Annotated in this window: 45 protein-coding genes; 38 read left to right on the plus strand and 7 right to left on the minus strand. The window is 40.6% G+C overall.

The window, feature by feature from the left end; all coding sequences use genetic code 11:
• On the minus strand, window positions 1–999 hold the full coding sequence (locus B3R79_RS01145) for a LacI family DNA-binding transcriptional regulator (protein WP_293693199.1): 999 nt from the start codon (window positions 997–999) through the stop codon (window positions 1–3).
• Between the two features lie 153 nt (window positions 1,000–1,152).
• Here B3R79_RS01145 and B3R79_RS01150 point away from each other — a divergent pair, with 153 nt between their 5' ends.
• The 11 genes from B3R79_RS01150 (at window position 1,153) to B3R79_RS01200 (ending at window position 16,117) form a co-directional block, all read left to right on the plus strand.
• Window positions 1,153–2,325: a galactokinase gene (locus tag B3R79_RS01150; RefSeq protein ID WP_293693200.1), complete on the plus strand. Its 1,173-nt coding sequence runs from the start codon at window positions 1,153–1,155 to the stop codon at window positions 2,323–2,325.
• Window positions 2,326–2,344: 19 nt separating this feature from the next.
• Window positions 2,345–3,814 (plus strand): UDP-glucose--hexose-1-phosphate uridylyltransferase, encoded by a 1,470-nt coding sequence (gene galT / locus B3R79_RS01155; RefSeq protein WP_168284763.1) that lies wholly within the window; start codon window positions 2,345–2,347, stop codon window positions 3,812–3,814.
• A gap of 9 nt (window positions 3,815–3,823) precedes the next feature.
• Entirely contained in the window at window positions 3,824–4,822 is a 999-nt protein-coding gene (gene galE / locus B3R79_RS01160) for a UDP-glucose 4-epimerase GalE (protein ID WP_168261095.1), read from the plus strand.
• A 156-nt stretch (window positions 4,823–4,978) separates the two neighbouring features.
• Window positions 4,979–5,344 carry a preprotein translocase subunit YajC gene (gene yajC / locus B3R79_RS01165; protein ID WP_293693201.1) on the plus strand — a complete coding sequence of 122 codons (366 nt, stop codon included), beginning with the start codon at window positions 4,979–4,981 and terminating at the stop codon, window positions 5,342–5,344.
• 147 nt (window positions 5,345–5,491) lie between these two features.
• Window positions 5,492–6,241: an isoprenyl transferase gene (locus tag B3R79_RS01170; protein WP_168261097.1), complete on the plus strand. Its 750-nt coding sequence runs from the start codon at window positions 5,492–5,494 to the stop codon at window positions 6,239–6,241.
• A gap of 11 nt (window positions 6,242–6,252) precedes the next feature.
• Window positions 6,253–7,047 (plus strand): phosphatidate cytidylyltransferase, encoded by a 795-nt coding sequence (locus B3R79_RS01175; protein WP_168261098.1) that lies wholly within the window; start codon window positions 6,253–6,255, stop codon window positions 7,045–7,047.
• 87 nt (window positions 7,048–7,134) lie between these two features.
• On the plus strand, window positions 7,135–8,397 hold the full coding sequence (gene rseP, locus B3R79_RS01180; protein WP_154454104.1) for an RIP metalloprotease RseP: 1,263 nt from the start codon (window positions 7,135–7,137) through the stop codon (window positions 8,395–8,397).
• 136 nt (window positions 8,398–8,533) lie between these two features.
• Window positions 8,534–10,390, plus strand: coding sequence for a proline--tRNA ligase (locus tag B3R79_RS01185; protein WP_204984698.1), 1,857 nt, complete (start codon window positions 8,534–8,536; stop codon window positions 10,388–10,390).
• Between the two features lie 195 nt (window positions 10,391–10,585).
• Window positions 10,586–14,980 carry a PolC-type DNA polymerase III gene (locus B3R79_RS01190; protein WP_293693323.1) on the plus strand — a complete coding sequence of 1,465 codons (4,395 nt, stop codon included), beginning with the start codon at window positions 10,586–10,588 and terminating at the stop codon, window positions 14,978–14,980.
• 67 nt (window positions 14,981–15,047) lie between these two features.
• The gene (locus tag B3R79_RS01195) at window positions 15,048–15,500 is read left to right on the plus strand and encodes a MarR family winged helix-turn-helix transcriptional regulator (RefSeq protein WP_168261101.1); all 453 of its coding nucleotides are present in this window, start codon (window positions 15,048–15,050) and stop codon (window positions 15,498–15,500) included.
• A 71-nt stretch (window positions 15,501–15,571) separates the two neighbouring features.
• A complete protein-coding gene (locus B3R79_RS01200) occupies window positions 15,572–16,117 on the plus strand; it encodes an NADPH-dependent FMN reductase (protein WP_293693202.1) in 546 nt (181 codons plus the stop codon).
• A 58-nt stretch (window positions 16,118–16,175) separates the two neighbouring features.
• Here B3R79_RS01200 and def read toward each other — a convergent pair whose 3' ends face one another.
• Together def and B3R79_RS01210 are read right to left on the minus strand one after the other, a co-directional pair.
• Window positions 16,176–16,790, minus strand: a complete 615-nt coding sequence (def, locus tag B3R79_RS01205; RefSeq protein ID WP_154454101.1) for a peptide deformylase — start codon at window positions 16,788–16,790, stop codon at window positions 16,176–16,178.
• Between the two features lie 67 nt (window positions 16,791–16,857).
• Window positions 16,858–17,502, minus strand: a complete 645-nt coding sequence (locus tag B3R79_RS01210; RefSeq protein WP_168261104.1) for a cyclic nucleotide-binding domain-containing protein — start codon at window positions 17,500–17,502, stop codon at window positions 16,858–16,860.
• A gap of 89 nt (window positions 17,503–17,591) precedes the next feature.
• Between B3R79_RS01210 and B3R79_RS01215 the strand changes: the two genes are divergently transcribed.
• From B3R79_RS01215 to rpsI, 16 genes are all read left to right on the plus strand, one after another.
• Entirely contained in the window at window positions 17,592–18,767 is a 1,176-nt protein-coding gene (locus tag B3R79_RS01215; RefSeq protein ID WP_168261105.1) for an MFS transporter, read from the plus strand.
• 159 nt (window positions 18,768–18,926) lie between these two features.
• Window positions 18,927–19,196: a 30S ribosomal protein S15 gene (gene rpsO / locus B3R79_RS01220; protein WP_003063161.1), complete on the plus strand. Its 270-nt coding sequence runs from the start codon at window positions 18,927–18,929 to the stop codon at window positions 19,194–19,196.
• 389 nt (window positions 19,197–19,585) lie between these two features.
• On the plus strand, window positions 19,586–22,267 hold the full coding sequence (adhE, locus tag B3R79_RS01225; RefSeq protein ID WP_293693203.1) for a bifunctional acetaldehyde-CoA/alcohol dehydrogenase: 2,682 nt from the start codon (window positions 19,586–19,588) through the stop codon (window positions 22,265–22,267).
• Window positions 22,268–22,386: 119 nt separating this feature from the next.
• Window positions 22,387–22,617, plus strand: a complete 231-nt coding sequence (locus B3R79_RS01230) for a GlsB/YeaQ/YmgE family stress response membrane protein (RefSeq protein ID WP_154454098.1) — start codon at window positions 22,387–22,389, stop codon at window positions 22,615–22,617.
• 203 nt (window positions 22,618–22,820) lie between these two features.
• Window positions 22,821–24,953, plus strand: a complete 2,133-nt coding sequence (pnp, locus tag B3R79_RS01235) for a polyribonucleotide nucleotidyltransferase (RefSeq protein WP_168261107.1) — start codon at window positions 22,821–22,823, stop codon at window positions 24,951–24,953.
• Window positions 24,954–25,025: 72 nt separating this feature from the next.
• Complete coding sequence (locus B3R79_RS01240; RefSeq protein ID WP_293693204.1) at window positions 25,026–25,775, plus strand: SseB family protein; 750 nt, start codon at window positions 25,026–25,028, stop codon at window positions 25,773–25,775.
• A 12-nt stretch (window positions 25,776–25,787) separates the two neighbouring features.
• The gene (gene cysE, locus B3R79_RS01245; protein WP_154454095.1) at window positions 25,788–26,405 is read left to right on the plus strand and encodes a serine O-acetyltransferase; all 618 of its coding nucleotides are present in this window, start codon (window positions 25,788–25,790) and stop codon (window positions 26,403–26,405) included.
• Between the two features lie 25 nt (window positions 26,406–26,430).
• Entirely contained in the window at window positions 26,431–27,777 is a 1,347-nt protein-coding gene (gene cysS, locus B3R79_RS01250; protein ID WP_293693205.1) for a cysteine--tRNA ligase, read from the plus strand.
• On the plus strand, window positions 27,770–28,168 hold the full coding sequence (locus B3R79_RS01255; RefSeq protein ID WP_167829241.1) for a Mini-ribonuclease 3: 399 nt from the start codon (window positions 27,770–27,772) through the stop codon (window positions 28,166–28,168). The genes cysS and B3R79_RS01255 overlap by 8 nt, the downstream gene beginning before the upstream one ends.
• A 415-nt stretch (window positions 28,169–28,583) precedes the next feature.
• Complete coding sequence (locus B3R79_RS01260; protein WP_293693206.1) at window positions 28,584–28,808, plus strand: hypothetical protein; 225 nt, start codon at window positions 28,584–28,586, stop codon at window positions 28,806–28,808.
• A 70-nt stretch (window positions 28,809–28,878) separates the two neighbouring features.
• Complete coding sequence (locus B3R79_RS01265) at window positions 28,879–29,436, plus strand: NADPH-dependent FMN reductase (RefSeq protein ID WP_414717723.1); 558 nt, start codon at window positions 28,879–28,881, stop codon at window positions 29,434–29,436.
• Between the two features lie 61 nt (window positions 29,437–29,497).
• Window positions 29,498–30,247 (plus strand): 23S rRNA (guanosine(2251)-2'-O)-methyltransferase RlmB, encoded by a 750-nt coding sequence (gene rlmB / locus B3R79_RS01270; RefSeq protein ID WP_154454091.1) that lies wholly within the window; start codon window positions 29,498–29,500, stop codon window positions 30,245–30,247.
• A 30-nt stretch (window positions 30,248–30,277) separates the two neighbouring features.
• Window positions 30,278–30,793 carry an NYN domain-containing protein gene (locus B3R79_RS01275; protein ID WP_167829240.1) on the plus strand — a complete coding sequence of 172 codons (516 nt, stop codon included), beginning with the start codon at window positions 30,278–30,280 and terminating at the stop codon, window positions 30,791–30,793.
• A 114-nt stretch (window positions 30,794–30,907) separates the two neighbouring features.
• Window positions 30,908–31,864, plus strand: a complete 957-nt coding sequence (locus B3R79_RS01280; RefSeq protein WP_293693207.1) for a ketopantoate reductase family protein — start codon at window positions 30,908–30,910, stop codon at window positions 31,862–31,864.
• A gap of 190 nt (window positions 31,865–32,054) precedes the next feature.
• Window positions 32,055–32,501, plus strand: a complete 447-nt coding sequence (rplM, locus tag B3R79_RS01285) for a 50S ribosomal protein L13 (RefSeq protein WP_154455317.1) — start codon at window positions 32,055–32,057, stop codon at window positions 32,499–32,501.
• A gap of 22 nt (window positions 32,502–32,523) precedes the next feature.
• On the plus strand, window positions 32,524–32,916 hold the full coding sequence (rpsI, locus tag B3R79_RS01290) for a 30S ribosomal protein S9 (protein WP_154455316.1): 393 nt from the start codon (window positions 32,524–32,526) through the stop codon (window positions 32,914–32,916).
• A gap of 144 nt (window positions 32,917–33,060) precedes the next feature.
• On the opposite strand, the gene B3R79_RS01295 is transcribed toward rpsI, so the two are convergent.
• Window positions 33,061–34,215 carry a site-specific integrase gene (locus B3R79_RS01295; RefSeq protein WP_293693208.1) on the minus strand — a complete coding sequence of 385 codons (1,155 nt, stop codon included), beginning with the start codon at window positions 34,213–34,215 and terminating at the stop codon, window positions 33,061–33,063.
• A gap of 54 nt (window positions 34,216–34,269) precedes the next feature.
• A complete protein-coding gene (locus B3R79_RS01300) occupies window positions 34,270–34,788 on the minus strand; it encodes a helix-turn-helix domain-containing protein (protein ID WP_293693209.1) in 519 nt (172 codons plus the stop codon).
• Window positions 34,789–34,940: 152 nt separating this feature from the next.
• On the opposite strand from B3R79_RS01300, the gene B3R79_RS01305 reads away from it, so the two are divergent.
• The 11 genes from B3R79_RS01305 (at window position 34,941) to B3R79_RS01355 (ending at window position 47,126) form a co-directional block, all read left to right on the plus strand.
• On the plus strand, window positions 34,941–35,225 hold the full coding sequence (locus B3R79_RS01305; protein WP_001287945.1) for a hypothetical protein: 285 nt from the start codon (window positions 34,941–34,943) through the stop codon (window positions 35,223–35,225).
• A gap of 11 nt (window positions 35,226–35,236) precedes the next feature.
• A complete protein-coding gene (locus tag B3R79_RS01310; protein ID WP_293693281.1) occupies window positions 35,237–36,091 on the plus strand; it encodes a phage replisome organizer N-terminal domain-containing protein in 855 nt (284 codons plus the stop codon).
• Between the two features lie 10 nt (window positions 36,092–36,101).
• Complete coding sequence (locus B3R79_RS01315) at window positions 36,102–36,392, plus strand: DUF5962 family protein (RefSeq protein WP_293693283.1); 291 nt, start codon at window positions 36,102–36,104, stop codon at window positions 36,390–36,392.
• Complete coding sequence (locus B3R79_RS01320; RefSeq protein ID WP_018166603.1) at window positions 36,385–36,750, plus strand: plasmid mobilization protein; 366 nt, start codon at window positions 36,385–36,387, stop codon at window positions 36,748–36,750. Before B3R79_RS01315 ends, B3R79_RS01320 begins: the two co-directional genes overlap by 8 nt.
• Window positions 36,747–37,103 carry a hypothetical protein gene (locus tag B3R79_RS01325; RefSeq protein WP_018368153.1) on the plus strand — a complete coding sequence of 119 codons (357 nt, stop codon included), beginning with the start codon at window positions 36,747–36,749 and terminating at the stop codon, window positions 37,101–37,103. Before B3R79_RS01320 ends, B3R79_RS01325 begins: the two co-directional genes overlap by 4 nt.
• 314 nt (window positions 37,104–37,417) lie before the next feature.
• On the plus strand, window positions 37,418–38,959 hold the full coding sequence (locus B3R79_RS01330) for a type I restriction-modification system subunit M (protein ID WP_293693296.1): 1,542 nt from the start codon (window positions 37,418–37,420) through the stop codon (window positions 38,957–38,959).
• A 1-nt stretch (window position 38,960) separates the two neighbouring features.
• Window positions 38,961–40,739 carry a restriction endonuclease subunit S gene (locus B3R79_RS01335; RefSeq protein ID WP_293693298.1) on the plus strand — a complete coding sequence of 593 codons (1,779 nt, stop codon included), beginning with the start codon at window positions 38,961–38,963 and terminating at the stop codon, window positions 40,737–40,739.
• A 138-nt stretch (window positions 40,740–40,877) separates the two neighbouring features.
• Window positions 40,878–41,216 carry a type II toxin-antitoxin system RelE/ParE family toxin gene (locus B3R79_RS01340; protein WP_044781568.1) on the plus strand — a complete coding sequence of 113 codons (339 nt, stop codon included), beginning with the start codon at window positions 40,878–40,880 and terminating at the stop codon, window positions 41,214–41,216.
• Window positions 41,206–42,297 (plus strand): HigA family addiction module antitoxin, encoded by a 1,092-nt coding sequence (locus tag B3R79_RS01345; RefSeq protein WP_293693304.1) that lies wholly within the window; start codon window positions 41,206–41,208, stop codon window positions 42,295–42,297. Before B3R79_RS01340 ends, B3R79_RS01345 begins: the two co-directional genes overlap by 11 nt.
• Before the next feature lie 104 nt (window positions 42,298–42,401).
• The gene (locus B3R79_RS01350; RefSeq protein ID WP_293693306.1) at window positions 42,402–45,497 is read left to right on the plus strand and encodes a type I restriction endonuclease subunit R; all 3,096 of its coding nucleotides are present in this window, start codon (window positions 42,402–42,404) and stop codon (window positions 45,495–45,497) included.
• 165 nt (window positions 45,498–45,662) lie between these two features.
• Entirely contained in the window at window positions 45,663–47,126 is a 1,464-nt protein-coding gene (locus tag B3R79_RS01355) for an ATP-binding protein (protein ID WP_293693308.1), read from the plus strand.
• Between the two features lie 93 nt (window positions 47,127–47,219).
• Here the strand turns inward: B3R79_RS01355 and B3R79_RS01360 are convergent, their stop codons facing one another.
• Both B3R79_RS01360 and B3R79_RS01365 read right to left on the minus strand, forming a co-directional pair.
• Window positions 47,220–47,627 (minus strand): type II toxin-antitoxin system death-on-curing family toxin, encoded by a 408-nt coding sequence (locus B3R79_RS01360; protein WP_293693310.1) that lies wholly within the window; start codon window positions 47,625–47,627, stop codon window positions 47,220–47,222.
• Complete coding sequence (locus tag B3R79_RS01365; protein ID WP_001100856.1) at window positions 47,624–47,845, minus strand: AbrB/MazE/SpoVT family DNA-binding domain-containing protein; 222 nt, start codon at window positions 47,843–47,845, stop codon at window positions 47,624–47,626. The genes B3R79_RS01360 and B3R79_RS01365 overlap by 4 nt, the downstream gene beginning before the upstream one ends.
• Window positions 47,846–48,089: the final 244 nt, after the last annotated feature.

Below are 48,089 nucleotides of genomic sequence, written 5' to 3' on the forward strand. Positions count from 1 at the left end.
TTATTTTGTGCTATCACGTAAAGTCAAGTTGGTAGCTAGTCTTGTCATTGTTGGGACGGTGTGGCGTTTGATAAGTTGGCGATTTAAGATAGCAACAGCTGTGCGTCCCATTTCTTCAGTATAGACTGTGATACTGGATAGAGCAGGAAAGACCTGCTTCGTTAGAGGTGTGTCATTGAAAGAAATGAGGCTGACGCGGTCAGGAACAGCAATATTAGCTTCTTGAAGCGCACGAAGGGCACCTATGGCTAGAGTGTCATTTGCAACAAAGAAAGCTTGTGGAAGGTCGTCGCCCAATTTTTCGATAGCTTCTTTCATCAAAGCGTATCCTGATGGGGCAGAAAAATCTCCTACAAAGACATAGTCAGGGTTATAGAGATTATTTTCGTAAGCATAGTTTTTAAAGGTACGGAAACGTTGGTCGACAATGAGTTCTTTTTGGTCAGTTGTACGTTCTTCCCCAGCAATCATCCCGATTTTAGTAAATCCTTTTTTCATGAAATAATCGAGAACCTTGACAACGGCGTTATCAAAATCCGTAGTGACGCAAGGGTGACCAGCATTTAAAGTATCACTATCAACGAAAACTAGGTTTTTTGAATGATTTTCTAGACTGTGAATTTGTTGGTCTGAAAATTTACCAATAGCGATAATCCCGCTAATACTTTCTGAAATCGTTAGAATGTCATTGTTAAAATAGCGTACAACGTCATAACCCAGTTCTTGAGCACGTTTTTCAAGACCAATACGAATGCTGTAATAGTAAAGGTCGTTTAACTCTTCTTGTTCACTATACCATTGGACAATGGCAATCTTTTGACGTTCTTGTGTGATGTTTGTGTTGCGTTTGTGTTTTTCGTAACCTAATTCTTCAGCAACTGTCAAAATACGGTGACGTGTCTCTTCACCAACTGAGAGGGTTTTATCTTTATTAAGGACACGTGAGACGGTCGCTGATGAAACATTTGCTAGCTTTGCGATATCTTTTAATGTAGCCATAGGTCATCCCTTCTTTCTTGATAGTATTATATCACATCATTAGGAAAAATAAAGCTTTTAAGTAAAACTTTAGTAAATATCATTGACATGTTTTAACTAAGACAGTAAAATGAAACCGTAATCATAATAAAGCAATAAAAAAAGGAGACCCCCATGAATACGAAAGAACTTAATCAAGCTTTTATTAATGTTTTTGGAACAGAAGCCGATGCTACATTTTTCTCACCAGGTCGTATTAATCTAATTGGTGAACATACAGACTACAATGGCGGTCATGTTTTCCCAGCGGCTATCACCCTTGGAACATACGGTGCAGCTCGCAAACGTGACGATCAAACACTTCGTTTTTATTCAGCTAACTTTGATGATTTAGGTATTATTGAAGTGTCACTTGATAATCTTACTTTTGATAAGAAAGATAGCTGGACAAATTATCCAAAAGGTGTCATTAAATTCTTGCAAGAAGCTGGTCACAAAATTGATAGTGGTTTTGAACTTTACGTCAACGGTAATATTCCAAATGGTTCTGGCTTGTCATCATCAGCCTCACTAGAACTTTTGGTCGGTATCGTAGCCGAAGAATTATTTGACCTTGAAGTTGAACGTTTAGACTTAGTAAAAATTGGTAAACAAACAGAAAATAAATTTATCGGAGTAAATTCTGGTATCATGGACCAATTTGCCATCGGTATGGGTGCTGACAAACAAGCTATCTACCTTGATACAAATACATTAGAATATGAACTTGTTCCACTTGATCTTGGTGACAATGTCATTGTCATCATGAATACTAATAAACGTCGTGAGCTTGCTGATTCAAAATATAACGAACGTCGTGCAGAATGTGAAAAAGCAGTAGAAGAACTTAACCAAGTGCTTGATATCAAGACATTGGGTGAACTTGATTTGCAAAGTTTTGACGAATATAGCTATCTTATTAAAGATGAAAATCGTCTCAAACGTGCCCGCCATGCTGTCTGGGAAAATCAACGTACCCTTCAAGCCAAAGAAGCTTTGATGGCTGGTGAACTTGAAAAATTTGGTCGTTTGGTGAATGCCTCACATGTCTCACTTGAGCATGATTATGAGGTAACAGGTATCGAACTTGATACCCTTGCTCACACTGCTTGGCAACAAGAAGGAGTTCTCGGAGCTCGTATGACAGGAGCGGGATTCGGTGGCTGCGGTATTGCTATTGTTGCTAAAGATAAAGTTGATGAATTTACTAAAAACGTTGGGCAAATTTACACTGAAACAGTTGGTTATGCGCCAGCTTTCTACATTGCTGAAATCGCTGATGGTTCACGTGTCTTATCTAGAAAATAATTAAGATTAGAGAGATAAAATGAAACTTTTAGATACTTTTGTCGCTAAGGTAATTGAAGCAAGCGACTATACAGAAGATGATATGTTTTACTTGCGTAACCGTGTCCTAGCCCTTGTGGGTGAGGATGGAGCAGAGCAAGAAACGCAAGAAACAGATTTAATTGCTCTCAAAGAAGAGTTGGTTGACTTAGCTGTAAAAAATGGCAAAGTCGGCGAATTAATGGCAGAAAAAGATTGCTTGGGTGCTGAATTGATGAACTTCATCACACCAATCCCGAGTCAGGTGAATCGTCGTTTCTGGGACACTTATGCTAAATCTCCTCAACAAGCTGTCGCAGATTTTTATGACCTAAGCAAACGTAATGACTACATTAAAATCGCTGCAATTGCCAAAAATATTGCCTTTACGACGCCGTCACAATACGGTGATATTCAGATTACGATTAATTTATCAAAACCTGAAAAAGACCCTAAAGCAATTGCTGCTGCTAAGTTAACCAAGGCGTCTTCTTATCCAAAATGTCAGTTATGTATGGAAAATGAAGGCTATCAAGGTCGAATTAATCACCCAGCGCGTGCTAATCACCGCATCATTCGCTTGAATCTTGGCGATGAAAAATGGGGCTTCCAATACTCACCATATGCCTATTTTAATGAACATTGCATTATTCTAAATACTGAGCATGTGCCGATGGTTATCAGTAAAAATACTTTTGCGCAGTTACTTGATATTGTCGATATTTTCCCAGGTTACTTTGCTGGGTCAAATTCAGACTTGCCAATCGTCGGTGGGTCAATCTTGACACACAATCACTATCAAGGTGGTCGTCATGTCTTTCCAATGGAAATAGCCGAGCTGGACAATGAATTTCATTTTAAAGGTTATTCTGATGTGACAGCAGGTATTGTCAAATGGCCAATGTCAGTGCTCCGTTTACGTAGTCAAAACAAGGCACGCTTGGTTGAGTTGGCTGAAAAAATTCGTTTGGCATGGTACGATTATTCTGACGAAAGTGTTGATGTATTAGCTTATACAGGCGACACACCACATCACACAGTTACTCCAATTGCACGCAAACGTGATGGTCAATTTGAACTGGATATCGTTCTTCGAGACAATCACACGACAGCTGAATTTCCAGACGGTGTTTATCATCCACATGCTGATGTGCAACACATTAAAAAGGAAAATATTGGACTTATCGAAGTTATGGGGTTAGCTATTTTACCGCCACGTCTGAAAGATGAACTGCTAGAAGTTGAAAAATATCTTTTGAACCAGTATAATGAAATCGCTGACTATCATAAAGATTGGGCAGATGAGATTAAAAAACGTACGGATATTACGGCTGATACAGTGCATAATATTGTACAAGAAGAAGTTGGACACGTTTTTGTTCGTGTTCTAGAAGATGCCGGTGTTTACAAACGTGATGAAAAAGGTCAAAAAGCCTTTATGCGTTTTGTAAATGGCATTGGGTTAGAATAGGAGAAATAAATGTCAATTTTAGTGCTTGGTGGAGCTGGCTACATCGGCTCTCACATGGTTGATCGTTTAATTGAAAAAGGTGAAGAAAAAGTTGTTGTTGTCGATAGTTTGGTGACAGGACATCGTGCAGCGGTTCATCCTGACGCAAAATTCTATCAAGGAGATCTTGCTGATCAAGATTTCATGCGTAAGGTTTTCACAGAAAATCCTGATGTGGATGCTGTCATTCACTTTGCAGCTTATTCATTGGTTGCAGAATCAATGGAAAAACCATTGAAATACTTTGATAACAACACTGCTGGCATGATTAAATTGCTTGAAGTGATGAATGAATTTGGTATTAAATACATTGTTTTCTCATCAACAGCAGCAACTTATGGTATTCCAGATGAAATTCCAATCAAGGAAACAACGCCTCAACGCCCAATCAATCCTTACGGCGAAAGTAAGTTAATGATGGAAACCATTATGAAATGGTCTGACCAAGCTTATGGTATTAAGTTTGTGCCTCTTCGTTATTTCAACGTTGCGGGTGCGAAACCTGATGGGTCTATCGGCGAAGATCATGGACCTGAAACCCACTTGTTACCAATCATTTTACAAGTGGCGCAAGGTGTGCGTGACAAAATCATGATTTTTGGAAATGATTACAACACTCCAGATGGAACGAATGTTCGTGATTACGTTCACCCATTTGATTTGGCGGATGCTCACCTTTTAGCAGTCAAATACTTGCGTGAGGGCAATCCATCAACTGCTTTTAACCTTGGTTCATCAACAGGTTTTTCAAACTTGCAAATGCTTGAAGCAGCTCGTAAGGTGACAGGAAAGGAAATCCCAGCAGAATTGGCAGGGCGTCGTCCTGGTGATCCAGATACTTTGGTAGCGTCATCAGAAAAAGCGCGTGAAATCCTTGGTTGGAAACCACAATTTGATGATATTGAAAAAATCATCGCTTCAGCCTGGGCATGGCATTCAAGCCATCCAAATGGCTATAACGACAGATAAAATGTTAAGGCATCAAGTCTAAACTTGGTGCTTTCTTCTGATGCTAGAAAAAGGATGAAAAACGCCTTGATTTCGGACATTTTTACGGTCAATTCTTGCGTTGAGTAGGTAATTTTGGTATAGTAAAATTTGACCTTATAATTTTGGAGGATAGATATGGGAACAATTATTATGTTGGTTGTGATGATTGGGTTGCTTTGGTTTATGCAACGTTCACAACGCAAACAAGCTCAAGAACGTCAAGATCAGCTTAATGCTTTAAATAGAGGCGATGAAATCGTTACAATCGGTGGTCTTTACGGTATCATTGACGAAGTGGATACAGATAACAAAAAAATGGTCTTGGACGTTGATGGTATTTATTTGACTTTTGAATTAAGCGCTTTGAAACGTGTTGTAAACAAAGCAGCTCAAGATACCATTGAAACAACTGTTATCGAAGAAGTGGAAACACCAGTTGAAGAAGATCAAGCTATTGAAGCAGATTCTGATTCTGATACAGCGGTTAAAAGCGAAGACTAAAAATCAATTCAGGTGGAAAAACCATCTGATTTTTTCTTTTGGCCTGAGGATTGTGGGTAAAAACTATGTAAAACTGGGTAATAAGTAGAGAAAAAATACGCGTTTTATGATAAAATATAACGAGCATATACTTGGTAAGGAATTTTTATGTTTAATTTTAGAAGAAAAGAAAAAACGCCTCATCTAGATAAGATTCCCAACCATATCGGGATTATCATGGATGGTAATGGTCGTTGGGCAAAAAAACGCATGCAGCCTCGTGTGATGGGGCACAAAGCGGGAATGGATGCCCTTCAAGAAGTCACAATAAAAGCGTCACAGCTAGGTGTTAAGATTTTAACCGTTTATGCTTTTTCAACTGAAAATTGGTCACGTCCTGAAAGCGAAGTGTCCTTCATCATGAATTTACCTGTGGAATTCTTTGATAAATACGTCCCAGAATTGAATGCCAATAACGTTCGGGTGCAAGTGATTGGGGATACCAAGCGACTTCCAGAAGCTACTTTAGATGCTTTGAATCGTGCTTGCGAAACAACCAAACACAACTCAGGCTTGATTTTAAATTTTGCCTTGAATTATGGTGGTCGTGCAGAAATCACAGAAGCGGTGAAAATGATTGCGCAAGAAGTATTGGAGGCTAATATCAGTCCTGATGATATCACAGAAGAAGTGATTGCCAATCACTTGATGACCAATCATTTACCATATTTGTATCGTGACCCAGACTTGATTATCAGAACAAGTGGCGAGTTGCGTCTGAGCAATTTCTTGCCTTGGCAATCGGCTTACAGTGAGTTTTACTTCACACCTGTTTTGTGGCCTGATTTTAAAGGGGACGAATTGGTGAAAGCTATTGAATCGTATAACGAGCGTCAGCGTCGTTTTGGTGGAATATAGAAAGGGCTAACATGAAACAACGTGTCATTTGGGGGGCAATTGCCTTAGTTATTTTTCTGCCTTTTCTACTGTGGGGCGGCTTATCTTTTCAGGTTTTTGTAGGTCTGTTAGCGATGATTGGTGTCGCTGAGATGTTACGCATGAAGGGGCTAGAATTCTTCTCACTTGAAGGGGCTTTAGCCATGCTGGGTGCTTTTGTTTTGACGGTGCCTTTGGACCACTATTTCCCATCATTGCCGATTGATTCGAGTTTCTCAGTTTATGGGATTTTGGTTTTCTTATTGTTAGCAGGAACGGTTATCAACAGCGATGACTATTCGTTTGAGGACGCGGCTTATCCGATTGCCTCAAGCCTTTACGTTGGTATTGGTTTCCAAAATCTTGTTGCTGCTCGAATGAGCGGTCTGGATAAAGTCTTGTTTGCCCTCTTTATTGTGTGGGCGACGGATATTGGCGCTTACATGATTGGTCGCCGTTTTGGTACGCGTAAGCTCTTGCCAAAAGTATCGCCTAATAAAACCATCGAAGGTAGTTTAGGCGGTGTGGTTTGTGCGATGGTGGTATCACTTGTCTTTATGCTGGTTGATAAAGCCGTTTATGCGCCGCATCATTTGTTGGCGATGCTGCTTTACGTTGCTTTATTTAGTGTTTTTGGGCAATTTGGTGACTTGGTGGAAAGTGCCATCAAACGTCATTTTGGGGTGAAAGACTCTGGAAGATTGATTCCTGGGCATGGTGGTATTTTGGACCGCTTTGATTCAATGATTTTTGTTTTCCCAATTATGCACCTTTTTGGTCTATTTTAAACACGATTTAATAGGGTATTGATAATTCCTGTTCTGTTAGAAGAATAGGAATTCTATCATTTTTCCTGCCGTATGGAAAGGAGTCAAATGCTCGGAATTTTAACCTTTATTATTGTTTTTGGTATTTTAGTGGTGGTTCACGAATTTGGGCATCTCTATTTTGCCAAAAAATCTGGTATCTTGGTTAGAGAATTTTCAATCGGAATGGGTCCTAGGATTTTCTCGCATATTGACAAAGAAGGTACCGCTTATACCATTCGTATCCTGCCTTTAGGTGGTTATGTGCGAATGGCAGGCTGGGGTGAGGATACAACTGACATTAAAACAGGAACGCCTGCCAGCCTCACGCTAAACGCAGACGGTGTGGTGACGCGTATCAATTTATCGCAAAAACAATTGGACCGCACTGCTCTTCCAATGAATGTGACGTCGTATGATTTGGAAGACAAACTTGAAATCACTGGTTTGGTATTGGACGAAACCAAAACTTACGCCGTTGATCATGATGCAACCATCGTGGAAGAGGACGGCACGGAAATTCGTATCGCTCCCCTTGATGTTCAGTATCAAAATGCGACTGTTTGGGGACGTTTAATCACTAACTTTGCAGGGCCTCTAAACAACTTTATTTTAGGAACAATTGCTTTTATCGTCCTTGTCTTTATGCAAGGTGGGGTTCCAAACACAGCGTCTAACGTGATTCAAGTGACGCCAGATGGTGCCATGCAGGAAGCTGGTGTTAAAAGTGGTGACCGTATTTTAAAAATCGCCAATTACGAGGTTTCAAATTGGGATGACTTGTCTGATGCCGTTTCAAAAGCGACCGACCATTTGTCAGAGGGTGATACCATTGACGTGACTGTCAAGACCACATCAGGTTCGGTTGAAAATGTGGCTGTTCGTCCGAAAAAGAACAATGGCAGTTATTTCATCGGCGTTTCCCCTGGTCTAAAAACAGGTTTTTGGGACAAGGTGACAGGTGGCTTTAAACTCGCTGGCCAAAGTGTAACAATGATTTTAAGTGCCTTGAGAAGCCTGATTTCCCAATTTAGCTTAGACAAGCTAGGTGGTCCAGTTGCTATCTACGAAGCGTCTAGCCAAGCCGCATCAAACGGTTTAATCTCTGTTGTTTATTTGTTAGCGACCTTGTCAATGAATTTAGGTATTGCCAATTTGATCCCTATCCCAGCTTTGGATGGTGGTAAAATTTTGATGAATCTGATTGAAATGGTTAGAGGAAAACCGCTAAAACAAGAAACAGAAACGTATATTACCTTGGCAGGAGTTGCCATCTTGTTTGTTTTGATGATTGCGGTCACATGGAATGATATCATGCGTGTCTTTTTCTAAAGGCAGCTGACTACAATTCGTTACTATAATTATTTTGGAAAGGAATTTAGGCGATTTTGCCATGAACAAGAGGATAAGTAAGCTAAGGTTAGATGAAAAGCTTGCTTATTTTCATGAAAATCGCCATTATCGTGTTATGAAACAATCACAAATGCTTATCCCTACACTTCGCGAAATGCCAAGTGATGCCCAAGTTATTAGCCATGCTTTGATGGTTCGTGCTGGATACGTTCGCCAAGTATCAGCTGGTATCTATGCCTACCTTCCTTTAGCGAACCGTACGATTGAGAAATTCAAAGCCATTATGCGCGAAGAATTTGAAAAAATCGGTGCCGTTGAAATGTTAGCACCAGCGCTTTTAACCGCTGATTTGTGGCGTGAATCAGGTCGTTACGAAACTTACGGTGAAGACCTTTATAAATTGAAAAACCGTGACAAATCTGACTTTATCCTTGGTCCAACACATGAAGAAACCTTCACTAGCTTGGTGCGTGATGCGGTTAAATCTTACAAACAATTGCCGTTAAATCTCTACCAAATCCAATCAAAATACCGTGATGAAAAACGCCCTCGTAATGGTTTGCTTCGTACGCGTGAATTTATCATGAAAGATGGTTACAGTTTCCATGCGGATTACGATGGTTTGGATGTGACTTACGAAGAATACCGCAAAGCTTATGAAGCTATTTTCACGCGCGCGGGTCTTGATTTCAAAGGTATTATTGGTGACGGTGGTGCCATGGGTGGTAAAGATTCTCAAGAATTTATGGCGATTACACCAGACCGTACAGACCTTGACCGTTGGGTAGTTCTTGACAAGTCTATTGCCTCAATGGACGAAATTCCTGAAGATGTTTTAGAAGATATCAAGAAAGAATTGGCGTCATGGTTGGTATCAGGTGAAGATACGATTGCTTACTCAACAGAGTCAACTTACGCTGCTAACTTGGAAATGGCAAGCAACGAATACAAACCAAAAACAAAAGTGGTTGCTCAAGAAGACGTTCAACGTGTGGAAACACCAAATTGCAAAACCATTGACGAAGTGGCTGCTTTCTTAAACGTGCCAGAAAGCCAAACCATTAAAACCCTTCTATTCATCGCTGATAATGAGCCTGTAGTGGCGCTTTTGGTTGGTAATGACCAAGTCAACGAAGTGAAATTGAAAAACTATCTTGGGGCTGATTTCCTTGACCCAGCTAGCGAAGAGGACGCTGTTAAAGTCTTTGGAGCAAACTTTGGTTCACTTGGACCTGTTCAATTGCCAGAAAATGTGCGTATCGTGGCTGACCGCAATGTTCAAGATGTGGCAAATGCAGTTGTTGGGGCAAATGAAGATGGTTACCACTTAACAGGTGTCAACCCAGGTCGTGATTTTGAGGCAGAATACGTTGATATTCGCGAAGTCAAAGAAGGTGAAATCTCACCAGACGGTAAAGGAACGCTTAAATTTGCGCGTGGTATTGAAATTGGTCACATTTTCAAATTGGGAACGCGTTATTCTGAAAGCATGGGTGCAACGATTCTTGACCAAAATGGTCGTGCTGTGCCAATTATTATGGGCTGCTACGGTATCGGAGTTAGCCGTATCTTGTCAGCTGTGATTGAACAACACGCTCGCCTCTTTGTGACGAAAACACCAAAAGGTGCTTACCGCTTTGCGTGGGGTATTAACTTCCCTAAAGAATTGGCACCATTTGATGTGCACGTCATCACTGTCAATGTGAAAGACGAAGCTGCTCAAGCATTGACAGCTAAAGTTGAAGCAGATTTGGTTGCTAAAGGTTACGAGGTCTTAGTTGACGACCGTAATGAACGCGTTGGTTCTAAATTCTCAGATAGCGACCTTATTGGTTTGCCAATCCGTGTCACTGTTGGTAAAAAAGCTGAAGATGGTATCGTCGAAGTGAAAATCAAGGCAACTGGTGACACTATTGAAGTCAATGTAGAAAACCTCATTGAAACCCTTGATATTTTAACCAAAGAACAATAATCCTTAACAATCTGGACCTTGGGTTCAGATTGTTTTGTCTTTACCCAAAAGGGGCAGCTTAATATCGAAAAAAGTCCTATTTTATGGTAAAATGAAAAAAATACGCTTTTGACAAAGGGAAACATGACACGTGTTTCCTCTTTTATTCAGTCCTTGTGGCTAGTTAGTTTTTGGAATTGAGGTCGTTTACGCATGATGTCAGAATTGTTTAAGAAATTGATGGAGCAAATTGAGATGCCGCTTGAAATGCGACAATCGCCTGCTTTTTCATCTGCCGATATTCGTGAGGTCAAGGTGCATTCTGTTTCTCGCCTTTGGGAATTCCATTTTTCATTTGCAGAAATTTTGCCTATTGAAATCTACCGTGAACTGTCTTATCGTTTGGTTCAGACCTTCAAACAAGCCGATATTAAGGCGACCTTTGACATTCAAGCAGAAACGGTTGATTTTTCACAACCCTTATTGCAAGCTTATTATGAGGAGGCTTTTGAACACGCACCTTGTGACAGTGCGAGTTTTAAAGCGTCTTTTAGCAAATTAAAAGTAGCTTATGATGGGCAAAAAGTGGTGATTGAAGCGCCAGCTTTTGTCAACAATGAGCATTTTCGCAAAAATCATCTGCCCAATCTCACGCGTCAATTTGAAGCCTTTGGCTTTGGTCGGGTGGCTTTTGATATTCATTCGGATGAGGTAATGACGCAAGCTTTGACGGAGGATTTTACTTCTAATCGTGAGGCTATAGTGGAAAAAGCGGTGCAGGACAACCGTGAAGCCGTGAAATCATTAGAAGCAACCATGCCGCCAGTTGAAGAAGCACCAAAACCAGCCCCTGACTTTAGAGAACGTGCTAAACAGCGTCAAGCAGGATTTGAAAAGGCTGAAATCACGCCAATGGTCGAAGTGACCACGGAAGAAAATCGTATCGTCTTTGAGGGAATGGTGTTTGATGTGGAGAAAAAGACCACACGAACAGGCCGCCACATCATCAATTTCAAAATGACAGACTACACCTCTAGCTTTGCCTTGCAAAAATGGGCTAAAGACGATGATGAATTAAAAAAATACGATATGATTGCCAAAGGTGCTTGGTTGCGTGTGCGTGGAAATGTGGAAAACAACCGCTTCACCCATGCCTTGACCATGAATGTGCAAGATGTCAAAGAAATTGTGCACCATGAGCGCAAGGACCTCATGCCAGAAGGTCAAAAACGAGTGGAATTTCACGCTCATACCAATATGTCCACCATGGATGCCTTGCCAACCGTGGAAGAATTGATTGATACTGCTGCGAAATGGGGGCATAAGGCTGTTGCCATTACCGACCACGGCAATGTGCAAAGTTTCCCGCATGGTTATCATAGGGCTAGAAAAAATGGAATTAAGGCGATTTTTGGCTTGGAAGCCAATATCGTTGAGGACAAGGTACCAATTGCTTACAATCCTGCTGATTTGGACCTAAACGAAGCGACTTATGTCGTGTTTGACGTGGAAACCACAGGACTTTCTGCGGTCAATAACGATTTGATTCAGATTGCGGCGTCTAAGATGTACAAGGGCAATATCGTCGAGCAATTTGATGAATTTATCAATCCAGGGCACCATTTATCTGCCTTTACAACTGAGTTGACAGGGATTACGGATAATCATGTCCGCAATGCTAAACCAATTGAACAAGTCTTGCAGATGTTCCAAGATTTCTGCAAGGATACCATTCTCGTTGCTCACAATGCCACCTTTGACGTTGGTTTTATGAATGCGAACTATGAGCGTCACGGTATGCCAACGATTACCCAGCCTGTCATTGACACGCTGGAATTCGCCCGCAATCTTTATCCAGAGTACAAACGCCATGGTTTGGGACCATTGACCAAGCGTTTCCAAGTATCGCTTGAGCATCACCACATGGCCAATTACGATGCGGAAGCTACGGGTCGCCTGCTCTTTATTTTCTTGAAGGAAGCCCGTGAGAAGCACGGTTTGACCAGTATGATGGATTTAAACACCAAGCTGGTTGCTGAGGATTCTTACAAAAAAGCCCGTGTCAAGCACGCCACTATTTACGTGCAAAACCAAACAGGTTTGAAAAATATGTTCAAGCTGGTCAGTTTGTCAAATGTGAAATATTTTGAAGGTGTGGCGCGTATTCCAAGAACAGTTTTAGATGCTCACCGCGAGGGCTTGCTTGTAGGAACGGCTTGTTCGGAAGGAGAAGTCTTTGATGCGATCTTGTCATCGGGGGTTGATGCAGCGGTCAAGGTGGCACAATACTATGATTTTATCGAAGTGATGCCGCCAGTTATTTATGCTCCTTTGCTGGCTCATGGCACCATTAAGGACGAAGAAGGCATTCATCAGGTCATTCGGGATTTGATCGAGGTAGGCCGCCGTTTGAATAAGCCCGTTTTAGCGACGGGAAATGTGCACTATATCGAGCCTGAGGATGAGATTTACCGTGAAATTATTGTCCGAAGCTTAGGGCAAGGGGCCATGATTAACCGTCCTATCGGTCGTGGTGAAGATGCCAAGCCTGCTCCACTGCCTAAGGCTCATTTCCGCACCACCAATGAAATGCTGGATGAGTTTGCCTTTTTGGGTGAGGAGTTGGCTTATGATATCGTCGTAACCAATACCAATGCTTTTGCAGACCGTTTTGAAGAGATTGAAGTGGTCAAAAAAGATTTGTACACGCCTTTCCTTGATAAAGCCGAAGAGCGCGTGGCGGAGATGACCTACCAAAAAGCCTTTGAAATTTACGGCAACCCATTGCCCGATATCATTGATTTGCGGATTGAAAAAGAACTGACGTCTATTTTGGGGAATGGCTTTGCCGTGATTTACTTGGCGTCACAGATGCTAGTTATCCGTTCCAATGAGCGTGGGTACTTGGTAGGTTCGCGTGGGTCTGTTGGGTCAAGTTTTGTGGCGACCATGATTGGGATTACCGAGGTTAATCCTATGCCTCCGCACTATGTCTGCCCAAATTGCCAACACTCAGAATTCATCACAGATGGTTCCGTGGGGTCTGGCTATGATTTGCCAGATAAAGATTGCCCAGAATGCGGCACTCGTTACAAAAAAGATGGCCACGACATTCCTTTTGAAACCTTCCTTGGTTTTGATGGGGACAAGGTACCCGATATTGATTTGAACTTCTCAGGGGACGACCAGCCATCTGCTCACTTGGATGTGCGTGATATTTTTGGGGAACAATATGCCTTTCGTGCAGGAACCGTTGGTACTGTTGCGGATAGGACGGCTTACGGATTTGTCAAAGGCTATGAGCGTGATTATGGTAAATTCTACCCTGAAGCTGAGGTGGAACGCTTGGCACAAGGCGCAGCTGGTGTCAAACGGACGACAGGACAGCACCCAGGAGGGATTGTCGTTATTCCAAACTACATGGATGTTTACGATTTTACCCCTGTTCAATACCCAGCCGATGATTTGTCAGCGGAATGGCAGACCACGCACTTTAACTTCCATGATATCGATGAAAACGTCTTGAAACTCGATATTCTCGGTCATGATGATCCGACCATGATTCGAAAATTACAGGACTTGTCAGGCATTGATCCCAAAGACATTCCAGCGGATGATCCCGATGTCATGGCCCTCTTTTCTGGTACAGAGGTGCTTGGTGTCACACCAGAACAAATTGGAACGCCGACAGGTATGCTGGGAATTCCAGAGTTTGGGACTAACTTTGTTCGAGGCATGGTCGAAGAAACCCATCCGACCACTTTTGCGGAATTGCTCCAGTTATCAGGGCTTTCACACGGTACTGATGTTTGGTTGGGAAATGCCCAAGATTTGATTAAAGAGGGCATTGCGACTCTAAAAACCGTTATCGGATGTCGTGACGATATCATGGTTTACCTCATGCACGCAGGTTTGGAGCCAAAAATGGCCTTTACCATTATGGAGCGCGTGCGTAAGGGCATGTGGCTGAAAATTTCAGACGAAGAGCGCAATGGCTATATCACTGCCATGCGTGACAATCATGTGCCTGACTGGTACATTGAGTCTTGTGGAAAAATCAAGTACATGTTCCCTAAAGCCCATGCAGCGGCTTATGTGTTGATGGCGCTCCGCGTGGCTTATTTCAAGGTACATTATCCTTTGTATTATTACTGTGCCTACTTTTCAATTCGTGCCAAGGCTTTTGAGCTTAAAACCATGAGTGCAGGTCTTGATGCGGTGAAAGAACGCATGGAGGATATTGCTGCCAAACGCAAGGCCAACGAAGCCTCTAACGTGGAAATCGACCTATACACCACCTTGGAATTGGTCAATGAAATGCTTGAGCGTGGCTACACCTTTGGTCAATTAGACCTTTACCGTAGCAATGCAACTGAGTTTATCATTGACGGCAACACCTTGATACCACCATTTATTGCCATGGATGGATTGGGTGAAAACGTTGCCAAACAAATTGTCAAGGCGCGTGAAGAAGGCGAATTCCTCTCAAAAATGGAACTCAGAAAACGTGGTGGCGTGTCTGCTACATTGGTTGATAAAATGGACGAAATGGGCATTCTTGGCAACATGCCAGAAGATAACCAGTTAAGTTTATTTGATGACTTTTTATAGATGTTAAGCGTCCCTAAAAACGAGCAAAGGCATTTTGTTCGTTTTTTCGTAAAAGCAAGGAGAAAAGATGTCTGAATTAACAAATCAAGCTGTGAAAGCCATGGTCGTCATGCGTAAGGCTTTTCGGACCATTGATACCACGGTGTCAGAAACCTTTAAAGCCGACGGCCTCACCCCGACTCAATTTAGCGTGCTGGATGTGCTTTATAGCAAGGGGCCTATGAAAATCGGAGAGCTGTTGGAAAGCATTTTGGCGACTTCGGGCAATATGACTGTTGTCATCAGAAATATGGAGAAAAAAGGCTGGGTCACGCGCACCACTTGCCCTAATGACAAACGTGCTTATTTAGTCACGCTGACAGAGGAAGGACGCCAAGTCATTGATCGTGCCCTGCCGCACCACATCACCAAAATCGAGGAAACCTTTGCCGTTCTCACCCCTCAAGAACAGCTTGAACTCATTCGCTTGCTCAAAAAATTCAAACCGCGTGAGCATAATCATTTACAAAAGCCAAAATAAAGCATACAATAAGCCTATAGAAATTACTATGTAGTGATAAACGAGTTATCGCTTGTATTAAGGGAAAACGTATGAAAAAAGTATTATTTATTGTTGGTTCATTGCGCAAAGGGTCTTTCAATGAACAATTGGCTGAGAACGCCAAAAAAGCCTTGGCAGGCAAAGCAGAAGTTAGATACCTTGATTGGTCACAAGTTCCAGTCTTTTCACAAGATTTAGAGGCTCATTTGCCAAAAGCAGTCCAAGATGCTCGTCAAGCTGTTTTAGACGCAGATGCGATTTGGATCTTTTCTTCTGTTTATAACTTTGCTATTCCAGGTTCTGTTAAAAATCTTTTGGACTGGCTATCTCGTGCGTTAGACTTATCTGACCCACGAGGACCATCAGCAATCAACGAAAAAGTCACAACCGTTTCTATCGTAGCAAACGGCGGCCACGAACAAGTGGCAGAAAGCTACCGCGCCTTGCTTCCATTTATCCGTACCCAATTTGTTGATAACATCACCATGTCACATATCAACGATTCAGCTTGGGTAGATGGTGTATTTGTTCCAACAGCCGAAGTGTTAGTTGATCTTGACAAGCAAGCAGCGGCTTTATTAGCAGCTTTAAATTAAAATGGCAATGAAAAAACGGCCTTGCCCATGAGGGGCAAAGTCGTTTTTTCGATGCTTATTAGTCAATAATGAGCATGCCTTCTTTAACGGCAAATGGATTTTTAGGGTCAATGTGGTCGTAGAACATGATACCGTTTGTGTGGTCGATTTCGTGTTGCACAACGATTGAATTGTACCCTTTTAATTTAACGCGGTGTTTTTCACCGTTCTTGTCAAAATATTCCACAGTAACGCGTGCATGACGGACAACATAGCCTTCGACAACACGGTCAACAGACAAGCAGCCTTCACCATCAGCAAGCGCAGCATCTTGCACAGAATGTGCTACAACGCGAGGGTTGTACATAACCTCTTGCAAGCTGTAAGCTTCTTCTGGTGGGTTGCCGTCTTTGTCCTCAGGATTTGGCACAAGAACAGCAATAATGCGTTTTGAAATGTCCAATTGTGGAGCGGCTAAACCAACACCACCACGCAAGCCCATTTTTTCAGCCGTTACAGGGTCTTGTGAATTTTTCAAGAATTGTAGCATTTTTTCGCCTAGGATGATTTCCTCGTCAGACAATGGGAAAGTTACGTCTTGCGCAACGGCACGAAGGGTTGGATTTCCCTCACGAATGATATCATCCATATTGATTAAATGACTCGGTTTGACTAATTTTTTAATAGCAGACATAATTCCTCCTCTTTTCATTCTCTAATAACACTATAGCACAAAACAAGGCAAGCAGAAAGCTAAAGGCTTAATTCGTGATTTTGAGGGCGATTAACTGGCTCATATCTTTGATGCGGTAGTAGGGTTTTTCTTTTTCGATAATGCCCAAATCAATCAGCTCATGAATCACGCGCAGCAAATGGCGGTAGCTAACACTAAACGAATCCGCCAGACTCTTTAATTCTAAGGTAAATAAGCCCTTGTCCTCCACCGCTAAAATATGCGTGGCTAAGCGTTCTTTCAAGGTGTAATTTAGGTTGGTCGAAGCACGGATATTTTGGTCGTAAAGCGATTGCGCCAAGCCCTTGCTGAGGTTTAATAGCAAGGTATTATCTGCCAGCAATTCCTCGCGAATGCCCGCCAAGGGAAGTTGGACCACCACCGAGTCCTCAAGTGTAATCACTGATGATACTACAGGCTGATTAGTCAATAACTCAATATCCCCAAGCAAGGTTGGCTTGTCTTTGATGTCTAAAATGTGCTCCTTGCCGTTAAACAAACGACGGACAATTTTGACTTTGCCTTCCACAAAATAAGAAAGAGCCGTCAACTCTTCCCCTTGGTGGCAAATGGCTTCCCCAGCAGGTAGCCTAAAAACGTGTAATTTATCAAAATAGTGTTCTGGAAAAATCGACTTTAACTGGTATTCTTTGGTAAGCGCTTCTAGCGACACGTAACCCTCCTCATGTGACAAAAGTCCTATTTTTATGTGTCAACATTGATTATACTTGTTTTAGCCAAAAAAACAAGTAAGGAGTTGTTATGAAAACCTTTTTAGAGAAATTGAGCTTATTATCTTTATCTCTGATGCTCGTTTCGACCTTCTCAACCTCGACAGCATTACCGCAAATGATTGCGACTTATCAACAACAAGGTTATGCGACAAGCCAAGTTGAGTTTCTTTTTTCGATTACCTCATTTACAATCATGGGCATTTTGATTTTAAATCCTTTTTTAAATCGTGTCTTGTCTGAACGTGTGAGTGTTATCATTGGTTTGCTTTTAATTGCTTTTGGTGGTAGTTTGCCTGTCGTTCGTCAAGATTACAGCCTTGTGGTGGTATCACGTATCTTGTTGGGAATTGGGATTGGCTTGATTAACTCTCGTGCCATTAGTATCATCAGCGAAACCTATGAGGGACACGAACGCGCCCAAATGCTTGGTTTGCGTGGGTCTTTTGAAGTTTTGGGAAGTGCCTTTTTAACAGGAATCGTTGGTTTCTTGGTTCCGATTGATTGGTCTTGGGCTTTTATCATCTACCTATTTGCTTTGCCTGTTTTGTTCTTTTACCTTCTTTTTTCTCCCAAAAAACGCATAACGGAAAAAGTGGTTCAAGAACGTTCTTCAGCCAAATTCACCAAAGATGACATTTTCTTTATTGTCGGATTGTCGTTGCTCGCTGGTTTTGTGATTAACATCAATAGTGCCAATAGCCTTCGTATTCCAGTTATTATCGACCAATTGCACCTAGGAAGTCCTAGCCAAGCCAGTATGATTTTAAGTGGTATGATGCTCATGGGGATTTTGTCAGGTTTCCTCTTTAAGAGCTTGTTGTCTTATTTCAACAGACACTTGATTACCGTGTCGCTTATTCCATTTGCCCTTGGTTTGTTTATGCTTGGTTTTGCTCAAAACCTTTGGATTATGCTACTAGGTGCTATGTTATCAGGCTTCTTGTATAGTATCATTGTGACAACCGTCTTTAACGTTGTTTCTAATAAAATGCCTGCTCAGCTCATTGGTGATGCCACAACCTTGATTTTGCTCTTTTGTAACTTTGGAGGAGCCAGTGCGGCCATTACCTTAAACCTCTTTTCAAAAATTAACCCACACCCAACCTTTGCCTTTATCATTTATGGTGTGATTAGCTTGGTGATTAGTTTGATTTTAGCTTTAAAAGCTTACTTTTCACGCAAAACGGTGTGTGTTAATTCGTAAAAAAAGAGCAGGTATTTTTGAGAGATAGAGAAAAAATCTTTGACAAAATCAGTCATTATCTGCTACAATAATTGGTGTCGTAAGACAAGTAACTTTTTCTTGGTTATAGGAAACGCCAAACCCTATGACTCGGATGAAGCATTATAAAGGAGAAAAGATATGGCAATCTCAAAAGAGAAAAAAAATGAAATCATCGCTCAATACGCACGTCACGAAGGTGACACAGGTTCAGTTGAAGTTCAAGTAGCTGTTCTTACTTGGGAAATCAACCACCTTAACGAGCACATTAAACAACACAAAAAAGACCACGCTACTTACCGTGGATTGATGAAAAAAATCGGTCACCGTCGTAACCTTTTGGCATACCTTCGCCGTACAGACGTTAACCGTTACCGCGAATTGATCGCATCACTTGGACTTCGTCGCTAATCACAAACGACTGTTCAAAGCCTGTCAAGAGCCTATGCTTTTGGCAGGCTTTTTTTCTGTGCTTTTTTAAGAATAAAACATTAAAAGTATATTAGTTTACTTGGGGAAAATGTATCCCTTTACAAGACTATAAAAATAAAAATGAAAAAGCTTACAAAAAACAGCTTGACATTTTATTTAAAAAACGTTAATATAATTAGTGAAGAATATCACAATAACACAAAGTGTTGGTGATGATTCCTTTTACTTGATGATCGGCTGAACGCCACTTAGACCTCTTGATCAGTTTTAAGTGTTGTCCTGTTTTGACTCTAAGTTACGGAATTATATCGTAAGATTTTTCTTCGATAACAATATTAATTTTTAAGGTATTATAAAGGAGGCTTTTAATGGCTGAAACAAACAATGCAGAAGTAAAGACAAATGAGTTGAGCGCTGAAGAATTGGCACAACAATACACAGATTCTTTAGTTGAAAAAGCGCTTGAAGCTGAACGTATTTATGCGACTTACTCACAAGAACAAGTTGACAAAATTGTAGCAGCGATGGCACTTGCAGGTTCAGAAGCATCTTTGGAACTTGCAAAAGAAGCACACGAAGAAACTGGTCGTGGTGTTGTTGAAGATAAAGATACCAAAAACCACTTTGCAACTGAGTACGTTTACGAACGTATCAAAAATGAAAAAACAGTTGGTATCATTGGGGAAGACAAGGTTGCAGGCAGCATCCAAATCGCAGCTCCTCTAGGTGTTTTGGCAGGGATTGTTCCAACAACTAACCCAACATCAACAACAATGTTCAAAATTTTGGTGGCTTTGAAAACACGTAACGCTATCGTGTTTGCCTTCCACCCACAAGCTCAAAAATGTTCAGCTCATGCGGCAAAAATTTTATACGATGCAGCCGTTAAAGCAGGGGCTCCTGAAAACATTGTTCAATGGATTGAAACACCATCACTTGCGAACACATCAGCCCTTATCCAAAACAAAAACATTGCGTCAATCTTGGCTACTGGTGGACCTGGTATGGTTAATGCAGCCCTTAAATCAGGAAACCCATCAATGGGTGTAGGTGCAGGTAACGGTGCTGTTTACGTTGATTCAACTGCTGATATTGACCGTGCGGTTGAAGATTTGTTGATGTCTAAACGTTTTGACAATGGTATGATTTGTGCTACTGAAAACTCAGCGGTTGTTGCTGCAGACATCTACGACACATGGATGCAAAAAATGCAAGAAAAAGGGGCATACCTTGTTCCTAAATCAGACTACAAGAAAATTGAAGACTTCGTCTTTAACGCTAACCACGGTGTAAACGGACCAGTTGCCGGAATGCCTGCAACTTGGATTTGTGAAAAAGCAGGTGTGGCTCTTCCAGAAGGCAAAGATGTTCTCTTGTTCGAACTTGACAAAGCTAACATAGGTGAAAAGCTATCATCAGAAAAACTTTCTCCACTTCTTTCAGTTTACAAAGCAGAAACACGCGAAGAAGGTATCGAAATTGTATCAGCTCTTCTTGACTATCAGGGTGCTGGGCATAACGTTGGCATCCAAATCGGTTCTCAAGCAGATCCATTTGTAGCTGTCTATGGAGACGCTGTGAAAGCTTCACGTGTATTGGTTAACCAACCAGACTCAGTTGGTGGTATCGGTGATGTTTACACTGACGCACTTAAAGCTAGCTTGACATTAGGAACAGGATCATGGGGGAAAAATTCATTGTCACACAACCTTTCAACTGGCGATCTCCTCAATATTAAAACGGTTGCTAAACGTCGTAACCGTCCACAATGGATTCGCTTACCAGAAAAAACTTACTATGAAAAGAATGCTATTTCATACTTGCAAGATGAGTATGAGCCAATGAAACGCGCGTTGATCGTTGCTGACCCAGGAATGGTTCAATTTGGTTTCGTTGATACTGTTTATGCCCAATTGGCACTTCGTGATGAAAAAGTAGAAACATCACTTTACGGAACAATCAAACCAGACCCAACACTTGGTCAAACTATTGAAATTGCAAAACAAATGCGCGAATTCAAACCAGATACTGTTATTGCTATCGGTGGTGGATCTGCCATTGACGCTTCTAAAATTGCTCGCTTGATTTACGAAGTATCTCTTGACCGTGGTGCTGAATTCCTTGATAGCTACGATGCAGTGAGCGAATTCTTCCTAGAATTGCAACAAAAATTCATCGATATCCGTAAACGTATCGTGAAATTCAAACACCAAACAGCAACACGTCTATTCTGTATCCCAACAACTTCAGGTACAGGTGCTGAAATCACACCATTTGCTGTTATCACAGATGATTACACTCACGTGAAATACCCACTTGCTGACTATGAATTGGTACCACAAGTTGCCATTGTTGACCCAGAATTCGTTATGACTGTGCCAAAACGTACAGCAGCTTGGTCAGGTCTTGATGCGTTGTCACACGCCCTTGAATCTTACGTATCTGTTATGGCTTCTGACTTCACACGTCCATGGTCACTTGAAGCAATCAAATTGATTATGGAAAACCTTGAAGATGCTTATAACTACGATCCTAAGAACCCAACGCTTCGTGGTGAAAAAGCGAAAGAAAACATGCACTACGCAGCAGCGATTGCAGGTATGGCGTTTGGTAATGCCTTCCTAGGTATCAACCACTCACTTGCTCACAAAACAGGTGGTGAGTTCGGCCTTCCACACGGTCTAGCTATCTCTATCGCAATGCAACACGTTATCCGCTACAACGGGGTAACTGGTAATGTGAAACGCTCTGTTTACCCACGTTACGAAGAGTACCGTGCACAACAAGACTACGCAAACATTGCTCGTTACATCGGTCTAGAAGGTAAAGACGATGCTGAATTGGTAGAAGCACTTTGCCAACGTATTGACCAGTTGATGCGTGCTGTTGATGTTGAGCCATCACTTTCTGCAAACGGCGTAACCAAAGAAGCCTTTGACGCTGCAGTAGATCGTTTGGCAAGCTTGGCTTATGATGACCAATGTACACCAGCTAATCCACGTCAACCATACATCTCAGAATTGAAACAACTTTTGATTGACATGTTCTAATGTCGGTTGTTTAAAGCCGTCTATAAATGAAGCCTCCCATGTTTTTTTGGGAGGCTTTTATGATACAATGGGTAAAGATATGTTAGAAACTGTTTTTAAGAAAGGTTGGTCACAAAAAGATGATTGGGTCATTGATAGTTGGTGCCTTGATTGGTATGATTGCTGGTAGCATTACAAATAGAGGGGAATCCATGGGTTGTATCTACCGCATTTTTGCTGGTTTGGTTGGTTCTTATGTTGGTCAAACCTTATTTGGTTACTGGGGACCTTCTCTAGCAGGCATGGCAATCTTACCTTCGGTTTTAGGGGCTATTATTGTTATTGCTGTTGTGGATTTGTTATTTAGATAAACACTATAAGAGGTTGGGGTAGCGCTGTCCTAGCCTCTTTTTGAAAAATTGACGATAAGAGTCTGAAATTTCTGTTTAATTATGATAAAATAATAGGGATACGTAGTTTTATGCAAAGACGAGTTTGTAAGATTGTTGGCTTTTACAGGTTGGTTTTTGTAGAAAACGGGCGTATCAAAATAAAGGTTTTATGAGGAATAATCATGTCAAAACAAACTTTTCAAACGACTTTTGCGGGGAAACCCCTTGTAGTTGAAATTGGACAAGTAGCCAAACAAGCCAACGGTGCCGTTGTGGTACGATATGGTGAATCAACCGTTCTTAGCGCTGCGGTCATGTCTAAGAAGATGTCTATGGGGGATTTCTTCCCACTTCAAGTTAACTACGAAGAAAAAATGTACGCTGCTGGGAAATTTCCAGGTGGTTTCAACAAACGCGAAGGGCGTCCGACAACAGATGCCACTTTAACGGCCCGCTTGATCGACCGTCCTATTCGTCCTATGTTTGCAGAAGGTTTTCGTAACGAAGTCCAAGTGATTAACACCGTTTTGTCTTACGATGAAAATGCTAGCGCTCCAATGGCAGCCATGTTTGGCAGCTCGCTTGCCTTGTCTATCTCAGACATCCCATTTAATGGCCCAATCGCTGGCGTGCAAGTGGCTTATATCGACGGTGACTTTATCATCAATCCAACAGCCGAACAAAAAGAGCTTTCTCTTCTGGAATTGACTGTTGCAGGGACCAAAGATGCCATCAACATGGTAGAATCAGGCGCCAAAGAATTGTCAGAAGATATCATGTTGGAAGCCCTTCTTAAAGGACACGAAGCTGTACGTGAATTGATTGCCTTCCAAGAAGAAATCGTGGCAGCAGTTGGTAAAGAAAAAGCTGAGGTGGAATTGTTGCAAGTGGACGCTGACTTGCAAGTTGAAATTATCGCTGCCTACAATACTGACTTGCAAAAAGCGGTGCAAGTGGAAGAGAAAAAAGCGCGTGAAGCCGCAACAGAAGCTGTCAAAGAAGAAGTCAGAGCCGTTTATGAAGAACGCTACGCTGAGGATGAAAACTTTGAAACCATCATGCGTGACGTGGCTGAAATCCTTGAACAAATGGAACACGCTGAAGTCCGCCGCTTGATTACCGAAGATAAAATTCGTCCTGACGGTCGTCGTGTGGATGAAATTCGTCCTTTGGATGCTGAAATTGATTTCTTGCCAAAAGTGCATGGTTCAGGGCTTTTCACTCGTGGGCAAACCCAAGCTTTGTCTGTCTTGACCCTTGCTCCAATGGGAGAAACTCAAATTGTAGATGGTCTTGACCCAGAATACAAAAAACGCTTCTTGCACCACTACAATTTCCCACAATATTCGGTGGGTGAAACGGGACGTTATGGGGCTCCAGGCCGTCGTGAAATTGGTCACGGTGCACTTGGCGAACGTGCGCTTGCCCAAGTTCTTCCTAGCTTAGAAGAATTCCCATACGCGATTCGCCTTGTTGCCGAAGTCTTGGAATCAAATGGGTCATCATCACAAGCATCAATTTGTGCGGGAACCTTGGCGCTTATGGCAGGTGGTGTGCCAATCAAAGCTCCTGTTGCAGGGATTGCCATGGGTTTGATTTCTGACGGTAGCAACTACACTATTTTGACGGACATTCAAGGTCTTGAGGACCACTTTGGTGACATGGACTTTAAAGTGGCGGGAACTCGCGAAGGGATTACGGCCCTTCAAATGGATATCAAGATTGAAGGCATTACCCCACAAATCTTGCAAGAGGCCCTTGCTCAAGCGAAAAAAGCGCGCTTTGAAATCCTTGACTTGATTGAGGCAACCATTCCAGAACCACGTGCTCAATTAGCACCAACTGCACCAAAAATTGATACCATTAAGATTGATGTGGATAAAATCAAGGTGGTTATCGGTAAAGGTGGCGAAACTATTGATAAAATCATCGAAGAAACAGGTGTTAAGATTGACATTGACGAAGATGGAAATGTATCGATCTTCTCTTCAGACCAAGCAGCTATTGACCGTGCCAAAGAGATTATTGCTGGTTTGGTGCGTGAAGCCAAGGTCGGTGAAGTTTACCGTGGCAAGGTGGTTCGTATTGAAAAATTCGGCGCCTTTGTCAACCTCTTTGACAAGACAGATGCCCTTGTTCACATTTCAGAAATCTCATGGACTCGCACGGCAAATGTGGCAGATGTCCTAGAAGTCGGTGAAGAAGTTGACGTCAAAGTCATCAAAGTTGACGACAAAGGACGTGTGGATGCTTCGATGAAAGCCCTCTTGCCACGCCCAAAACGTGTTGAGCGTACACCAAAAGAAACAGACTAAAAAAGAAGGAATAGTGGCTTTATCCAAGCTCTCTGACAAAGAGGTCGTGGATAATCCATTTTGGATAGAAATATGACAAATCAAAATGAACTGGACTTGCGTTTGCGTGCTTTTGTCAACGCACCAGATAACTTTTTAGATAGCGTTGCTTTAGTCAATGCTTTACACAATACTCCAGTATTGGCGAGCAAAGAGCCTTATGCCGTTGAGGTAGAAGGGCAAAAAGTCACTCCAGTCTTTACAGATCAAGAGGATCTAGAAACTTTTAAACAAGACCAAGCCAGTGCTAGAGAACAAGAGTGGGTGGAACGCCTAGCCATTGACATTTTAAGAGAAGTAATTGAAAAAGGCTTGTACGGTATTGTCTTTAACTTGAAAAAATCAGGTGATTTTGGCAATTCAACCATTTTCAAGAGCAGCGAATTCATTCAATTTTTAAATGCTTACACCACGATTTTAAACAAGCTCATGGGGGATGACAATCTCGCTGCGGATGTGCTTGATAAGTTCTATCTGGTGCCAGCTTTTGTGCATCCACGTGATGACGAAAGCTTTGACCGTATGTTCCCAACCATGTCAACACCTGACGGGGAAAGCTACGTGCCTGCCTTTTCAAACCTGCAAAGTTTTGCAAAATGGTATAACCACGATGAGTTTGGTTTGCCTTTCCGTAAAGCACAGGGCAGCATTTTGGTTTGGAATTTAGCGGAAATTTACCAGCCAGGACATGGTGAAAACGATATTGACGAAACGGTTGGTGTGGTGATCAATCCGTTTGACGAACAACAAATTTTAGTGAATTGGTCAGAAATTGATGAGTAAAGGAGAGTGTCTATGGGTTGGTGGAAAGAAACAATTGAAATCGTTAAGAAGAATGATCCAGCAGCTCGTAACTCTCTGGAAATTATCTTAACGTATCCTGGTATAAAAGCTTTAGCGGCCCATCGCTTATCCCATTTTTTGTGGCAACACGGCTTTAAATTGTTGGCGCGGATGCACAGTCAGTTTTGGCGTTTTTGGACGCAAATTGAAATTCATCCTGGTGCTGAAATTGCTGAGGGCGTTTTTATTGACCATGGTTCAGGGCTTGTCGTTGGGGAAACGGCCATTGTTGAAAAAGGTGTTATGCTGTACCATGGTGTTACCCTTGGTGGTACGGGAAAAGACGTTGGTAAACGCCACCCAACCGTGCGTGAGGGAGCCCTAGTGTCCGCCCACGCCCAAGTGATTGGTCCTATAGAAATCGGAAAAAATGCGAAAGTCGGTGCGGCTGCTGTTGTGGTTTCAGATGTGCCAGCAGATGTGACCGTTGTTGGGGTGCCAGCAAAAGTGGTGCGTGTTCACGGGAAAAAAGACGAAACGATTATTCACGATATGGAAGAAAATCGCGAATACTACACGTCTAAGTTGGAAGAAGCCCGTTATCAAAGCTTGCATTCGTCAAAACTTTAGACCAAACGACAAGTGGAGAAAAAAGATGACAATTAAGATTTATGATACAATGACTCGAAGTTTGCGTGAATTTGTGCCCATAACCGAAAATACGGTTAATATGTACGTCTGCGGACCAACGGTTTACAATTACATTCACATTGGAAATGCACGTAGCGTGGTGGCTTTTGATACTATTCGCCGCTATTTTGAATACCGTGGCTACAAGGTCAACTACATTTCTAATTTCACGGATGTGGATGATAAAATCATCAAAGGTGCGGCTGAAGCTGGTATGGATACCAAGGCTTTTTCAGACAAATTCATCGCTGCTTTCTTGGAAGATGTGAAACAACTAGGCGTCAAGCCTGCTACTAAAAATCCACGTGTTATTGATTACATGGACGAGATTATTGATTTTGTCAGTGTTTTGATAGATAAGGGATTTGCCTATGAGGTTGGTGGCGACGTGTATTTCCGTGTAGCCAAAAGCCATAATTATGCTAAACTGGCCAACAAAACCCTAGCTGATTTGGAAGTGGGGGCCAGTGGTCGTGTGGACGGCGAAGGCGATATTAAGGAAAATCCGTTGGATTTTGCGCTTTGGAAGGCAGCCAAACCTGGCGACGTGTCTTGGCAAAGTCCTTGGGGTGAGGGGCGTCCTGGTTGGCATATTGAATGCTCGGTTATGGCGACAACCCTTCTTGGCGATACCATTGATATTCATGGTGGGGGAGCCGATTTGGAATTTCCGCACCATACCAATGAAATTGCCCAATCAGAAGCCAAGACTGGCAAGACCTTTGCAAACTACTGGATGCACAACGGTTTTGTCAATGTGGACAATGAAAAAATGTCAAAATCGCTGGGTAATTTTGTGACAGTCCACGATATGTTGAAAACAGTGGACGGGCAAGTGTTGCGTTTCTTCCTTGCCACCCAACAATACCGCAAACCTATCAATTTCACAGAAAAAGCCGTGCATGACGCTTCTGTCAATTTGAAATATTTGAAAAATACGTATACCTTGCCTCTAGGTCAAGCAGTTGATTCAGCTGAATTGGCGGCTTTCAAGGCTGATTTTGAAGCGGCTATGGACGATGATTTCAACACCGCAAATGGTATCACTGTTGTCTTTAACATGGCAAAATGGATTAACTCAGGCAATTATGACCAAGCGGTTAAGGATACTTTTGCGGCTATGCTGGCTGTCTTTGGTATTGTCTTTGAAGAAGAAGTCTTGGATGCGGATATCGAAGCCTTGATTGAAAAACGCCAAGAAGCGCGTGCCAACAGAGATTTTGCGACTGCCGATGCCATTCGTGACCAATTGGCCGCACAAGGTATCAAACTGCTAGATACCAAAGATGGGGTGAGGTGGACACGTGACTAAGGTAGATGTCAATCTCATCAACGGTATTGCCCTAGCTTTTGAAGGCGATGCGGTTTATTCCATGTACATTCGCAAGCACTTGATTTTTCAAGGCTTAACCAAACCCAATCAATTGCACCGCAAGGCAACTAAGTACGTGTCTGCCAAAGCCCAAGCTTACCTTATCAATCTGATGCTAGAAGCGCAGCTATTGACCGAAAAAGAAGAAGATATCTACAAACGCGGTCGCAACACCAACAGTCACACCAAGGCAAAAAATGCGGACGTTGTGACTTATCGGATGTCAACAGGTTTTGAAGCCGTGATGGGCTATCTGCACATGACAGACCAAATTGAGCGTCTGGAAGAGCTCATTGATTGGTGCATTCAAACAATTGAAAACGAGAATTGAGATAAAAGATTAGTCTTGGTCAGTCAAAGCGAGGCTAATCTTTCTTTGTGTCTTTTGACTAATGAGGTGACGATGAAAAATCGAGTGTTATCAGAATTTACAGACCAAAAAATCAAGACCGTTATGCTGGACTTGTTGCTAGAAAAGCCCTACTCCAAAATCAGAATAACGGATATCACAACTCTGGCCAATATCAATCGAACAACTTTTTGTTTTACCAGTCAAAAGAGGAGTTGGTTCAGTGCATTTGCGAGGACTACCTCACTCAGTATGGGCAGGAACTGAAAGAATCCTTGGAAACGGGAAATTTAGATTTGACACTTGTGGTGCGTTATTTTGACAATTTACCCAAGCAAAAAGACTTGCTCAAAGTGATTTTTCGCTGGATTTTCCCAAATACCATCCTGACAGGGAAATGCAAGCCACGATTGAAAAGGTTATTTTGGATATTTTTTCGCACAAGTACCCTCATGTGCCACAGTATCGGCTTCATTACTTTGAGACCTTATTTGCGGAAAACACCTTAGCCACGATTAAATGGCAATTGACCAAGCCTGATGAATGTTCGGTTGAAGAAGTAGCTGCTATGATTCAGCTTGCCATGACCAGCGGTTTGGAAAGTATTTTACTCGACAAATAATGATTTTTGTCTTTGACTTTGTAAATTGATGCGATAGACTGCTGAAAAACGAAGGAAAAAGAGTCACATTATGGTTAAACTTGTCTTTATCGTTGGATCACTACGTAAAGGATCGTTTAATGAACAATTAGCGAAAAAAGTAGAAAGTCTATTGCCAAAACACGTGGACGTTTCATATCTTAGTGTTGATTTACCTTTAATGAACCAAGATTTAGAAATCCCAGTCTTACCAGAAATCCAAGCTATTCGCGATCAAGTGATGGCAGCAGATGCCCTTTGGATTTTCACGCCAGCTTATAACCATGCTATTCCAGGAAGCTTGAAAAATGCTTTGGATTGGTTGAGCCGTTCTTTGGATTTGTCTGACTTGCGTGGACCATCGGCCTTGCAAGATAAATTTGTCACAGCTTCTTGTGTGGCTAACGGACAATCTCCAGAAGATGTCTTTGAACAACTCATCCCTTTGTTGAATTGGCTTAGAACACGCGTGGTGGAACCTTTCACAGGTGTTCCAATTAACCCAGAAGCTTGGGGAGATAACAAACTCGTTGTTTCTGATGATGTTGTAAACCAATTAGAAACCCAAATCAAAAACCTTCTTGCTGCGATATCAGCAGATGACAAGTAAGCTACTAAATAAACTGAGCCAGTTCTCGTATGAGGACTGGCTTTCGTGTTATAATAGTCCTATGAAGAAAAAAGAACTTAATGACATGACTGATATTGTTTATGGTGTGCACGCTGTTACAGAAAGCTTGGCCGCCAATACTGGAAATAAACTCTACATTCAAGATGACTTGCACGGCAAAAACGTAGAAAGCATGAAACAATTGGCTGCCGACAAGAAAGTGTCTATTTCATGGGTGCCTAAAAAAACTTTGAATGACATGACTAACCACGCCGTTCACCAAGGCTTTGTCTTGCGAGTATCCGCTTTTTCTTATGCTGATTTGGATGCCATTTTAGATAAAGCCAATCAAGAGGATAATCCTCTTATCTTGATTTTGGACGGTTTAAATGACCCTCATAATTTTGGGTCTATTTTGCGAACGGCTGACGCAACCAATGTGGCAGGGGTGATTATCCCCAAACACCGTGCGGTCGGAGTGACGCCTGTTGTGGCTAAAACGTCAACAGGTGCTGTGGAACATGTTCCTGTTGCCCGCGTGACCAACCTCAGCCAAACCCTAGACAAACTAAAAGAGCAAGGTTTTTGGGTGTTTGGAACGGACATGAACGGCACCCCTAGCCATAAGTGGAATACCGCAGGGAAATTAGCCTTGATTATTGGTAACGAAGGAAAAGGCATTTCACCAAATATCAAAAAGCAAGTCGATGAAATGATAACCATTCCTATGAACGGACACGTTCAGAGCCTAAACGCCAGCGTAGCAGCTGCGATTTTGATGTACGAGGTTTTCCGTCATAAATTAGGCTAAACCCTCAAAAACCTCTAGGAAGGAAACAAAATGAAGCAAAAAATCCTTTTGGTTGATGGTTACAATATGATTGCTTTTTGGCAAGAAACACGTCAATTATTCAAAAAGAATCAGCTTGATGCTGCCAGAACGCTCTTGTTACGCAGGCTTAACAACTATGCCCATTTTGAGCATATTGATATTATTTGCGTGTTTGATGCCCAATACGTCCCTGGTGTTCGCCAACGTTATGACCAGTACAAAATCCAAGTGATTTTTACAGAAGAAGATGAAACGGCTGACGCTTATATTGAACGCACCGCAGCAGAATTAAACACACCACGTCATTTGGTGGAAGTAGCAACCAGCGATTTAAATGAGCAGTGGACGATTTTCTCACAAGGTGCCTTGCGCGTGTCGGCGCGTGAGTTGGAGCAGCGGGTTGCCGAGATCGGCTCTAATTTGAGGAAAATGTCACGGCAGATTGATTTGTCAACGCCTAAACTTCGCCCTTGGAATGATAGCCAATTAGACCAGCTTAAGCAATTTTTGAATGATTTGTCCTAAGTTTTTGCTGCCCTTTCAAAAGTTATAGCTAGCCATAAGTATTTTGTATAACTGCTAGGTCCCTTTTGGTTTGACAAACGTGATATAATGTAGGGCATTAAGGGAGTGAGTTTTATGCAGTTAACTTATGCCGTATTAGGAAGTGGCGCTATGGGTTTGCGTTTTGGGTTGTTGCTTAAAGAGCATCTTGGAGCGCAGGTGGATTTTATTGACACTTGGGAAGAGCATATAAAGACCGTGACAGAGCAAGGTGGGGTCTACCAATCTCGCGATGGCAAAGACAGGCACTTGGTGCCGATACCCCTTCAGCGACCTGAAGAGTATAAAGGTAAACCTGATGTTTTGCTGGTTTTTGATAAGCAAATGCACTTAGCAACCTTGCTCGAGCGTAGCCAACATATTTTCCGTGAAGAACAGCACGTTTTCACAGGAATGAATGGTGTGGGGCACATTGAAGCCTTGAATCGTTATTTTGTACCAGAAAAAGTCTTGGCAGGAACTTGTTTGATTGGAACAGTCTTAAAAGGGGCGGGTGATGTTGACTTCATCGGAAAAGCAGGATCGGGTTCGGTGAATCTAGCTGCCCAATCAGGCAATCTTGATGCTGTCCAAAAACAGATTGTTGCTGATTTTGAAACTTCCAATTTGACCCCTCATCTCACGGATAACTTTTTAGGGACACTTTACACCAAAGTAGTCTTTAATTCAGTCATCAATACGATTTGTACGCTATTTGAAATTCGGATGGGGCAGTTTATTGATTACGAAGGGGCTGAAAAGCTAGGTCGTCAGCTGATTGACGAAGCTTACGATGTTGCTGATTTAGCGGGCATAAAACCCTTGGGCAGTCGTGACGAAGAATGGCAAACCATCCATTATGTAAGCAAGGTGACAAGCCCACTGCATTACCCATCCATGTATCAAGACATGAGTAAAGGGCGCCAAACAGAAGTGGATTATATCAATGGCTACATTTATGATTTAGGGCAAAAATACGGCTATCAAGCTAAAACACATGATTTTCTAAGACACTTGGTTCATTTAGCGGAAAATACCCGAAAATACCGTTAAATCAAGCTATCAAGAAATACAAAACATAAAAAAAGATAGTAGGTAATGCTTGACTAACTACTATCTTTTCTGTTATTATAATAGATGGTATTGTTTACCCCATTTGTAAGGCCCCGGAACCTTTCAAATAACTCGTGGATTCGGAACACCCACACTTTGTAAACAAAAACGAATTCGTATAGGAGAACTCATGAACAAAACAACATTCATGGCCAAACCAGGCCAAGTTGAACGTAAATGGTACGTTGTTGACGCAACAGATGTACCTCTTGGACGTCTTTCTGCAGTAGTTGCTAGCGTACTTCGCGGAAAAAACAAACCAACATTTACACCACACACTGATACAGGTGACTTTGTGATTGTTATCAATGCTGAAAAAGTTAAATTAACTGGAAAAAAAGCAACTGATAAAATCTACTACACTCACTCAATGTACCCAGGTGGATTGAAACAAATCTCAGCAGGTGAACTTCGCTCTAAAAACGCTGTTCGCTTGATTGAAAAATCAGTTAAAGGCATGCTTCCACACAACACTCTTGGACGTGCACAAGGTATGAAATTGAAAGTCTTCGTTGGTAACGAGCATACACATGCTGCACAAAAACCAGAAGTACTTGATATCAAAGGACTTATCTAAGAGAGAAAGGAGCATCTATTAAATGGCACAAGCACAATACACAGGTACTGGTCGTCGTAAAAACGCTGTTGCACGCGTACGTTTAGTTCCAGGTACTGGTAAAATCACAGTTAACAAAAAAGATGTAGAAGAATACATCCCACATGCTGACCTTCGTCTTGTTATCAACCAACCATTTGCAGTAACATCAACTGAAGGTTCATACGACGTTTTCGTTAACGTTGTAGGTGGTGGTTACGCAGGTCAATCAGGCGCTATCCGTCATGGTATTGCACGCGCTCTTCTTCAAGTTGACCCAGATTTCCGTTCTTCACTTAAACGTGCAGGTCTTCTTACACGTGACGCACGTATGGTTGAACGTAAAAAACCAGGTCTTAAAAAAGCCCGCAAGGCATCACAATTCTCAAAACGTTAATATTCAGTTATATCAACGTTTCAGAGCACTTTGCGAAGTTTTCGCAAGGTGCTTTTTTTGATGAAAAAAGTGCTTTGGTAATCCTTTTGGTAATCTTTCGAGACTTGGTTTTTGGTCAATATGAGGCTGAGCAATAAATCTAGTTCATTTAGCCTTATTAAGATACTCTGCAAATTTTGTAATTGACTGTTTTTCACCAGCTTTTGTAGCATGGCTATAAGTGTCTAAAGTCATCTGGCTGCTTGCATGGCCTAAGCGTTTAGCAGTATTGACTGGGTCAATTCCCATTTCAATCATCAAGGTTGCGTGAGTGTGTCTAAACCCATGTGGGCTAATCTTTTTAAGATTATGCTTACGTATAATACGTTTTAGAATATTGTTGATATAGTCAGCGTGTAAGGGTTCTATCTCACCATCTCGGTTGCAGTATGTAAACATAAATTCTTTGTCGAGAGAAAGAGGTTGTACTGATAATTGCCACTTTTCTCTGCTAGTTTCCTGTTTCCATTTGTTGAGGATAGAACAGGTTTCATCATCAAGATATATAGAGCGTACAGAGAATGTATTTTTAGTTCCTTTTTCAATGGCATGACCATCTATTCTTCCTAAACTTTTGCTGACTGTTAATAGTTGATTCTCAGAATCAAAATCTTCCCATTTGAGGGCGTAGAGCTCTCCTTTTCGTAACCCACTGTATGCTAGTAATCGAAATAGTGCATAATGTTTATAAGGTTCATTTTCTAAAATGATTGTCAAAAAATGATGCAACTCGTTAACTGTCCAATAGTTCTCACTGACGGTTTTTTTGAGTTTCGGCATAATAACCTTACTCATAGGATTTCGTTCAATATAATTCATATTAATGGCAAATTCAAATATTTTAGAAGTATAAGATTTGATTTGCTTCATGTTTTTGAATGTCTTGGCTTTGTCAGTGATGAAGGATTGACAGTCTAAAGGACTGATTTTTGAAATTTTCTTTTCTCCAAAAACAGGAAGAATATGTAGGCGATAGAGGTCGGCAGTTTTGACTGCAGTAGTTGCTTCAACAGTATCTTTGTAAGCTTCATACCACCTTTGATAAAGCTCTTGGTAAGTGTAGGTTGTTTGAGCAGTAATATGGACAAGAGTTCCACTATTCAACTGATGATTAACAGCAGTTTCATGAGCTTTGGCAGCTTTGCGCGTCTTGAATCCTCGTTTAGTATAATATTTTTTCTTACCGTAGTCGTTTAGACCAAGGTAAACTTTAACAAAATAGGTGACTCCTTTTGTAAATTGGTACTTGTGTACAGACATAACAGTTCTCCGTTTCTAAGTTTTCGGAGCTTATGTAATTGAGAAACTGTTCGTTTATTTTTTGTGTCGGTCTTCTTGTCTAATTCGGTATTCTTCAGTCTGAATCCAGGTTTGCCAAATTTCTGACTCTCGTTTTAAACTATTCATGTGTTTAGTGAAAGTTTTCATGAATTCTTCCTCATGATTGATCAAGTAGCACGCTAAAATGCGCCTAAAATCGTCTGAGAAGCCTTCATTTAAGGGCATAGACAAATGAATCTCTCCTAGTTCGATTCCTTTCTTAAGCTTCTCCATATCGCTTTTAAAAGGTGTTACAGAAGTAATTTCAGATGTCTTGAAACTATCAGTGACGATTTTTAAATTTGACGGAGCGTACTTTTCTTCATCAATTCCAAGGATGTATGCCACTGAGACACCAAAATAATCCGCTAACTTTTGAGCATTCTCTTTTTTAGGTTTTCGTATTCCTTGGTTATAGCTAGATAGTGTTGGGTAGGATATATCTAGCGCTTCACTGATACTTTTTATTTTTTTGCCACTTTCTTCTATAAGTTTAGCTATATTATTAGTCATAGATTCCTCCTAATTGATATTCTACCACATTTAATACAAAAAGTATAATACCACTTGACAAGAATACAAAAAGTATTTATAATTTAAAATGTATAATAAAATATACAAATTTCGGAGTTTATTTAATTGAGAAATGGAAACGAGGTAATAATATGTCTGAAGAAGCGACTTTAGTTGTTCAACTTCCTAAAGTTTTGGAAAAACAGTTAAGGGCACATTATGATGAAATGGTCTCTACAGCAATTGAAAGAGCGCTAGAAGATAAAGAACTATACAAACCTATGGTTCGGATGGCAGCCCTTTCTAGGTGGCTGGATGTGTCAACGACAACCCTTCAAAAATGGACACGAGAAGGAATGCCTACAATGGTCATTGATGGTGTGACTCTGTACGATAAACGAGCGGTCACTAGATGGCTAAAGCAATATGAAAGATAGGCGGTACACGTATGAGTGAAGTACAATGGATTAAGATTACTACAGGTATCTTTGATGATGAAAAAATACAGTTGATTGAGTCAATGCCCGAAGGAGATACTTTAATTGTCATCTGGTTTAAACTACTCGTTTTAGCAGGTAAACAGAATTACAGTGGAGTCTTAGCTCTAGGAGATAAGGTCTTTTATACAGAAGAGATGTTAACTACAGTCTTTAGGAGAAAGTCAACGACTGTGAAGCTGGCTCTGAAAACATTTGAACAATTTGGAATGATTGCTTTTGTGGATGGAGCAGTCACAATTCCTAAATGGGAGAAACATCAGAATATTGATGGTCTAGAAAAAATTCGTAAACAAACAAGAGAAAGAGTGGCTCGTCATCGTCAAAAGCAAAAAGCTCTAGTAAGTGGGCAAGATAGTTTATTAATAGAATGTAACGTTACAGAAACGTTACCTGTAACGGAAAGTAACGGTCAAGTAACGCAACAGATTAAGAACAAGAATCAGAAAGAGAATAAGAATATACTAGATAATAGTTCTAGAGAGACAGAAGATCAGTCAACAACTTATCTCAAACCAGAGTATTATTCCCTTTTGCAAGTGATTGCGGATAGATATAACGATCGTTTTATTTACCCCTATAATTACACCCTAACGCATAAGCAAAAAATGGCGATTGGACAGTTTTTAAGCGAAGGCTATATGACTTCTGATGAAGTCTTGGGAATGATAGATCGTATTCCTAATGATGTAGAGTCACCATTAGCCTATTTAATGAGCTCTATGGAGCACCTAAAAGATGAGCGATTATTGGAAGCTAAGGTAATTGCTCATGAAAATGCTAGAAAGTTTTACCAAAAGGGATAAGGAGAGTAGAATGACAATTTATTATCAATTGGAGAATATGCTAGTCGCTGGTTTTAAATCAGAAGAAGAGTTACAACGGTATCAAGGGTTAAAAATAGAGTATGAGGAAGAAACCCTGGATTATAGTTTCTCAATTAGAGAAATTGTCAATCAATTAGAAATTATTATCCAGAGTAGAGAAAATGACTTCCCAAATTTAGAAGAAGGGCTGTTGCAAGATTATCAGGAACTTTTAGAATATTTGAGGGAATACGATGTGTCTCAGGCAGAAAAATACACAAGGAGAATTTATCGTGGTTGAGCGTTATCGAACAGTTCTGAAAAAATTCTATATCACAAAATCGCAGAATCAAACGCTAAACTACCTTATCAGTTATACAGGTTTAAGGAATTTTTCTAACTATGCTAGGAAAATGTTATTTAAGAAATTCCCTATTGTTGTGGTATTTGATGAAACTTCATTTGAAGACTTGATATTTTCTTTGAGGCGAATTAAAAATAATATCAATCAGTTAGCAAGGATAGCAGAGCAATCTCAGGATCTTCAAGCATTACGAGCTATGACTTACAGTGTTCAAATGATTGAAAAATATGAAAAATCGTTCCTTAAATACCATAAAACGAAAAAGGCGAGGTTACTATCAAAAGTGGATGAATGAAAAATAGAATTAAAAATATCGTGAAGCAAGTCTTTTTGACTGAGGATGAGAATAAAAGATTGTTAGCATTAATGGCTAATGAAAAAGAGTCAAACTTTTCCGCTTTTGCCAGAAAGAAATTATTTAACCAAGAGATTGAATCATGGACGATTAATTTTCCAGAGTATGAGCAACTGACAGAGCGATTCATTCAGATTGGCAGATCAATTAATAGGATTGCCAAGTTTTCAACTCAGGTTGGAAATATTTCACAACAGAATTTTATAGAACTTGGTCAGTTGATAACTCAATTATTGGATGAATTGGAAAAGGGACTCTCAGTTAACCTGAAAAAGAAGTCTACTAAACATTAAATAAGTAAATGAAACCGCAGGAATTTATCTGCGGTTTTCTTATGTCCTTCTAAAAAATGATTGTCTGACAATGTCAGCCACCGTGTCTGGCACGGGGAATTTAGAATTGATACAAAAACATAATTTTAGGTCTTTGCGAGCTCAGATAGTGTATACACACTATCGCAAAAAATCCACTACCAAAAGTGAGCAGACAGCTCCTTTAGGTGATGGATTTAAACACTTGGAGCAAATCCCCAAACCCCTTGAGAAAACGTGTGAGAAGTAGGGAAAAATGGTATAATAGAAATATTAAAGACTGTGAGGATTTGAAGATGTCAGAACAAGCACAAAGGCAAGAGTTGCACCGCAAAATCTGGGCAATCGCAGATGATGTCCGTGGTGCGGTAGATGGTTGGGATTTCAAACAATATATTTTGGGAATCCTTTTTTACCGTTTTATCAGTGAAAATTTCAAGACTTATATCGAGGGTGGTGAGGACTTCAACTATGAGGAGATTCCGGATGAAGTAATCACACCTGAGGTTAAGGATGATGCGATTAAGACAAAGGGGTACTTCATTATGCCTGCGCAGCTTTTTTCCAATGTCGTGAAAACAGCTCGTCGTAACGACAACTTAAATACGGAGCTCAAAGAAATTTTTGATGCTATTGAGGCGAGTGCGACGGGTTATGCCAGTGAATATGATATCAAAGGTCTTTTTGACGACGTGGACACCAGAAGTAATAAGCTGGGAAGTACCGTCCCAGAGCGTAATGAACGCCTAGCCCTTATTCTAGAAGGTATTGCCAGTCTTGACTTTGGGAATTTTGAGGACAACCATATTGACCTTTTTGGGGACGCTTATGAGTACTTGATTTCAAACTACGCTTCCAATGCTGGGAAATCTGGTGGAGAGTTTTTCACCCCACAGAGTGTCTCACGCCTCCTAGCCCGTATCGTCATGCTAGGGAAGGACGAGAAAAATAAAATCAACAAGATTTATGACCCTGCTTGTGGTTCGGGTTCCCTCCTCCTTCAAGCCAAAAAACAATTTACAGAGCATATCATTGAGGATGGTTTTTACGGTCAGGAGATTAACATGACCACCTATAACTTGGCTCGGATGAACATGTTCCTCCATAATATCAACTATGACAAGTTTAGTATCGAGCGTGGTAATACGCTGCTGGATCCTAAGCATGGTAATGACAAGCCCTTTGATGCTATTGTGTCCAACCCGCCTTATTCTATTAAGTGGATTGGTAGCGATGACCCGACGCTGATCAATGATGACCGTTTTGCACCAGCAGGGATTCTGGCACCTAAATCTAAGGCAGATTTTGCCTTTATCATGCATAGCCTTTCTTATTTGTCTAATAAAGGCAGGGCGGCTATTGTGACCTTCCCTGGGATTTTTTATCGTGGTGGTGCGGAGCAAAAGATCCGCAAATATTTGGTAGACGGAAACTTTGTTGAGGCTGTTATTCAGTTGCCTGATAATCTCTTTTTTGGGACGTCTATCGCGACCTGTATCCTTATTCTTGCTAAGAATAAGTCGACAACAGATGTTCTCTTTATTGATGCTAGCCAGCAATTTAAAAAAGAAACCAATAATGTCTTGGAAGATAAGCATATCGAGAAAATTCTGGCAAGTGTTAAGGACAAGAACAATGAAGACTATTTCGCACAGCTCATTTCCCAAGAAAAAATTGCAGAAGCTGACTATAACCTCTCTGTATCTACCTATGTGGAAAAAGAGGATACGCGTGAGAAGATTAATATTGATGTATTAAACAAAGAAATTGCTGAGACCGTGAAAAACATTGACCGCTTGCGGACTGAGATTGATAAGATTGTCGAGGAGTTGAGCTGATATGACCTACATTGATGAGTTAATCAAAGGCAACTGTCCCAATGGTGTGGAGTGGAAAACCTTAGGTGAATTGTGTAAAATTGAAACAGGGAAGCTTAATGCAAATGCAGCTATTGATGGTGGAAGGTTTCCGTTTTTTACAACCGCCAAGGAAATTAGCTGGATTAATACTTATAGATGGGATGAAGAGGCGTTATTAATTGCTGGTAATGCTAATGTTGGTGATGTTAAATACTACTCGGGGAAATTTGAAGCTTATCAGAGGACTTATGTTTTAACTGAGTTTGATGAAAACATTCAAGTAAAATATCTGTATCATTATATTCGATACGATTTGAAAAGATACTTGGAGCTTAATACAAAAAAGGCTGCAATGTCATATATTGTATTATCTACATTAAAGGAGTTTCAAATTCCTCTCCCACCTATTGAAATCCAAAAAGAAATCGTCAAAATACTTGACAAATTCACGGAATATGTTACAGAATTGACCGCAGAATTGACCGAACGCCAAAAGCAATACTCTTTTTATCGTGATAAACTCCTCTCTTTTGAAGATGAGGTTTATCAGGTTGAATGGAAGACATTGGGGGAGATGGCTGAAAATCTAGATTACTTACGCAAGCCAGTAACCAAAGGTAGTCGTTCTTCTGGGAGATATCCATATTATGGAGCTTCGGGTATTGTTGATTATGTAGATGATTATATTTTTGATGGCGATTATCTTCTAGTATCTGAGGATGGAGCTAATCTAATTGCTAGAAAGACACCAATCGCTTTTTCAGTAACTGGTAAATCATGGATAAATAATCATGCACATGTTTTGAAGTTTGAAAGTGATATCGATAGAAAATATGTTAGTTATTATTTGAACCATATTGATTTGACTCCGTACATTTCTGGAGCGGCACAACCTAAACTTAATCAGCAGAACTTGAATAGTATAAAGTTAGCGTATCCAAAACAGGAAGTAAGAAATAGAATCGTCCAAGTTCTCGATAACTTTGATGCAGTTTGCAATGACCTCAATATCGGACTACCCAAGGAGATTGAGCTACGCCAAAAACAGTATGACTATTTTAGAGAAAAACTCTTGACATTCACCGCCGAAGGCGTGTACACTGACAGTACAGTACAGTACAGACAAGACCTGATTAGGCTCTTGCAGTGGGTCTTTGGTCCGATACGGGTAGAGTTGGGGGCAATTTGCACCTTTACTCGTGGAAATGGTCTTCAGAAGAAAGATTTTACAGAAGAGGGTTACCCCGTTATTCATTACGGTCAGATTTACACTCGCTATGGCTTTTCGACGGATAAGACAATCTCTTTCACTGACCAAAGTGTTTTTGCTAAATTAAGGAAAGCTCAGCCAGGGGATATTGTCATGGCGACAACTTCCGAAAATGTTGAAGATGTTGGCAAGGCAGTCGTTTGGGAAGGGAATGAAGAAGTAGGGATTTCGGGAGATGCTTATATAGCGAAAACTACTCAACACTCAAGATTTTTGAATTACTTCTTTAAGTCCATTCACTTTCAAGGACAAAAAGAGAAAAAAGTTACGGGAACAAAAGTTATTCGTATCAATGCTAAAGATATGGAGAAATTCATCATTAATCTCCCTTCACTTGAGAAGCAATCTCGCATCGTTGCTATCCTCGACAAGTTCGATGAGTTAACGACTTCAATTTCTAAAGGTTTGCCAAAGGAAATTGAATTGCGTCAGAAGCAATATGAGTATTTTAGAGATATCTTGCTCAATTTTCCCAACAAATACGAATAAATAGAATGAGAAAAAGAATTGTGGTTCAACTGCAATTCTTTTTGATTTGACGGGATATTGATTTACATATAGCAAATAATAGTGTAAAATAAAATTACCAAAAAGGTAATTTTGGCAGAGATTGTGAAAGGAGAATGAATGCAAATCCAATATAATAATAAAACAGTTGAAAAACAGTGTACAAATTTGAGGATAGCAAAGAAAGACTTTTCGGATAAGGTTGCCCAAAAGTTGCACAAGTTGGTCAATTTTATTGAGAGTGCTGACAATCTCGCTTCCGTAATCGCATTTCCTACTTATCATTTTCATGATTTAAAAGGAGATAGAGAGGGAGAATATGCTCTGGATATTGACGGTCGTAGAGGTTCTTACAGACTGATCGTCTGCTTTGATGAGGAGAAAGACACAGTATTTTCCAATGCCCAGAGTATTAAAATAATTCAAATTGAGGAGGTAAGTAATCATTATGGTTCATAACATTCAAAGCTATAAAGATTTAATCGCTTTCCATCCAGGTTCTTATGTCGAAGAAATAATAGAAGACTTAAATATGTCCCAAGAAGAGTTTGCGATTCGTTTAGGGACAACCCCAAAAACAATCAGTAAATTGGTAAATGGTAAAATTTCGGTCAGTAAGGATCTTGCTAATAAGCTATTTAAATTAACGGGGGTATCAATTCTTACTTGGTTAAATCTTCAAGCGAGCTATGATGCAAAAGTTATTGAAATAGAGGAACTTCAAAATCAAGATGAAAAAGAGATTTGTCAGTTGATTGATTTTGATTATTTCAAAAGACATGGCTTTGTTCCCCAGGGCAGATATACCATGCTACAAAAAGTGGCGGAGCTTAGAAAGCTTTTTCAAATTTCAAATCTTACATATTTGAGTCAGTTCAATCAGCTTGTTAGTTATCGAAATACAAAAGGTTTTGATGAGCGTTCGGTGGTAAATTCAAATGTTATGCTTGAGTTGGCAATAAAATTATCAAAAGATGCAACTGAGACAAAGTTTAATAAGTCAAAATTAGAGAAAATACTACCAGAACTACGAGAGATGACCTTGAAAGATGGTGGAGAATTTTACCCAATATTACATTCAAAATTATTGGAATGTGGCATTTGTTTGGTGGGACTTCCAAAACTAAAAAATGCCAATCTGAACGGTGCGACGAAACGGTTTAAAAATGGTAGTGTATTATTGTTGTTAACTGATAAAAATAAGCGTTCCGATATTTTTTGGTTCTCATTTTTCCATGAATTAGGTCATATTTTACATAATGATTTTTATTCAGATTATGATGATAAGGATGCTTACGAAGAAAAAGAGAAAAAAGCGGATGAATTTGCTCAGGAATTTCTAATTCCTACGAAAGAATACAAAAAGTTTATCGCAGAAAAATCTTTTGACAAATCATCCATTATTGGCTTTGCTCATGAAATCGGTATCCATCCAAGTATTGTTTTGGGAAGGCTTCAAAAAGAAGGTTTTTTAGACTACAGTCAGTATCAAGAGCTCAAAATTAGTTACAATATCATTATCAGGGGAAATGCGGTATAAATCATTTTGGAGTAAGGTGCGAGGATGTTTCAATCCTCGTTTTTTGGTATAATTTAGTTATAAAAAGAGTATTCATCATATCAACTATTTCATAAGGAGCAACCATGACTGATATTATTCAAACAGACCCGATTATCGAATCCAACAACTTCATCGTTTTGGACAAATATGTGAAGTCAGTACAGCCAGGTCATTATCAGACAGAAGCTGATTTGGAGAAGGAGCTGATTGCGGATTTGCAGGCCCAGGGCTATGATTATCGACCGGACTTGCGAACGCCAGATGCCCTCTTACTCAATCTCCGTGAGCAGGTGCAGACTTTAAATGGTGTGCTCTTTACCGATGCGGAATGGCTCCGCTTTTTAGAGGAGTACCTCAATAAGCCTAGTGATGGTTTGATTGACCGCACCCGAAAGCTCCACGGTAACCACATCTACGACTTTATCTTTGACGATGGGCATATCCAAAATATTTATCTCTGGGATAAGAAAAATATCAGTCGAAATAAGCTTCAGGTCATTAATCAAATGTCTCAAGTTGGGACTTCAAGTAACCGTTATGATGTGACCATTTTGGTTAATGGGCTACCCTTAGTACAAATTGAGCTTAAAAAGCGTGGGGTGGCTATTCGTGAGGCTTTTAATCAGGTTCACCGTTACAGCAAGGAGAGTTTTAATGAAGAAAATTCACTCTTCAAGTATCTCCAGATTTTTGTCATTTCAAATGGGACGGATACTCGCTATTTTGCTAATACCACTAAGCGAGAGAAAAATTCTTTTGACTTTACTATGAACTGGGCACTGAAAAATAATGATCCTATTAAGGATTTGAAAGATTTTACAGCGACCTTTTTCAGTCAACAAACGCTCTTAAACGTTCTCATCAACTACTCAGTTTTTGATACTAGTGATACCCTCCTAATCATGCGTCCCTATCAGATTGCTGCGACGGAGCGGATTATTTGGAAGATTCGATCGGCCATTGACAGCAAAATCAAAAGTGGTCCTGAGACTGGCGGCTATATCTGGCATACGACGGGGTCTGGTAAGACCTTGACCAGTTTTAAGGCTGCGAGACTGGCGACTGAGATGGATAAAGTGGACAAGGTTTTCTTTGTGGTTGATAGGAAAGACTTGGACTACCAGACTATGAAAGAATACCAGCGTTTTTCACCTGACTCAGTTAATGGGTCAAATAGCACAGCTGGACTTAAACGCAATATCGAAAAAGATGACAATAAGATTGTTGTGACGACGATTCAAAAGCTCAATAACTTTATGTCTAGTGAAGCACAGCATGAGATTTACAACAAGCAAGTGGTCTTTATCTTTGACGAATGCCACCGTTCACAGTTTGGCGAGGCTCAAAAGCGCTTAAAACAAAAGTTTAAGAAGTATTGTCAGTTTGGTTTTACAGGCACGCCGATTAAAGTTGAAAATGCTTTAGGCAGTGAGACGACAGCTTCTGTATTCGGTCGGGAGCTTCATGCATACGTCATTACTGATGCTATCCGCGACCAAAAGGTGTTGAAATTTAAGGTGGATTACAATGATGTTCGTCCACAGTTTAAGTCGTTGGAAAGTGAGCAAGATTTAGGGAAATTATCTGCTGCTGAAAATAAAAAAGCCCTACTTCATCCAACACGGATTACAGAGATTTCGGCTTATATTTTAGAACATTTTAATCAAAAGACACATAGACAAAACGGTAAAGGATTTAACGCTATGTTTGCCGTGTCAAGTGTCGAGGCGGCCAAGGCTTACTACCAAGAGTTGCAAGACCAACAAGCTGGAAAAGATAAACCATTGAAGATTGCAACCATCTTCTCTTATGCAGCAAATGAGGAGCAGGCTGCGATTGGGGAGATTGATGACGAGACATTCAGCCCTGCTGACTTGGCAGATATTAGTAGTAAGGAATTTTTGAGTGGAGCGATTTCCGATTATAATCGCCTTTTTCAGACTAATTTTAGTATCAATGGCAATGAGTTTCAAAACTATTACCGTGATTTAGCTAAGCGAGTTAAGTCTGGCGAGGTGGATTTGCTGATTGTCGTCGGTATGTTTTTGACTGGTTTTGATGCTCCAACCTTGAATACACTTTTTGTGGATAAAAACCTACGCTATCATGGACTTATTCAGGCTTTTTCTCGAACCAATCGGATTTACAATGCGACTAAGACGTTTGGAAATATCGTCACCTTTCGTGATTTGGAGAAGGCAACGACAGATGCGATTAAGCTTTTTGGGAAGACTGAGACGGCTGATATTCTGTTGGAGCGCTCTTACGACGACTACATGACTGGCTATATTGAGGCTGGTCAAGAGCAAAAAGGGTATTTGGAAGTCGTTAAAGAATTACAGGAAAAATTCCCGGATCCTGCGACGATTAGTAAAGAAAGTGATAAGAAAGAATTTGTGACCCTATTTGGCCAGTTCTTGCGTTTGGATAATATCTTGCAGAACTATGATGATTTCATGAGTTTGCAGGCTTTGCAAGAGTTAGATGTTACAGACGCAGAAGCTGTGGCAGAGTTCAAAGAACGTTTTCATCTGGACGACGAAGCCGTTGCGGAACTTTCTAAAATGGACATCCCAAGTATTCGTGAGATTCAAGATTATCGCTCTACTTACAATGATATCAAGTCCTGGTATGACAATGAGAGGCGGAATCAGCAGAATAGCGATTCCGAAATCGATTGGGATGCGGTTGTCTTTGAAGTGGAGTTGTTGAAATCACAGGAAATCAATCTGGACTATATTCTGGAATTGATTTTTGAAACCAACCAAAAGGTATCTGACAAGGATCAACTCATTGAAGAAATTACACGAACTATCCGTGCTAGTCTGGGTCAGAGAGCTAAGGAAAGTTTGATCGTGGATTTTATCAATGCCAGTGACTTGGACAGTTTTTCTGAGAAGTCAGATATCTTGGAGCAATTTTATACATTTGCCCGTCAAAAACAAAAAGAAGCAGTGGCTAATTTGATTGAGACTGAGGGATTGAATGTAGAGAGTGCTAGCCGCTATATTCAGATGTCACTCAAACGAGAGTATGCCAGTGAAAATGGTAATGCTCTCAATGAAGCACTTCCTAAGATGAGTCCCCTCAATCCCCAATATCGTACCAAAAAGCAGACGGTATTTGAAAAAATTGTGGATTTGGTAGAGGTATTTAAGGGGATTGGTGGAGAAATTTAACCATTATTATTTCTTCTAGACATAGAAGAGACAAACTTTACAGTTGACATTTTAAAAAATATCAAAGGCATTATATCAGTGGTATAAAAAGCTGACTTATCATTTATTTGGAGACGACAGTTGTTCCAAAAATGTGCTGTTTGATATTGAGAAGGAGGCTTACACTTGGAAAACAAAAGGGATTTAATTCAAACCCTATCCCACTACCAATTCTCTCCAGAAAGCCAACATTTAGACAGGAAATCCGCTCGAAAGAAACCGTCTGAACTGCTTAAACACCTGATTGCTTTTGCTAATGCAGATGGTGGTCAGCTGGTTATTGGTATTGAAGATGAGAAGCAGGATAACATTATCACTGGTTTCAAGGACGGCAGGGCTTATCCCATAGACGATTTCAAAAAGATTGACCGTGAGATGCGTGACGCTCCCTTGGATCTATCTTTTGAAGAAATCCCTGTGCGAAACCATAAAGGTGAAGAAGATGTGATTTTGGTTATCTCAGTTGAATTGTCTTCAAACCGAGTGATTGCTGCGCCTAATGATGAGGTTTACCTGCGTCAGGGTGATGAGACAGTTAAGCTCAGTTATGAACAACGAACTCAACTCAGCTATGATAAAGGACAACGTTTCTTTGAGGATGAAGTTGTGGCTGACGCAACCTTGGAAGACATTGATGATGACCTGGTTCAGGATTTCAAGAATCGATTTGACATTGCAGACCGTTCTACAGAAGAAATTCTCAAAGCTCGGCGTTTTCTGGTCAATGGAAAATTGACCAAGGCTGCTATCTTGCTTTTTGGTAAATACCCATCAGCTTTCTTCCCTCAAGCTCGTGTTCGTTTTCAGCGGTTTGATGGCACGGACATGGGGACAGGTAGTAGCTTTAATGTCATTAAGGAAGTGACCTTTGATGATGCTCTGCCAAGCCTGATTATCAAGGCTCGTGATTTTATTCGTACCCAGCTGCGTGAGTTCCAATATCTAGATGACAATGGGCAATTCCAAATTTTGCCTGAGTATCCAGAATTTGCCTGGTTTGAAGGTGTTGTCAATGCTGTTACTCACCGTGATTACTCTGTCTATGGCGACCATATTCGTGTGCTTATGTTTGATGATCGACTGGAGATACATAGCCCAGGGAAATTGCCAAATATCGTCACCGTTGACAATATTAAGCATGAACGTTTTTCAAGAAATCCTCGGATTGCCAGAACCCTGACAGAGTTTGGCTGGGTCCGTGAGATGAATGAAGGTGTTAAACGGATTTACTCAGAGATGGAATCAGCCTTTCTCCATGAACCAAAATACTCAGAGCCTGGAAATAAGGTGGTTCTGACGCTTGAAAATAATATTGTCAGTCGCCATCTCCGTACACGCGACAACCTAGAAAAACAGTTCTCTGATTTTGGAGACCTCAATGCAGACGAGCAATTGCTGGTTCACTACATGTATAATTCTGGCGAGAAGATGACAACTGCAAAAGCCATTGAACTGACAGGAAGAAGTCGTAAGTTTATTGTAAAAACGATGAAAAAATTACAAGAATTGGGTATGGTTGACTGGTATGGTGCCAATAAAAATGACAGAAATCAATACTATACTTTAACGAAAAATTATCCTATCCTCTAAGAGATAGGATACAGTAGGATACAGTAGGATACAGTAGGATACAGTAGAACATAAAAAGTGGTCTTCAACGAAAAGTTGATAACCACTTTTTAATTATAATTTTGTTATGTTTCCATCTTGCTTGAGGAAGTGAATAATTGTTTTCTTTAAATCTTCAAAATCTCCTTGAAAGGTAGCAATTTCAACTGTCTTTTCAAGTCCATCCTGTAAGGAAAGATTGGATTGGTAACCATTCATTGCTAGAAATATATGCAAGGCAAGAACAGCAGTTCGTTTATTAGCATTATAAAAAGGATGTTTTTTAATCAAATTTATCCAGATAATAGCAGCTTTACTGTAGATATCTGGATAGAGAACTTTTCCGAAAATCTCTTGTTTAGGCTGTTCAACAATCATTTGAAGACTGTTTGGATCAGCAATGCCAACAGGTTCATTAGGAGAATATTTACCAATAACCATGACATTGATTTTGATAATATCTTCAGCAGTTAGGTACCTCATCTATCCACCAATTCTTTCAAAAGCTCATCGTATTGGTTCATGGCTTTTTCTAGTTCCTTATCAAAATCAAATTTTGGCTCAGCTTTACGAATGATGACGTTATTTCCTGAAGTGACGAATTCAATTTCTTCTCCAATTTCTGCTCCAAGAGTTTCTTTAATTTTATTGGGGATTGTAATGACAGTACTATTTCCTGTTTTTCTCAAGATAACATTCATGGTTCTACCTCCGTTTGTATATACATTATAAAACGAACTTACAAAAAAGTAAAGTGAATACACATTGTTTCTCAATAACATAAGCTCCGAAAACATAATTTTGGTAATCTAATGGTAATCCATGATTTATAAGATTGGGTTATAAGTATCTATTTTTAATGAAAATGATTCTTGAAAGCTTAATTTAATAGGCTTTTATAGATATTTTACTTCGGTCACCCAAAACCAGGCTTGAAGAAAGCTC

Source organism: Streptococcus sp. UBA3373 (assembly GCF_002360305.1).
Classification (GTDB): domain Bacteria; phylum Bacillota; class Bacilli; order Lactobacillales; family Streptococcaceae; genus Streptococcus; species Streptococcus alactolyticus.

Excerpts from the sequence above, each read along its gene's own strand:
- B3R79_RS01145 (WP_293693199.1), bottom strand. The coding sequence starts at position 999 with ATGGCTACATTAAAAGATATCGCAAAGCTAGCAAATGTTTCATCAGCG.
- B3R79_RS01150 (WP_293693200.1), top strand. The coding sequence starts at position 1,153 with ATGAATACGAAAGAACTTAATCAAGCTTTTATTAATGTTTTTGGAACA.
- galT (WP_168284763.1), top strand. The coding sequence starts at position 2,345 with ATGAAACTTTTAGATACTTTTGTCGCTAAGGTAATTGAAGCAAGCGAC.
- galE (WP_168261095.1), top strand. The coding sequence starts at position 3,824 with ATGTCAATTTTAGTGCTTGGTGGAGCTGGCTACATCGGCTCTCACATG.
- yajC (WP_293693201.1), top strand. The coding sequence starts at position 4,979 with ATGGGAACAATTATTATGTTGGTTGTGATGATTGGGTTGCTTTGGTTT.
- B3R79_RS01170 (WP_168261097.1), top strand. The coding sequence starts at position 5,492 with ATGTTTAATTTTAGAAGAAAAGAAAAAACGCCTCATCTAGATAAGATT.
- B3R79_RS01175 (WP_168261098.1), top strand. The coding sequence starts at position 6,253 with ATGAAACAACGTGTCATTTGGGGGGCAATTGCCTTAGTTATTTTTCTG.
- rseP (WP_154454104.1), top strand. The coding sequence starts at position 7,135 with ATGCTCGGAATTTTAACCTTTATTATTGTTTTTGGTATTTTAGTGGTG.
- B3R79_RS01185 (WP_204984698.1), top strand. The coding sequence starts at position 8,534 with ATGAAACAATCACAAATGCTTATCCCTACACTTCGCGAAATGCCAAGT.
- B3R79_RS01190 (WP_293693323.1), top strand. The coding sequence starts at position 10,586 with ATGTCAGAATTGTTTAAGAAATTGATGGAGCAAATTGAGATGCCGCTT.
- B3R79_RS01195 (WP_168261101.1), top strand. The coding sequence starts at position 15,048 with ATGTCTGAATTAACAAATCAAGCTGTGAAAGCCATGGTCGTCATGCGT.
- B3R79_RS01200 (WP_293693202.1), top strand. The coding sequence starts at position 15,572 with ATGAAAAAAGTATTATTTATTGTTGGTTCATTGCGCAAAGGGTCTTTC.
- def (WP_154454101.1), bottom strand. The coding sequence starts at position 16,790 with ATGTCTGCTATTAAAAAATTAGTCAAACCGAGTCATTTAATCAATATG.
- B3R79_RS01215 (WP_168261105.1), top strand. The coding sequence starts at position 17,592 with ATGAAAACCTTTTTAGAGAAATTGAGCTTATTATCTTTATCTCTGATG.
- rpsO (WP_003063161.1), top strand. The coding sequence starts at position 18,927 with ATGGCAATCTCAAAAGAGAAAAAAAATGAAATCATCGCTCAATACGCA.
- adhE (WP_293693203.1), top strand. The coding sequence starts at position 19,586 with ATGGCTGAAACAAACAATGCAGAAGTAAAGACAAATGAGTTGAGCGCT.
- B3R79_RS01230 (WP_154454098.1), top strand. The coding sequence starts at position 22,387 with ATGATTGGGTCATTGATAGTTGGTGCCTTGATTGGTATGATTGCTGGT.
- pnp (WP_168261107.1), top strand. The coding sequence starts at position 22,821 with ATGTCAAAACAAACTTTTCAAACGACTTTTGCGGGGAAACCCCTTGTA.
- B3R79_RS01240 (WP_293693204.1), top strand. The coding sequence starts at position 25,026 with ATGACAAATCAAAATGAACTGGACTTGCGTTTGCGTGCTTTTGTCAAC.
- cysE (WP_154454095.1), top strand. The coding sequence starts at position 25,788 with ATGGGTTGGTGGAAAGAAACAATTGAAATCGTTAAGAAGAATGATCCA.
- cysS (WP_293693205.1), top strand. The coding sequence starts at position 26,431 with ATGACAATTAAGATTTATGATACAATGACTCGAAGTTTGCGTGAATTT.
- B3R79_RS01260 (WP_293693206.1), top strand. The coding sequence starts at position 28,584 with ATGCAAGCCACGATTGAAAAGGTTATTTTGGATATTTTTTCGCACAAG.
- B3R79_RS01265 (WP_414717723.1), top strand. The coding sequence starts at position 28,879 with ATGGTTAAACTTGTCTTTATCGTTGGATCACTACGTAAAGGATCGTTT.
- rlmB (WP_154454091.1), top strand. The coding sequence starts at position 29,498 with ATGAAGAAAAAAGAACTTAATGACATGACTGATATTGTTTATGGTGTG.
- B3R79_RS01275 (WP_167829240.1), top strand. The coding sequence starts at position 30,278 with ATGAAGCAAAAAATCCTTTTGGTTGATGGTTACAATATGATTGCTTTT.
- B3R79_RS01280 (WP_293693207.1), top strand. The coding sequence starts at position 30,908 with ATGCAGTTAACTTATGCCGTATTAGGAAGTGGCGCTATGGGTTTGCGT.
- rplM (WP_154455317.1), top strand. The coding sequence starts at position 32,055 with ATGAACAAAACAACATTCATGGCCAAACCAGGCCAAGTTGAACGTAAA.
- rpsI (WP_154455316.1), top strand. The coding sequence starts at position 32,524 with ATGGCACAAGCACAATACACAGGTACTGGTCGTCGTAAAAACGCTGTT.
- B3R79_RS01295 (WP_293693208.1), bottom strand. The coding sequence starts at position 34,215 with ATGTCTGTACACAAGTACCAATTTACAAAAGGAGTCACCTATTTTGTT.
- B3R79_RS01300 (WP_293693209.1), bottom strand. The coding sequence starts at position 34,788 with ATGACTAATAATATAGCTAAACTTATAGAAGAAAGTGGCAAAAAAATA.
- B3R79_RS01305 (WP_001287945.1), top strand. The coding sequence starts at position 34,941 with ATGTCTGAAGAAGCGACTTTAGTTGTTCAACTTCCTAAAGTTTTGGAA.
- B3R79_RS01310 (WP_293693281.1), top strand. The coding sequence starts at position 35,237 with ATGAGTGAAGTACAATGGATTAAGATTACTACAGGTATCTTTGATGAT.
- B3R79_RS01315 (WP_293693283.1), top strand. The coding sequence starts at position 36,102 with ATGACAATTTATTATCAATTGGAGAATATGCTAGTCGCTGGTTTTAAA.
- B3R79_RS01325 (WP_018368153.1), top strand. The coding sequence starts at position 36,747 with ATGAAAAATAGAATTAAAAATATCGTGAAGCAAGTCTTTTTGACTGAG.
- B3R79_RS01330 (WP_293693296.1), top strand. The coding sequence starts at position 37,418 with ATGTCAGAACAAGCACAAAGGCAAGAGTTGCACCGCAAAATCTGGGCA.
- B3R79_RS01335 (WP_293693298.1), top strand. The coding sequence starts at position 38,961 with ATGACCTACATTGATGAGTTAATCAAAGGCAACTGTCCCAATGGTGTG.
- B3R79_RS01340 (WP_044781568.1), top strand. The coding sequence starts at position 40,878 with ATGCAAATCCAATATAATAATAAAACAGTTGAAAAACAGTGTACAAAT.
- B3R79_RS01345 (WP_293693304.1), top strand. The coding sequence starts at position 41,206 with ATGGTTCATAACATTCAAAGCTATAAAGATTTAATCGCTTTCCATCCA.
- B3R79_RS01350 (WP_293693306.1), top strand. The coding sequence starts at position 42,402 with ATGACTGATATTATTCAAACAGACCCGATTATCGAATCCAACAACTTC.
- B3R79_RS01360 (WP_293693310.1), bottom strand. The coding sequence starts at position 47,627 with ATGAGGTACCTAACTGCTGAAGATATTATCAAAATCAATGTCATGGTT.
- B3R79_RS01365 (WP_001100856.1), bottom strand. The coding sequence starts at position 47,845 with ATGAATGTTATCTTGAGAAAAACAGGAAATAGTACTGTCATTACAATC.